General features: G+C 71.0%; 33 protein-coding genes. 7 read left to right on the forward strand and 26 right to left on the reverse strand.

Features of this window, described 5'->3' with window-relative positions; translation table 11 throughout:
- Positions 1-195: 195 nt before the first annotated feature.
- The 3 genes from ACPYOM_RS05175 to ACPYOM_RS05185 are packed head-to-tail and all read left to right on the forward strand — an operon-like array spanning position 196 to position 2218.
- On the forward strand, positions 196-801 hold the full coding sequence (locus tag ACPYOM_RS05175) for a hypothetical protein (RefSeq protein WP_481345152.1): 606 nt from the start codon (positions 196-198) through the stop codon (positions 799-801).
- Positions 798-1304 (forward strand): hypothetical protein, encoded by a 507-nt coding sequence (locus ACPYOM_RS05180; protein ID WP_481340697.1) that lies wholly within the window; start codon positions 798-800, stop codon positions 1302-1304. Before ACPYOM_RS05175 ends, ACPYOM_RS05180 begins: the two co-directional genes overlap by 4 nt.
- Positions 1301-2218 (forward strand): LLM class flavin-dependent oxidoreductase, encoded by a 918-nt coding sequence (locus ACPYOM_RS05185; protein ID WP_481345153.1) that lies wholly within the window; start codon positions 1301-1303, stop codon positions 2216-2218. The genes ACPYOM_RS05180 and ACPYOM_RS05185 overlap by 4 nt, the downstream gene beginning before the upstream one ends.
- A 220-nt stretch (positions 2219-2438) precedes the next feature.
- On the opposite strand, the gene tuf is transcribed toward ACPYOM_RS05185, so the two are convergent.
- The 8 genes from tuf to rpoB form a co-directional block, all read right to left on the reverse strand.
- Entirely contained in the window at positions 2439-3635 is a 1197-nt protein-coding gene (gene tuf / locus ACPYOM_RS05190; protein WP_481340695.1) for an elongation factor Tu, read from the reverse strand.
- 107 nt (positions 3636-3742) lie between these two features.
- On the reverse strand, positions 3743-5860 hold the full coding sequence (gene fusA / locus ACPYOM_RS05195; RefSeq protein ID WP_481340694.1) for an elongation factor G: 2118 nt from the start codon (positions 5858-5860) through the stop codon (positions 3743-3745).
- Positions 5861-6040: 180 nt separating this feature from the next.
- A complete protein-coding gene (gene rpsG / locus ACPYOM_RS05200; protein WP_481340693.1) occupies positions 6041-6511 on the reverse strand; it encodes a 30S ribosomal protein S7 in 471 nt (156 codons plus the stop codon).
- On the reverse strand, positions 6511-6885 hold the full coding sequence (gene rpsL, locus ACPYOM_RS05205) for a 30S ribosomal protein S12 (protein WP_076264083.1): 375 nt from the start codon (positions 6883-6885) through the stop codon (positions 6511-6513). Before rpsL ends, rpsG begins: the two co-directional genes overlap by 1 nt.
- 390 nt (positions 6886-7275) lie before the next feature.
- The gene (locus tag ACPYOM_RS05210) at positions 7276-7893 is read right to left on the reverse strand and encodes a hypothetical protein (protein WP_481340692.1); all 618 of its coding nucleotides are present in this window, start codon (positions 7891-7893) and stop codon (positions 7276-7278) included.
- A gap of 92 nt (positions 7894-7985) precedes the next feature.
- The gene (gene dacB, locus ACPYOM_RS05215) at positions 7986-9632 is read right to left on the reverse strand and encodes a D-alanyl-D-alanine carboxypeptidase/D-alanyl-D-alanine endopeptidase (protein ID WP_481345154.1); all 1647 of its coding nucleotides are present in this window, start codon (positions 9630-9632) and stop codon (positions 7986-7988) included.
- Between the two features lie 174 nt (positions 9633-9806).
- The gene (locus ACPYOM_RS05220; protein WP_481345155.1) at positions 9807-13706 is read right to left on the reverse strand and encodes a DNA-directed RNA polymerase subunit beta'; all 3900 of its coding nucleotides are present in this window, start codon (positions 13704-13706) and stop codon (positions 9807-9809) included.
- Between the two features lie 121 nt (positions 13707-13827).
- A complete protein-coding gene (gene rpoB / locus ACPYOM_RS05225) occupies positions 13828-17310 on the reverse strand; it encodes a DNA-directed RNA polymerase subunit beta (RefSeq protein WP_481340689.1) in 3483 nt (1160 codons plus the stop codon).
- A gap of 489 nt (positions 17311-17799) precedes the next feature.
- Between rpoB and ACPYOM_RS05230 the strand changes: the two genes are divergently transcribed.
- Entirely contained in the window at positions 17800-18252 is a 453-nt protein-coding gene (locus ACPYOM_RS05230) for a DUF4282 domain-containing protein (protein WP_481345156.1), read from the forward strand.
- A gap of 16 nt (positions 18253-18268) precedes the next feature.
- Here ACPYOM_RS05230 and ACPYOM_RS05235 read toward each other — a convergent pair whose 3' ends face one another.
- From ACPYOM_RS05235 to ACPYOM_RS05295, 13 genes are all read right to left on the reverse strand, one after another.
- Entirely contained in the window at positions 18269-19279 is a 1011-nt protein-coding gene (locus ACPYOM_RS05235) for an agmatine deiminase family protein (RefSeq protein ID WP_481345168.1), read from the reverse strand.
- Between the two features lie 95 nt (positions 19280-19374).
- Positions 19375-20349: a nitrilase-related carbon-nitrogen hydrolase gene (locus ACPYOM_RS05240; protein ID WP_481345157.1), complete on the reverse strand. Its 975-nt coding sequence runs from the start codon at positions 20347-20349 to the stop codon at positions 19375-19377.
- 79 nt (positions 20350-20428) lie between these two features.
- Positions 20429-21196, reverse strand: a complete 768-nt coding sequence (locus tag ACPYOM_RS05245; RefSeq protein ID WP_481345158.1) for a hypothetical protein — start codon at positions 21194-21196, stop codon at positions 20429-20431.
- Entirely contained in the window at positions 21180-21803 is a 624-nt protein-coding gene (locus ACPYOM_RS05250) for a hypothetical protein (protein WP_481340686.1), read from the reverse strand. The genes ACPYOM_RS05245 and ACPYOM_RS05250 overlap by 17 nt, the downstream gene beginning before the upstream one ends.
- A gap of 51 nt (positions 21804-21854) precedes the next feature.
- On the reverse strand, positions 21855-23183 hold the full coding sequence (locus ACPYOM_RS05255) for an MCE family protein (protein ID WP_481340685.1): 1329 nt from the start codon (positions 23181-23183) through the stop codon (positions 21855-21857).
- Entirely contained in the window at positions 23180-24421 is a 1242-nt protein-coding gene (locus ACPYOM_RS05260; RefSeq protein ID WP_481345159.1) for an MCE family protein, read from the reverse strand. The genes ACPYOM_RS05255 and ACPYOM_RS05260 overlap by 4 nt, the downstream gene beginning before the upstream one ends.
- Positions 24421-25611, reverse strand: coding sequence for an MCE family protein (locus ACPYOM_RS05265; RefSeq protein WP_481340683.1), 1191 nt, complete (start codon positions 25609-25611; stop codon positions 24421-24423). The genes ACPYOM_RS05260 and ACPYOM_RS05265 overlap by 1 nt, the downstream gene beginning before the upstream one ends.
- Positions 25611-26639, reverse strand: a complete 1029-nt coding sequence (locus tag ACPYOM_RS05270; RefSeq protein ID WP_481340682.1) for an MCE family protein — start codon at positions 26637-26639, stop codon at positions 25611-25613. Before ACPYOM_RS05270 ends, ACPYOM_RS05265 begins: the two co-directional genes overlap by 1 nt.
- Positions 26636-27667, reverse strand: coding sequence for an MCE family protein (locus ACPYOM_RS05275; protein ID WP_481340681.1), 1032 nt, complete (start codon positions 27665-27667; stop codon positions 26636-26638). Before ACPYOM_RS05275 ends, ACPYOM_RS05270 begins: the two co-directional genes overlap by 4 nt.
- Positions 27664-29031 (reverse strand): MCE family protein, encoded by a 1368-nt coding sequence (locus tag ACPYOM_RS05280; RefSeq protein WP_481345160.1) that lies wholly within the window; start codon positions 29029-29031, stop codon positions 27664-27666. The genes ACPYOM_RS05275 and ACPYOM_RS05280 overlap by 4 nt, the downstream gene beginning before the upstream one ends.
- Positions 29028-29882: an MlaE family ABC transporter permease gene (locus ACPYOM_RS05285; RefSeq protein ID WP_481345161.1), complete on the reverse strand. Its 855-nt coding sequence runs from the start codon at positions 29880-29882 to the stop codon at positions 29028-29030. Before ACPYOM_RS05285 ends, ACPYOM_RS05280 begins: the two co-directional genes overlap by 4 nt.
- 7 nt (positions 29883-29889) lie before the next feature.
- On the reverse strand, positions 29890-30660 hold the full coding sequence (locus ACPYOM_RS05290) for an MlaE family ABC transporter permease (protein ID WP_481340678.1): 771 nt from the start codon (positions 30658-30660) through the stop codon (positions 29890-29892).
- Position 30661: 1 nt separating this feature from the next.
- Complete coding sequence (locus ACPYOM_RS05295; protein ID WP_481345162.1) at positions 30662-31690, reverse strand: ABC transporter ATP-binding protein; 1029 nt, start codon at positions 31688-31690, stop codon at positions 30662-30664.
- Between the two features lie 169 nt (positions 31691-31859).
- Between ACPYOM_RS05295 and ACPYOM_RS05300 the strand changes: the two genes are divergently transcribed.
- The gene (locus ACPYOM_RS05300; protein WP_481345163.1) at positions 31860-32333 is read left to right on the forward strand and encodes a DUF4178 domain-containing protein; all 474 of its coding nucleotides are present in this window, start codon (positions 31860-31862) and stop codon (positions 32331-32333) included.
- 30 nt (positions 32334-32363) lie between these two features.
- Here the strand turns inward: ACPYOM_RS05300 and ACPYOM_RS05305 are convergent, their stop codons facing one another.
- Positions 32364-33284 (reverse strand): hypothetical protein, encoded by a 921-nt coding sequence (locus ACPYOM_RS05305; protein ID WP_481345164.1) that lies wholly within the window; start codon positions 33282-33284, stop codon positions 32364-32366.
- Positions 33285-33380: 96 nt separating this feature from the next.
- On the opposite strand from ACPYOM_RS05305, the gene ACPYOM_RS05310 reads away from it, so the two are divergent.
- The gene (locus tag ACPYOM_RS05310; protein WP_481345169.1) at positions 33381-34763 is read left to right on the forward strand and encodes an FAD-binding oxidoreductase; all 1383 of its coding nucleotides are present in this window, start codon (positions 33381-33383) and stop codon (positions 34761-34763) included.
- A 144-nt stretch (positions 34764-34907) separates the two neighbouring features.
- Here ACPYOM_RS05310 and rplL read toward each other — a convergent pair whose 3' ends face one another.
- A complete protein-coding gene (gene rplL / locus ACPYOM_RS05315; protein WP_481340674.1) occupies positions 34908-35294 on the reverse strand; it encodes a 50S ribosomal protein L7/L12 in 387 nt (128 codons plus the stop codon).
- A gap of 61 nt (positions 35295-35355) precedes the next feature.
- On the reverse strand, positions 35356-35940 hold the full coding sequence (gene rplJ, locus ACPYOM_RS05320) for a 50S ribosomal protein L10 (RefSeq protein WP_481340673.1): 585 nt from the start codon (positions 35938-35940) through the stop codon (positions 35356-35358).
- Positions 35941-36334: 394 nt separating this feature from the next.
- Here rplJ and ACPYOM_RS05325 point away from each other — a divergent pair, with 394 nt between their 5' ends.
- The gene (locus tag ACPYOM_RS05325) at positions 36335-37255 is read left to right on the forward strand and encodes a DUF3152 domain-containing protein (RefSeq protein ID WP_481345165.1); all 921 of its coding nucleotides are present in this window, start codon (positions 36335-36337) and stop codon (positions 37253-37255) included.
- A gap of 105 nt (positions 37256-37360) precedes the next feature.
- Here ACPYOM_RS05325 and ACPYOM_RS05330 read toward each other — a convergent pair whose 3' ends face one another.
- Positions 37361-38626, reverse strand: coding sequence for a choice-of-anchor P family protein (locus ACPYOM_RS05330; protein WP_481345166.1), 1266 nt, complete (start codon positions 38624-38626; stop codon positions 37361-37363).
- Positions 38627-38848: 222 nt separating this feature from the next.
- Positions 38849-40726, reverse strand: coding sequence for a gamma-glutamyltransferase (ggt, locus tag ACPYOM_RS05335; RefSeq protein WP_481345167.1), 1878 nt, complete (start codon positions 40724-40726; stop codon positions 38849-38851).
- Positions 40727-40966: the final 240 nt, after the last annotated feature.

Raw genomic sequence — 40966 nt, forward strand, 5'->3', positions numbered from 1 at the left:
TCCGTCGTCGGCAGCGTCAGATGTGTATAAGAGACAGGTCCCGCGCCCGTCCCGCCCGCGACGACCGGTACGGGGGGTCCCGTCGACGGCTACGACTTCGGCGCGCCGCGCAAGCCGGACATCGAGTGGGACGAGGGCTTCGAGTACGACTCGAAGGAGGCCACCTGGCACGACTACGTCGCCAAGGCCGAGTGGATGGCCAAGCTCGAGGCCGGCCGGGCGCTCAAGTCCGACCTCGACGACGCGACGGCGATGTACGCCCACTACTGGGACAACGACGGCGAACCGGCCCGCTTCGACTACGAGGAGGGCTACAAGGAGGACCCCGCCATCGCCGCCAACGTCAACGGCGAGGTGTCCCGCACGGCGGCGGCCGTCGACGAGATGGTCCGCAACGGCAACACGCACTTCAGCATGACGGGCGACGCCCACCCGGCCACCGCCTATCCCACGACCGAGAACTGGCAGAAGACGATCGGCGGCTACCAGCAGTGGAGCAGCGCCGACGTGACCGTCGAGAACGGTCAGGTGACGATGACGGTCACCGTCCACGCCGAGGACTATTACAACTTCAACCCGGGTCAGGCCGACATCGCCAGCGGCGCCGGTGACAACGAGAACGGCCGCTTCACCGAGATCGGCTGGGCCAAGCCGTTCCCGTCGAGCGGTGACGTCACGCGGACGGTCACGTGGCCGGTCGGCTCGCCGCCGCCCTCCGTCGACGTCGGCCCGGGCGACGTCGAGCGCACCCCCGGACTCGGTCGAGAGGACCGGGCCGACGAACGAGGAAGCAGCCGATGACCCGCGCCCGACGCGTCACCGCCGTGACGATGTCCGTGACCACCGCCCTGCTCGCCCTGACGACCGCCGCGTGCAGCACGTCGTCGCCCACGCCGCCGACCGACCGACCGAGGAGCACCGTGAACGCAGCGACGAAGACCGGCACCGGGCAGGTGCGCCACGACCTCGACCCGCTGACCAAGCGCTTCACCGCCCTCGGCCGGCCGGTCGCGGCGACGTGGATGTCGGGCACCCTGGACGGCGAGGCACCCGGGCCCTCGACGTACTGGATCGACGCCGTCGTCCGGCTGTCGCCCGACACTGCCACGGCCCTGCGTGCCCACTCCCCCGCACCGACCACGGAGACACCCGACGTCGAGGACGGCGTCCGCTCCGCCCTGCCCACCGGGCAGCTGCTGCGCTCCGACGCCCTCGACGCCGCCTTCGCCCAGGGCTCGTTCCGCGCCAAGGCCTACCTCGCGGCCGACTCCGACACCGTCGTGCTCGTGGCCCTCGGCCAGTGAGCCGCCCGCTCCGGGTCGGCGTCCAGCTGCCCGAGGTCGAGCGCCGGGTCGACTGGCCCGAGCTGCTCGCCATGGCCCGTACGGCCGAGGACGTCGGCCTCGACTCGCTGTGGCTCGGCGACCACCTGCTCTACGACCTGCCGGGCGGAGTCACCCGCGGGCCGTGGGAGGTGTGGACCTCGCTCGCTGCCGTCGCCGCGGTCACCTCCCGTGTCGAGCTCGGACCGTTCGTGGCCTCGACCGCCTTCCACGCGCCGGCCATGCTCGCGAAGATGGCCGCGACCGTCGACGGCATCTCCGGCGGGCGCCTGGTTCTCGGGCTCGGGGCCGGGTGGAACGAGCGGGAGTACACAGCCTACGGGTTCCCCTTCGACGAGCGGGTCTCCCGCTTCGAGGAGGCCTTCACCGTCATCCGCACGCTCCTGCGCGAGGGACGGATCGACCACCACGGCCGGTTCCACGACCTCACCGACTGCGTGCTCGACCCCGGGCCGACGCGGCCGGGCGGGCCCCCGCTCATGCTCGGCTCGACCGGGCCGCGCATGCTGCACATCGGCCTGCCCCACGTCGAGCTCTGGAACACCTGGTGGAGCCAGTACGCCAACTCGCCGGCGGAGTTCGCGCGCCTGCGCGAGCGCGTCGACGCGGCGGCCGCGGAGGCGGGCCGCAGGCCGGGTGAGGTCGGCGCCACCGCCGCAGTCCTGGTCCGGCTCGCCGGGGGCGCCGGACGGGTCATGGGCGACTCCCCCCATGCCGCGTCGGTCGCGCCCGTCAGCGGCGAGCCGGGCGCACTCGCCGAGCACCTGCACGCGATGGCCGAGGCCGGAGCGGTGCACGTGCAGCTCGTCCTCGACCCCATCACCGTCGAGAGCCTCACCGCCATCGGCCAGGCCCTCACCGTCCTCGACGGCTGAGCCGGCCCGGGCGCGCAGACGCGGTCCGAGGTGATCCGTCGCGGCTGGACGCGGCCGATCACCTCCACCCGACGGACGGACCGGCGGTTCGAGGTGATCCGTCGCGGCTGGACGCGTCCGCTCACCTCGACCCGACGCGGCACCACGCCGGGCATGCGGAAGGGCCCGCCCCGCCGAAGCGGAACGGGCCCTCCCAGAGGTGCTGCGTCGCAGCGTCAGATCACTTGAGGATCTTCGTGACGCGACCGGCGCCGACCGTGCGGCCACCCTCGCGGATGGCGAACTTGAGGCCGTCCTCCATGGCGATCGGCTGGATGAGCTCGACCTTCATGTCGGTGTTGTCGCCGGGCATGACCATCTCGGTGCCCTCGGGCAGGTGCACGACACCCGTGACGTCCGTCGTCCGGAAGTAGAACTGCGGACGGTAGTTGTCGTAGAACGGCGTGTGACGGCCACCCTCGTCCTTGGACAGGATGTAGACCTGCGCCTCGAACTCGGTGTGCGGGGTGATCGAACCCGGCTTGACGACGACCTGACCGCGCTCGACGTCCTCACGCTTCGTGCCACGGAGCAGGAGGCCGACGTTCTCGCCCGCGCGACCCTCGTCGAGCAGCTTGCGGAACATCTCGATGCCGGTGACGGTCGTCTTGGCCGGCGGGCCGGTGTGGATGCCGACGATCTCGACCTCCTCGTTGACCTTGAGGATGCCGCGCTCGATACGACCGGTGACGACGGTGCCACGACCGGTGATCGTGAAGACGTCCTCGACGGGCATGAGGAACGGCTTGTCGACGTCGCGCTCCGGCTCCGGGATGGCGCTGTCGACGGCGTCCATGAGGTCGAGGACCGACTGGCCCCACTCCGGGTCGCCCTCGAGGGCCTTGAGCGCCGAGACCTTGACGACCGGCAGGTCGTCGCCCGGGAACTCGTAGGACGAGAGCAGCTCACGGACCTCCATCTCGACGAGCTCGAGGATCTCCTCGTCGTCGACCATGTCGGCCTTGTTGAGCGCCACGACGATGTAGGGGACGCCGACCTGGCGGGCCAGGAGGACGTGCTCCTTCGTCTGCGGCATCGGGCCGTCGGTCGCGGCGACCACGAGGATCGCGCCGTCCATCTGCGCCGCACCCGTGATCATGTTCTTCACGTAGTCGGCGTGACCCGGGCAGTCGACGTGCGCGTAGTGACGACCCTCGGTCTGGTACTCGATGTGCGCGATCGAGATCGTGATACCGCGCTGGCGCTCCTCGGGAGCCTTGTCGATGTCCTCGAACGCGAACTGCGGGTTGAGGTCGGGGTACTTGTCGTGCAGGACCTTGGAGATCGCAGCCGTCAGCGTCGTCTTGCCGTGGTCGATGTGACCGATGGTGCCGATGTTGACGTGCGGCTTGGTCCGCTCGAACTTTGCCTTCGCCACTGTGTGTCCTCCTCAGGACTTTCTAGTGTTACGCCGTACGACCAGGGCAGGACGTGGCGCGATGGGTTGGGATTTCCGAAGAAAGAGACTACCGGGATGACCCGTCGTCACTCGCCGCGGGTCTTCTTGATGATCTCCTCGGCAACGGCCTTGGGGACCTCTGCGTAGGAGTCGAACTCCATGGAGAAGCTCGCGCGACCCTGCGTCTTGGACCGCAGGTCGCCGACGTAGCCGAACATCTCGGACAGCGGGACGAGGCCCTTGACGACCTTGGCGCCGCTGATGTCCTCCATGCCCTGGATCTGGCCACGACGGGAGTTGATGTCACCGATGACGTCGCCCATGTAGTCCTCGGGCGTGCGGACCTCGACGGCCATCATCGGCTCGAGCAGGACCGGGTCCGCCTTCTTGATGGCCTCCTTGAGGACCATCGAGCCGGCGATCTTGAACGCCATCTCGGACGAGTCGACGTCGTGGTACGCGCCGTCGACGAGCGTCGCCTTGATGCCGACGAGCGGGTACCCGGCGAGCACGCCGTACTGCATGGCGTCCTGGATGCCGGCGTCGACCGACGGGATGTACTCACGCGGGACGCGGCCACCGGTGACGGCGTTGACGAACTCGTACATCGAGCCGTCCTCGGTCTCGCCCAGGGGCTCGAAGGACACCTGGACCTTCGCGAACTGGCCGGAACCACCGGTCTGCTTCTTGTGCGTGTAGTCGTACTTCTCGACGGAGCGACGGATCGTCTCGCGGTAGGCCACCTGCGGCTTGCCGACGTTCGCCTCGACCTTGAACTCGCGCTTCATGCGGTCGACGAGGATGTCGAGGTGCAGCTCGCCCATGCCGGCGATGATCGTCTGGCCGGTGTCCTCGTCGAGGTGGACCTGGAAGGTGGGGTCCTCGGCCGAGAGCTTCTGGATGGCCGTCGACAGCTTCTCCTGGTCGCCCTTGGTCTTGGGCTCGATAGCGACCTGGATGACCGGGTCGGGGAAGGTCATGGACTCGAGGACGATCTGCTCGCTCGGGTCCGACAGCGTGTCGCCGGTGGTCGTGTCCTTGAGGCCGATGGCCGCGTAGATGTGGCCGGCGAGGGCCTCCTCGACGGGGTTCTCCTTGTTGGCGTGCATCTGGAAGAGCTTGCCGATGCGCTCCTTGCGGCCCTTGGTCGTGTTGATGACCTGCGAGCCGGCGGCGATGCGGCCGGAGTAGACGCGGATGAAGGTGAGCGTGCCGAAGAACGGGTGCGCGGCGACCTTGAAGGCGAGCGCCGAGAACGGGGCGTCCTTGCTCGGCTCGCGCGTCATCTCGACGCTCTCGTCGCCCGGCTTGTGGCCGATCATGGCCGGCACGTCGACCGGGGACGGGAGGTAGTCGACGACGGCGTCGAGCATCGGCTGCACACCGCGGTTCTTGAACGCCGAGCCGCACAGGACCGGGTAGAGCTCGGAGTTGACCGTCAGCTTGCGGATGCCGGCCTTGATCTCCTCCGGGGACAGCTCCTCACCGCCGAGGTACTTCTCCATCAGATCGTCGTCGGACTCGGCGACACGCTCGACGAGGGCCTGGCGGTACTCCTCGACCTTCTCGACCATGTCGGCCGGGATGTCCTGGATCTCGTACTTGGCGCCCATCGTGACGTCACCCTTGGCGTCGCCCGGCCAGACCAGGGCGCGCTTGTAGATGAGGTCGACGACGCCGATGAAGTCGTTCTCGGCACCGATCGGCAGCTGGAGCACGAGCGGCTCCGCACCGAGGCGGTCCTTGATCGTCTGCACCGTGAAGTAGAAGTCGGCACCGAGCTTGTCCATCTTGTTGACGAACGCGATGCGGGGGACGTCGTACTTGTCGGCCTGGCGCCACACCGTCTCGGACTGGGGCTCGACACCCTCCTTGCCGTCGAAGACGGCGACCGCGCCGTCGAGGACGCGCAGGGACCGCTCGACCTCGACCGTGAAGTCGACGTGGCCGGGCGTGTCGATGATGTTGATCTGGGTGCCCTCCCAGAAGCAGGTGACGGCGGCGGAGGTGATGGTGATCCCCCGCTCCTTCTCCTGCTCCATCCAGTCGGTCGTCGACGCACCGTCGTGCGTCTCACCGATCTTGTGGTTGACACCGGTGTAGAAGAGGACGCGCTCCGTCGTCGTGGTCTTGCCAGCGTCGATGTGCGCCATGATGCCGATGTTGCGGACCTTCTTCAGGTCCGTCAGGACGTCAAGTGCCACGTCAGTTGTCTCGTCTCATTCGTGTAGTGAAGTCTGCGGTGGTCCCGCGGCCGCCCGGCCGGACCGGGACCGGCCCGTGGGCGCCCCGTTCAACGCGGGCGGCTGTGGCCGGTGTTCCCCGGCCGGGTGCGGCGCCCTCCGCCGGAGCGGGGGCGCCGTGGCACCCGGCCTGGGGGTGCGTCACCAGCGGTAGTGCGCGAAGGCCTTGTTCGACTCGGCCATCTTGTGGGTGTCCTCGCGACGCTTGACCGCGGCACCGAGGCCGTTGGACGCGTCGAGGATCTCGTTCATGAGGCGCTCGGTCATCGTCTTCTCGCGACGCTGACGCGAGTAGCCGACGAGCCAGCGCAGGGCGAGCGTCGTGCTGCGGCCCGGCTTGACCTCGATCGGCACCTGGTAGGTCGCACCACCGACGCGGCGGGACTTGACCTCCATGGCCGGCTTGACGTTGTCGAGCGCGCGCTTGAGCGTCGCGACCGGGTCGGTGCCCGTCTTCTGGCGGCAGCCCTCGAGGGCGCCGTAGACGATCGTCTCCGCGATGGACTTCTTGCCGTCGAGGAGGATCTTGTTGACGAGCTGGGTGACGAGCGGGCTGCCGTAGACCGGGTCGACGACGAGCGGGCGCTTCGGAGCGGGTCCCTTGCGAGGCATCAGCTCTTCTCCTTCTTCGCGCCGTAGCGGCTACGAGCCTGCTTGCGGTTCTTGACGCCCTGCGTGTCGAGCGTGCCGCGGATGATCTTGTAGCGGACGCCGGGGAGGTCCTTCACACGACCGCCGCGCACAAGCACGATCGAGTGCTCCTGCAGGTTGTGGCCGACGCCCGGGATGTAGGCCGTGACCTCGATGCCGCTCGACAGGCGCACACGGGCGACCTTGCGGAGGGCAGAGTTCGGCTTCTTGGGAGTGGTCGTGTACACACGCGTGCACACACCACGGCGCTGGGGCGAGCCCTTGAGCGCCGGGGTCTTGGCCTTCGAGGCCTTGTCCTGGCGGCCCTTGCGGACCAGCTGGTTGATGGTAGGCAACCTGGTGACTCCGTAACGTTGCTGTTGTCGGTCGCCCGGGTGGGCGGCTCCTTGACTGTTCGGCTCCTCGACCCCCGAGGTCGGGTGTGTCCTGGGGCTGTCGGTGCCGGTTCTCCCCCCTGCACTCCCCACGGGCCGACGAGCGTCGGGCTCCGCGGGTTGCCCGGCGGGAGGTGTGCTCTGGACCCCGGTGATGTCGCCCCGCCGGAGCGGTGGACAGGGCACGAGGGCCGTCATCGCGTATGCCTGAGGGCATGCCTCAGACACAGTGTTCAAGCGTACCGGCGCGTGGCACGGCTACCAAATCGGTTCGAGCAGGGACATGAGCACGCGGAGCGCCGCCCGGAGCGGGCGCAGGGGTCACCCCGGGTCGGCGCGAGCGGGCTCCGCTCAGCCCAGGCGCCAGTCCCCCGCGTACATGTGCAGCACGGGCACGCCCAGGACCTCGCGGGCGCGCGAGGCCCAGTCGGTGTGGAAGGTGTCCTCGACGGCGTGGGGCTCGGTGACGACGACGACCTCGCGGGCGCCGAGGCGCGACACCTCCTCGACGAGCGTCGGCACGGGGTCGTCGCCCGTGATCTCCCCGGTCGCGGTGGCGGCGTGGCGGCCCAGCTCGGACAGCGTCGTCGACAGCGCGGTGTCGGCACCGACGCGCGCCTCCTCCCGGTCGACCGGGCGCAGGCTGTCGAGCGCCTCGCGCATCTCGAAGAGGCTCAGGTGGTTGAGGAACGTCGAGAGCATGTTGCGCTCGGTGTCGGCCGGCACGAGCACCCGGTAGGTCGGGGCCTCGTCGACGTGCAGGGCCACGATCTTGTCGACGTCGGCAGGCTTGAGCGCCTCCTCGGTGAGGATGATGATCGTCGGCGCGGGGGTCCCGGTGCCGCTGTCGGCACCGCTCGGTGCGGCTGTCGGTGAGACTGTCGGTGAGGCCGCGGGTGAGGCGAGGGGCGAGGCGGTCGCAGGGGCGGTCGCTGCGTCGCTGGGGGCGTCGGCCGTGGGCTCGGTCATGCCGGCCAGCCTATTTCAGACCGTGGCGCCGGCTGCAGGGTGACGCGCCTCGGGAGCACCCACGGGTGCGTGCCCTCCGCACCTTCGGCGCCTCAGCGGTTCGTCATGCGCCACCGGGCGAGCAGGACCCCCAGACGGTCCTCGACGGGCCGGGTCGAGGCTCCGGCGTAGGTGCCCATCATCACGAAGACGTAGCGGCGCCCGTCTGCGCCCGTGACGTAGCCGGCGAGGGAGGACACGCCCGTCAGCGAGCCGTTCTTGGCGCGGAGGTTGCCCGCTGCGGCCGTCCCCCGCATCCGGCCGGCGAGCGTGCCGCCGGTCCAGCGCACCGGGTCGGTGCCCGCCAGCGGCAGGGCAGCACGGAACGTCCCGGCCCACGACGTGCGCTGCACCTTGTCCAGGAGCGTGGCCAGCTGGTTCGGCGTGAGTCGGTTGGCACGAGCCAGGCCCGAGCCGTCGACGAACCGCAGCCCCCGCACGTCGATGCCGACCCGGCCCGCGAACGCCCGCAGCGCCGCGGTGCCGTCGGCCCAGCTGCCCGGCCGGCCGGTGCGCGCCCCGAGCGTCTTGACGATGGCCTCACCGTGCGAGTTGTTGCTCAGCTTGAGGAAGGGCACGAGCAGCTGGCCCAGCGTCATCGACGCGTGGCGGGCCAGCAGGGTCTGGCCCGACGGTGCCCGTCCCTTGACGGCGCCGCCGTCCACACGGATGCCGGCGGCGGCCAGCCGGTCACGGAAGGCCCGGGCCGCGAGGAGCGCCGGCTCGTTGACCGTCACCCACTTCTTCACCGTCGCGTGCCCTGCGCCGATGCGTCCCGACACCGTGACGAAGTTCGTCCCCGACCGGCGTGCGACCGACAGCGTCGTCGCCGACCCGGCGGAACCCGTCGTCGCCTGGTTGACGAGCGTGACCGTGCGCGCCGCCGACGGCGGGGTCAGCGTGAGGCGGGGTCGTGCCCCGACCGTGGCCGCGGGGGCGACGTCGACGATCACGGTGCCGGCGTCGTAGTCGGTGTCGGGCGCGAGCGTCAGGCCGGACACCTGGGCCGCGTAGTAGCTCGAGGCGTACGAGGTGGACCAGTACGGGCTGTACCGCTGGTCGTCGAAGTAGGTCGGGTCGCCGACGACGTCCCCGGACACGCGCGTCACGCCCTTGGACCGCAGGGCCGACGCCAGGGCCGTGAGGTCCTTCTCCATGAGGGTCGGGTCGCCGCGACCCTTGAGATAGAGGCGGCTGACCACACCCCCGGTGGGGGGCGCCGGCGCGAGCACGTCGGTGGTCCAGCGGTAGCCGCTGCCCAGGACGTTCATGGCCGCGGCCGCGGTGAAGACCTTCTGCGTCGAGGCCGGCATGAGGGGCGTGTTGGCGTACCGCACGTACACGGGCACCCGCGTCGACGCGTCCTGGACGGTCACCCCGACCCGGGCCGAGGCCGCGGTGACGCTCGGGTCGGTCATGAGCCGGCCGATCTCGCGGCGCAGGGCCGCGTCGCGCGACTGGTAGCCGACCGCCTCCGAGCCCGAGGGTGTCACCGTGACGAGCGCGAGCCCTGCGACGACGGCGCCGACGGCCACCCCCGCGGTACGTCGTCGGCGGCCCGGCCCCCGCTCCGGGCCGCGCGGTCCCGGCCGCCAACGCAGCGGGCTGGACAGGACACGCGTCGGACGGAGCACGGCGACCTCCAAGGGCATCGCGACCTCGGGTGCGCGTCCGGCGACCCGCGCCGCCGACCCGGTCACCCTGCCCCGCACGCTAGTCCGTTTTGCCCGGTATCGGCGCTTTGGGCAGCGACAAGGAAGTCCCGCCCGGCGACGGCCGCGGGGGCCGCCGAGACGGCCGCAGGGCCGGCTCCCCGGGTGGGGAGCCGGCCCTGCGGGCGGGTGTTCGCGCGGTCCGGCCTCGCGGCCGGGCCCTCAGAACTTGTCGAGACCGAGCGCCTCGTCGTCGAGGCGGATCGCCTCGCCGGAACCCGTCCCGAAGCCCGCGTAGTCGTACGCGTCGTAGCTCGGGAGCGAGTACATGGCGGCCTTGGCCTCCTCGGTCGGCTCCACCTTGATGTTGCGGTAGCGGGGCAGGCCCGTACCGGCCGGGATGAGCTTTCCGAGGATGACGTTCTCCTTCAGGCCGAGCAGCGGGTCGGACTTGCCCTCCATGGCGGCCTGCGTGAGCACGCGGGTCGTCTCCTGGAAGGACGCGGCCGACAGCCACGACTCGGTCGCGAGCGACGCCTTGGTGATGCCCATGAGCTCGGGACGACCGGCGGACGGGCGACCGCCCTCGGCCATCGCCTTGCGGTTGGCCTCCTCGAAGCGGCCCCGCTCGGCCAGCTCGCCCGGCAGCAGCTCGGTGTCACCCGACTCGATGATCGTCACGCGACGCAGCATCTGACGCACGATGACCTCGATGTGCTTGTCGTGGATCGACACGCCCTGCTGGCGGTAGACCGCCTGCACCTCGTCGACGAGGTGCTTCTGGGCGGCACGCGGGCCGAGGATGCGCAGCACCTGCTTCGGGTCGATGGCACCCTGCACGAGCTTGGTGCCGACCGCGACGTGGTCGCCGTCCTGGACGAGCAGGCGCGAACGCTTGCTGACCGGGTAGGCGTGCTGGTCCGAGCCGTCGTCCGGGGTGAGCAGGATGCGACGCGCCTTGTCGGTGTCCTCGATCTCGACGCGGCCGGTGGCCTCGGCGATCGGGGCGACACCCTTGGGCGTCCGCGCCTCGAAGAGCTCGACGACACGCGGCAGACCCTGGGTGATGTCGTCGGCCGCGGCCGCACCACCGGTGTGGAAGGTACGCATCGTCAGCTGCGTGCCCGGCTCACCGATCGACTGGGCCGCGATGATGCCGACGGCCTCGCCGATGTCGACGAGCTTGCCGGTCGCGAGCGAGCGGCCGTAGCACTTCGCGCAGGTGCCGACGCGGCTGTCGCAGGTCAGGACCGAGCGGACCTTGATCTCGTCGACACCGGCCTCGTAGAGGTTGCGGATGGCGACGTCGCCCACGTCGATGCCGGCCTCGGCCAGAACCGTGCCGTCGGGGCCCACGACGTCCTCGGCGAGCGTCCGGGCGTACACCGACGCCTCGACGACCTCCGAGAGGCTGCGACCGCCGGTGACCTCGTTGATCGCCGCGATCGGCAGCTTGAGGCCACGCTCGGTGCCACAGTCGTCCTCACGGATGATGACGTCCTGCGACACGTCGACGAGACGACGCGTGAGGTAGCCCGAGTCGGCGGTCCGGAGCGCGGTGTCGGCCAGACCCTTGCGGGCACCGTGGGTCGAGATGAAGAACTCGACGACGGTCAGGCCCTCACGGAAGTTCGCCTTGATCGGGCGCGGGATGATCTCGCCCTTCGGGTTTGCCATGAGGCCACGCATGCCGGCGATCTGACGGATCTGGAACCAGTTACCACCGGCACCCGAGGACACCATCCGGTAGATGGGGTTCGTGCGCGGGAAGTTGGTCTCCATCTCCTTGGCGACCTGGTTGGACGCCTGCGTCCAGATCTCGACGAGCTCCTGACGACGCTCGTCGTCGGTGATGAGACCGCGCTCGTACTGGGTCTGGACCTTCGCGGCCTTCGACTCGTAGCCCTCGAGGATCTCGGTCTTGTTGCTCGGCGTCGTGACGTCGGCGATCGAGACGGTGCAGCCCGAGCGGGTCGACCAGTGGAAACCGGCCTCCTTGAGGGCGTCGAGGGACGCGGCGACCTGGACCTTGGAGTAGCGCTCCGCGAGGTCGTTGACGATCGCCGACAGGCGCTTGCGGTCCACGGCCCGGTTCTCGAACGGGTAGTCCACCGGCAGCGTGTCGTTGAACAGCGCGCGACCGAGGGTCGTCTCGAGCGTCAGCGCCGGCACGAGGCCGTCCTCGCCGGCCTCGACACCCTCCGGCAGCGCATAGCCGAGCGGCGGGACGACGTCGGTCAGGCGCAGCCGGATCGTCGAGCCGAGCTGGATCTCGCCACGGTCGAAGGCCATCCGGGCCTCGGCCGGGGACGTGAAGGCACGACCCGCACCGAGACCACCACCGTCGACCGCGTCGGTCAGGTGGTAGATACCGGTGATCATGTCCTGCGTCGGCATGGTGACGGGGCGACCGTCGGCCGGCTTGAGGATGTTGTTGCTCGACAGCATGAGGATGCGGGCCTCGGCCTGCGCCTCCGCGGACAGCGGCACGTGGACGGCCATCTGGTCACCGTCGAAGTCGGCGTTGAAGGCCGAGCAGACGAGCGGGTGGATCTGGATGGCCTTGCCCTCGACGAGCTGCGGCTCGAAGGCCTGGATGCCGAGACGGTGCAGCGTGGGTGCACGGTTGAGCAGCACCGGGTGCTCGGTGATGACCTCTTCGAGGACGTCCCACACGACCGGGCGGGCCCGCTCGACCATGCGCTTGGCCGACTTGATGTTCTGCGCGTGGTCGAGGTCGACGAGGCGCTTCATGACGAACGGCTTGAACAGCTCGAGCGCCATCTGCTTGGGCAGCCCGCACTGGTGCAGCTTGAGCTGCGGGCCGACGACGATGACCGAACGACCGGAGTAGTCGACGCGCTTGCCGAGCAGGTTCTGGCGGAACCGGCCCTGCTTGCCCTTGAGCATGTCGGACAGCGACTTCAGCGGACGGTTGCCGGGGCCCGTGACCGGGCGACCGCGGCGGCCGTTGTCGAAGAGGCTGTCGACGGCCTCCTGGAGCATCCGCTTCTCGTTGTTGACGATGATCTCGGGCGCGCCGAGGTCGAGCAGTCGCTTGAGGCGGTTGTTGCGGTTGATGACGCGGCGGTAGAGGTCGTTGAGGTCCGAGGTCGCGAACCGGCCACCGTCGAGCTGCACCATCGGGCGCAGGTCCGGCGGGATGACCGGGATCGCGTCGAGGACCATGCCGGTCGGGTGGTTCGTCGTCGTCTGGAACGCCGACACGACCTTGAGGCGCTTGATGGCGCGGGTCTTCTTCTGGCCCTTGCCGGTCGCGATGATCTCGGTCAGCGCCTCGGCCTCGGCTTCGAGGTCGAAGGACTCGAGGCGCTTCTGGATCGCCGCCGCGCCCATGCCGCCCTCGAAGTAGAGGCCGAACCGGTCACGCATCTCGCGGTAGAGGATCTCGTCGCCCTCGAGGTCCTGGACCTTGAGGTTCTTGAACCGGTCCCAGACCTGCTCGAGCCGCTCGACCTGCTGGTCGGCGCGCTTGCGGATGTTGTTCATCTCGCGCTCGGCGGAGTCGCGGACCTTGCGCTTGGCGTCGGCCTTGGCGCCCTCGGCCTCGAGCGTGGCGATGTCCTTCTCGAGCAGCTGCGCGCGCGCCTCGACGTCGGCGTCGCGGCGGTTCTCGATCTCCTTCTTCTCGACCTGGATCTGCGCCTCGAGCGAGGGCAGGTCGGCGTGCCGCTGCTCCTCGTCGACGGACGTGATCATGTACGCCGCGAAGTAGATGACCTTCTCGAGGTCCTTCGGGGCGAGGTCGAGCAGGTACCCGAGGCGCGACGGGACGCCCTTGAAGTACCAGATGTGGGTGACGGGCGCGGCGAGCTCGATGTGGCCCATCCGCTCACGGCGCACCTTGGCGCGCGTGACCTCGACGCCACAGCGCTCACAGATGATGCCCTTGAAGCGGACGCGCTTGTACTTGCCGCAGTTGCACTCCCAGTCCCGGGTCGGGCCGAAGATGCGCTCGCAGAACAGGCCCTCCTTCTCCGGCTTGAGGGTGCGGTAGTTGATGGTCTCGGGCTTCTTGACCTCGCCGTGGCTCCACTGGCGGATGGACTCCGCGGTGGCAAGGCCGATGCGCAGCTCGTCGAAGAAGTTGACGTCGAGCACGTGGTTCCTTCTCTCGTAACTCTCGTTAAGTCTTTGGTCTGAGTGGTGTTCGTTGACGAGGGGACGTATGCCGCTGAGCGGGCCCAGCGGCATACGCACCGCCTGTCGTTGGGGGGCCTTCTCAGACCTCTTCGACGCTGGACGGCTCGCGCCGGCTCAGGTCGATGCCGAGCTCCTCCGCCGCGCGGAAGACCTCCTCGTCGGACTCCTTCATCTCGATCGTCGTGCCGTCGGAGCTCAGGACCTCGACGTTGAGACACAGGGACTGCATCTCCTTGAGGAGGACCTTGAACGACTCCGGGATGCCCGAGTCGGGGATGTTCTCGCCCTTGACGATCGCCTCGTAGACCTTGACGCGTCCGGGGACGTCGTCGGACTTGATCGTCAGCAGCTCCTGGAGCGTGTAGGCCGCGCCGTACGCCTCGAGCGCCCAGACCTCCATCTCACCGAAGCGCTGGCCACCGAACTGGGCCTTACCGCCGAGCGGCTGCTGGGTGATCATCGAGTACGGGCCCGTCGAGCGCGCGTGGATCTTGTCGTCGACGAGGTGGTGCAGCTTGAGGATGTACATGTAGCCGACCGCGACGGGCTCCGGGAACGGCTCGCCGGAGCGGCCGTCGAACAGGCGCGTCTTGCCCGAGGCGTCGATGAGGCGCACGTCGTCGCGCGTCTTCAGCGTCGAGTCGAGCAGGCCGGTCACGACGTCCTCGGACGCGCCGTCGAAGACGGGCGTCGCGACGCGGGAGCCGGGCGGGGCCTCGTGGGCGTCGGGCGCGATCTCCTTGGCCCAGTCCGGGTTGCCCTCGATCTTCCAGCCGCGGGAGGCGGCCCAGCCGAGGTGCAGCTCGAGGATCTGGCCGAGGTTCATCCGTCGCGGCACGCCGTGCGGGTTGAGCACGACGTCGACGGGCGTGCCGTCCTCGAGGAACGGCATGTCCTCGACCGGGAGGATCTTGGAGATGACGCCCTTGTTGCCGTGGCGGCCGGCGAGCTTGTCACCGTCGGTGATCTTGCGCTTGTTGGCCACGTAGACACGGACGAGCTGGTTGACGCCCGGGGGCAGGTCGTCGCCCTGGTCGGCCCGGAACTCCTTGACGCCGATGACCGTGCCGGTCTCGCCGTGCGGCACCTTGAGGGAGGTGTCGCGGACCTCGCGAGCCTTCTCGCCGAAGATCGCACGGAGCAGGCGCTCCTCCGGCGTCAGCTCGGTCTCGCCCTTGGGCGTGACCTTGCCGACGAGGAGGTCGCCGTCGCGCACCTCGGCCCCGACGCGGATGATGCCGCGCTCGTCGAGGTCGGCGAGGACGTCCTCGGAGACGTTCGGGATGTCCCGGGTGATCTCCTCGGGGCCGAGCTTGGTGTCACGGGCGTCGACCTCGTGCTCCTCGATGTGGATCGAGGAGAGGACGTCGTCCTGCACGAGGCGCTGCGACAGGATGATCGCGTCCTCGTAGTTGTGACCCTCCCACGACATGAACGCGACGAGCAGGTTGCGCCCGAGCGCCATTTCGCCCTTGTCCGTGGCGGGACCGTCGGCGATGACCGAGCCGGCCTCCAGGCGGTCGCCCTCGTTGACGACGACGACCTGGTTGTAGCTCGTGCCCTGGTTGGAGCGGGCGAACTTGGCGATGCGGTACGTCTGGTACGTGCCGTCGTCGTTGGCCACCGTGACGAGGTCGGCCGAGACCTCCTGCACGACGCCGGGCTTGTCGGCGCGGACGACGTCGCCAGAGTCGAGGGCGGCGCGGTACTCCATGCCGGTGCCGACGAGGGGCGCCTCGCTCTTGACGAGCGGGACGGCCTGACGCTGCATGTTGGCGCCCATGAGGGCACGGTTGGCGTCGTCGTGCTCGAGGAACGGGATCATCGCCGTCGCGGCCGAGACCATCTGGCGCGGCGAGACGTCCATGTAGTCGACGTCCTCACCGGGCACGAGCTCCACCTCGCCACCCTTGGTGCGCACGAGGACCCGCTCGTCGACGAAGTTGCCGTCGAGGTCGAGCTGGGCGTTGGCCTGCGCGACGACGTAGCGGTCCTCCTCGTCGGCGGACAGGTAGTGGATCTCGTCGGTGACGTGGCCCTTCTCGACCTTGCGGTACGGGGTCTCGATGAAGCCGAACGCGTTGATGCGGCCGTACGAGGCGAGCGAGCCGATGAGGCCGATGTTCGGGCCTTCCGGCGTCTCGATCGGGCACATGCGGCCGTAGTGCGACGGGTGGACGTCACGGACCTCCATCTGCGCGCGGTCACGGGAGATACCACCCGGGCCGAGGGCCGACAGACGCCGCTTGTGCGTCAGGCCCGCGAGCGGGTTGTTCTGGTCCATGAACTGCGACAGCTGCGAGGTGCCGAAGAACTCCTTGATCGACGCCACGACGGGGCGGATGTTGATCAGGGTCTGCGGCGTGATGGCCTCGACGTCCTGCGTGGTCATGCGCTCGCGGACGACGCGCTCCATGCGGGACAGGCCGGTGCGGACCTGGTTCTGGATGAGCTCGCCGACCGACCGCAGGCGGCGGTTGCCGAAGTGGTCGATGTCGTCGACCTCGACGCGGACGTCGATCTCCTCGCCCTGCTTGACGCCCTTCATCGAGTCGCCGCCGTCGTGCAGCGTCACGATGAACTTGATCGTCTTGACGATGTCGTCGATGGACAGCGTCGAGTCGTTGATCGGCGCGTCGAGGCCGAGCTTCTTGTTGATCTTGTACCGGCCGACCTTGGCGAGGTCGTAGCGCTTGCCGTTGAAGTAGAGGTTGTCGAGCAGCGTCTGCGCGGCCTCCTTCGTCGGCGGCTCGCCCGGGCGCAGCTTGCGGTAGATGTCGAGCAGGGCGTCGTCCTGGCCCTGCGTGTGGTCCTTCTCGAGGGTCATCCGCATCGACTCGAAGTCGCCGAACTCCTCGAGGATCTGGGCCTCGGTCCAGCCGAGCGCCTTGAGGAGCACCGTGACGGACTGCTTGCGCTTGCGGTCGACGCGGACGCCGACCATGTCGCGCTTGTCGATCTCGAACTCGAGCCAGGCGCCGCGGCTCGGGATGATCTTGGCCGTGTAGATGTCCTTGTCGGACGTCTTGTCGGGCGTGCGCTCGAAGTAGACGCCCGGGCTGCGGACCAGCTGGGACACGACGACACGCTCGGTGCCGTTGATGATGAAGGTGCCGCGCTCGGTCATGAGCGGGAAGTCGCCCATGAAGACCGTCTGGCTCTTGATCTCACCCGTCTGGGCGTTCATGAACTCGGCGGTGACGAAGAGCGGGGCGTCGTAGGTCTGGTCGCGCTCCTTGCACGACTCGATCGTCTTGCGCGTCTCCTCGAAGCGGTGGTCGCGGAACGACAGCGACATCGAGCCGCTGAAGTCCTCGATCGGCGAGATCTCCTCGAAGATCTCCTCGAGCCCGGACCGGTCCGGGACGTCGGTGCGCCCCTCGGCCTTGGCCGCGGCGACGCGGGCCTGCCAGCGCTCGTTGCCGAGCAGCCAGTCGAAGCTCTCCGTCTGAAGGGCCAGGAGGTCGGGGACCTCGAGCGGTTCGCGAATCTTCGCGAAGGACAGACGCCCCGAAGGGGTCTGTGCGGTGGACATGTTCGTCGCAGTACGCGAGGCAGCCAAGGAGGGTCCTTCCACGGGCCTTTTCGAATCTTCAGATCCGCGTTGCCGCATGGCTTCGCTCACGGGACCCGGGTCAGAACTCGTACCGGACGGCACGGTGGTCAGCCTGACTGGACACGCGGAGAGAGGGCAGGGCAGCGCAAAGGCCCAGCCTACCGGCAAAGGGCAGGAGTGTCCAGCCGGGTCAAGAGCGGAGACGCCTGCCGGAGCCTGCCCACAGGTGGTCACCCGTGTCAGCCGCGGCGGCTGCCTGCCACGCTCCCGGACCGGGAGCTCGCAATGCGAACGCGTCGAATATGGCGCTCAACGGGCGGCCCGTCAAGAGCCACCCACCTCGCGGGCGCGTCGGGAGCCTCCGCGAGGGCCCCTCGCCCACCGTCCGGAGGCGTCCCGCGCCGGTCCCGTCGCCGCGCACCGGGCGTCCCTAGGCTGGGCGCGACCGGCCGTGCCGGGCGTGCCCCGGGGCCCACTCGAGAAGGAGATCGCACCATGTCCGACCAGAACCCGCGGGAGCAGGGCGCCTTCGGCTCCCCCGCGCCCGGCTCCCCCGCGCCCGGATCACCCGCTGCCGGCCCGTCGGCTCCCGGATCGCCCCCTGCCGGCCCGTCGGCTCCCGGCCCGTCCGGTGAGGCCCCCGCAGACTCGTCGGCCGGCTTCTTCCAGGCCCTGTTCGACGTCACCTTCACGACCTTCGTCACGCCGACGATCGTGCGCATCGTCTACGTGCTGGCGATCGTCTGGGCGGCGGTCGTCTACGTCCTCGTCGTCGTCGGCGGCTTTGCCACGAGCGTCGGCACAGGGCTCGTCGTCCTGGTCTTCGGCCCGGTCGCTGCCGTCATCTGGCTCGCGATCGTGCGCATCTGCCTCGAGCTCGGTGTCTCGGTCGTGCGGATGAGCGAGGACGTCCACCGCCGGCTGCCGCAGGCCCGACAGCCCGGCTGACCTGCGTGGACGCGCGTCAGAGAGCCGGCTGCTGCTGGGTGATGCAGTGGATGCCGCCGCCGCGGTCGAAGAGCGGGCGGGCCTCGACGCCGACGACGCGGCGCCCGGGATAGGCCTCGCGCAGCACCCCGAGCGACGCGTCGTCCTGCGGGTCGCCGAAGGTGCAGGCGATGACGCCGTCGTTGACGACGAGATGGTTGAGGTAGGACCAGTCGACGGGACCCTCGGCGTCGGACAGGGTGCGCGGGGCGGGGACGCCGACGACCTCGAAGCGCTCGCCGCGCGCGTCGTGGGCGTCCTCGAGCAGCTCGCGCAGCATCCGGGACACAGCATGGTCGGGATGGGCCGGATCCTGCTGCTCGTGCAGGAGCACGACACCGGGGCTCGGGATCGTCGCGACGATGTCGACGTGCCCGCGGGTGCCGAACTCGTCGTAGTCGCGGGTCAGTCCGCGCGGGAGCCACACGAAGGCCGTGGCTCCGAGGGTTCGCGCGAGCTCGGCCTCGACGTCGGCCCGGGTCAGGTCCGGGTTGCGCCCCGGGTCCAGCTGGACGGTCTCGGTCAGCAGGACGGTGCCGATCCCGTCGACGTGGATGCCGCCGCCCTCGTTGACGAGTGCCGAGCCGATGCGCTCGGCGCCGGCCAGGCCCGCGACGAACGAGCCGATGCGGGCGTCGTGCTCCCACGTGGCCCACGCCTGGGCCCCCCAGCCGTTGAAGACCCAGTCGACGGCGCCGAGCCGCGTGCCGTCCGCCGAGCGGACGAACGTCGGGCCGATGTCGCGCATCCACGCGTCGTCGAGGGCGGCGGGCACGAGCTCGACGTCAGGGGGCAGGAGCGACTCGGCGACGGGCAGGTCGGCCGGGGTGACGACCATCCTGACCGGCTCGAACTCGACGACGGCGGCGGCGACGGCCGCCCACGTCGCGCGCGCGGTCGCCACCTCCTCGGGGGTCTCCCCGAGCGTGTAGCCCCGGCTCGGCCAGGCCATCCACGTGCAGTCGTGCGGCTCGGTCTCGGCGGGCATCCGCCAGCCGGGCGCCGCCGGGGCAGCCGCCGCGTCGGTGTCACCGGTGGCGTCGGTGTCTCCGGTGGCGCCCGTGGCGTCGGTGGCGGGCACGCTCACGCGTCGACCTCGCGGCGGTGCTCGGCCCGGACCGGCTCGGCGAGAGCGGCGTAGGAGTCGGGGCGCCGGGTGGCCAGGAAGGGGAACAGCTCGAGCCAGTCCCGGCGCTGGGCGAGGTCGAGGTCGGCGACGAGGACGGCTGCCTCGTCCCGCGGGGCCTGGACGAGGATCCGGCCGTAGGGATCCGAGATGAACGAGCTGCCGTAGAACGTGATGAGTCCCTCGGTGCCGTAGCGGTTCGGCACGACCATGAACAGGCCGTTGGCGATGCCGTTGCCGACGATGACCTGCTGCCACAGCGGCTGCGTGTCGAAGTCGGGGTGGTCCGGCTCGGACCCGATCGCCGTCGGGTAGCACAGCACCTGCGCCCCCGCGAGGGAGTAGAGCCGCGCGACCTCGGGAAACCACTCGTCCCAGCACGTCGGCAGGCCGAGGCGCATCGCCGGGTCGTCGAGCTCGACGACCGGGTAGGCGGCCTCGGGCGGGCCGGGGCGGAAGTACCGGTCCTCGTAGTACCCGGCCGTCACGGGGATGTGGGTCTTGCGGGTGCGGGCCACGAGCTGCCCGCTCGGGGCCACGAGGACGGCGGTGTTGAAGCCGAGGCCGTCGGCCGCCCCGTCCGGGGCGTCGGCCCGCTCGTAGAGCGAGGCGTGCACGTGGACGCCGAAGTCCCGGGCAGCGTCACGGGCGAAGGTGACCGTCGGACCGGTCTCGAGGTCCTCGGCGGTCGCGTTCGGGGTGCCCTCGGGCAGCGCGTCGGCCGGGTAGCGCGACAGGGTCAGCTCGGGCAGGAAGACGACCGACGCTCCCGCCTCGGCTGCCGTCCGGACGCCGTCCCGGAGGGTGTCGACGAGGGCCGCGGGGTCCTCGACCCACGCGTGCTGGACGACTCCGACACGGACCGGAGGGGCCTGCGGAGCGTGGACGCGGGCGAGGGACTCGGGGACACCGTTGGCCTGGATGAGCTTCACAGGAGGCAGTATGCCAACCGCTGGGCTCCCCCGCCCCGGTCCCGGACGACCCCCTCTGGGCGCCCGGGACCAGCCCCTTTCAGAATGCGGCCAGGTCGCTGACGAGCCAGCGTTCCCCCACCTTCCGCATCGTCGCGATGACCCGGTTCTGGTCGATCGCGGGGGTCGTGCTCGCCGTCGTCGTCGTCGTCGCCTGGTTGACGAAGGCGAGGACGCGGACGGTCGTGCCCTCACCGCCGTCGCCGGTCGTGTCCATGACGCCGGCGTCGTAGACCTTTGCCTGGACGGTCGCACCGTTCTTGACCGCCATCGGCTTGATGTCGGCCGCCGCGACCTTCGTGAACTGCTCGCGGAACGGCGAGGCGAGCTGCGGCGTCACCTGGGCGACGTGCTGGTCGAAGGTGGTGCCGCTGTAGCTGAGGAGGCTCTCGAGCGTCGTGCGGGCCGAGCCGACGGCCGCGCTGCGGTCGGCGTCCGTGACGGTCGGACGCAGCGACAGCACGAGCGTCGTCGCGAGCAGCGCGAGCGCGAGGACCGCCGCGGTGGCGGCCGGCCACAGCCGGCGCCCAGGTTGCGGCGCGTCCGCGCCGGCCTCGGCGGGTGCTCCGACGCGCACGTCGGGGGCCGCGGGGGTCACGGCCTCCGGGGACGCCTCGACGCGCACGGCGCGGGCCGCGGGAGCCGTGACCGCGCCGGTCGGCGGGGCGGTCAGGGTGGGCAGCACCTCGGCACGGCCAGGACCGGTGGTCTCGCGGCGGCGGGAGCCGGCGACGCGGCGGCGGGCGCCGGCCGTCCTCGGCGACGCGGCGGGAGGCGTCGTCCGGCGGGTGTCAGCTGACGAAGTCAAGGGCGTTCACCTTCCAGGCGTCACCGACGCGCACGAGGTCGAGGCGCAGGCGGTACGTCTTCTTCTCGGGTGTGCTCGTCGACGCGTTGGTCGTCGGGGCGACCACCCCGACGATGACGCGGGCCGAGTCGTCGTCGGCGGAGACGAGAGCGGCCTCGGCGCGCTCGACGGTCGAAACCGTCTTGTTCGCGGTGACGACCGGCTTGAGCTGGGCCAGGGTGGAGGCGTACTCGGTGCGGAACTGGCCGGTGGCGTCGTCGAGGACGCGCTTGGTGTCCGCGTCGAAGGAGGAGGCACGCATCGTCACGAAGTTCACGGCGATCTGCCGTCCGGCGGCGAGCGCCGCCGAGCGTGACTCGTCGGCCTGACGGGCCTGCCACGCGGCGCGCCCGAGCGTCGCCGTGACGGCGAGGGCCGCGAGGAGGAACACCGCCGCCAGCGCCCAGAGGACGCGCGCGGAAGGACGCCTGGTGCGCGGCTGCCGGGTGCGCGGTTCCGTGGTGCGCGGTTCCGGGGTGCCTGGCTGCCGGGTGCCTGGCTGCCGGGCCTCGGTGTCGTCGGGCGTCGGTCCGCCCCGGTCGGTGGGTCGCTGGGTGACCGTGGTCATTCGAGGGGTGTCCTTCCGTCACCGGCCCGGACGACCCTGGGTGTGCGACGCCTAGCGGAGCGCCTCCTGCATCATCCAGAGCCAGCTCGGACCGTTGTCGGTGGTGCTGGTCGGGTTCGGTGTCGAACCGGGTCCACCGGTCGGGGCGACCGGTGCCTGTACGGACAACGAGGCGGGGCTGTCGGAGGTCACGGCCGCGTTTCCGAGGGCCACCGGCGTCGACCCGAAGGCCATCGGGTAGCTGGCACCGCTCTGGGCGCTGCCACCGCCGGGGCGGGGCTTCGGCTCGTTCTGCGCACCCCGGACGTTGGTGCCCGAGCCGCGGGCGGCGGCGCAGTGTGCGTCGAAGTTGGTCGGCGGGAGGTTCGTCGTCCGGTGCGGCTCGACCTTCCGGGTCCCCTCGTAGCCGGCCACGCAGGCCTTGGGGTCGTCGGCGTTGAGGACCAGACCGAAGTGCGCGGTGCCGTCTCCGGGGATCACGGTGAAGCCGCCCGTGACGACGTCGGGGTAGGTGACGAGCATCTGCTCGATGCCGTCGAGCCGCGCCGTCGTGACGTTGCCGATGGTGATGAAGTTCGCGAGCAGCGCCGCGAGGCTCTGCTTGTTCTCGCGAATGAGGGCGTCGAGCTGGGTGACGGCGGTGGCCCCGCGGTCGAGGACCAGGCGCAGGTCCGGGTCGGCCTGCTTCAGGGCGTCCGCGACGTCGGCGAAGCCCGCGATGCTGGCGCGGATGTCCCTCCCGCTCTGCTTCTGGGTCGTCAGGACGATTCGGCCGTCGTCGATGAGCGTCGTCGTCTCGGGGAGCGCCTGCGTCGCGGCGACCGTCAGCCGGTCACCCGCGTCGACGAGCCGCTGGAGGTCGGACCCGCCGTCGGCGAAGGCGTCACCGAGCTCGTCGACGGTCGTGACGAGCGCGTCGCGGGGCACCGACGCGACGGTCCGGTCGACGTGCCGCAGCAGCTGGTCGATGCGGATCGGGAACGCGGTGTCCTCGCGGGGCACGACGTCACCCGCGGCGAGGTAGGGCGCGCGGTCGGTGCGCGGCTGGAGGTCGAGGTACTGCTCGCCGACGGCTGACCGGTTCTCGACGACGGCCCTGGTGTCCTTGGGCACCTCGGTGCCTCGGTCGAGGCGGGCGTCGACGCGAACTCCGTTGCCGGACAGGCGCATCGCTTCGACGCGGCCGACTGTGACACCCCGGTAGGTGACCTCGGCCCCGACGAAGATGCCGCCGGACTCGGCGAGGTCGGCCGACACGACGTAGCTGCCGCCGATGATCTTGTCGGTGAGGCCGACGTACCTGGCCGACAGCACGGCCACGAGCACGACGGACAGCAGCGCGAAGACGGCCAGCTGGATGCGGACGGTACGGGTGATCACCGGGAGCCTCCCGTCGGGAACAGCGAGGACCAGGCCGACCCGTCGGAGCCCGGCCCCGACGCCGACTGGCCGAGCGGCAGCCCGGGCAGGGTCGTCGGCAGGGGCACGCCGGGGACGGTGGGCACCGGGACCTTCGGCACAGAGGGGACGGAGGGAACGGACGGCAGCGGGACACCCGGCAGCGACGGCAGGCCCCCGGCGGGCAGCCTGCCGATGCCGAGGTTGTCGGCGATGGTGCCGACGTCGGTGTCGAGGGTGGCCCAGAGGTTGGTGTAGTCGCCCTTGATCGTCGACTGGGCGTTGTTCGGGAAGGGGTAGGTCAGCAGCAGCTGGAAGCTCTTGGGCAGGTCGTCGCCGGCCTTGTTGAGCTGGCGCAGGATCGGGCTGACGGCCCGCAGGTTGGCCTCGAGGTCGGCCCTGGAGCCCTTGATGACGCGAGTGCCGACGGCGCCGAGCCGGTCGAGGGCGGTGAGCATCGCGGTCAGCTGCCGGCGCTGGTCGGCGAGGATCTTCAGGCCCTTGGGCAGCTCCTCGAGGGCCTTGCCGATGTCGTCGCGGTGCTCGGCGAGCGTGGCGCTCAGCCGGTCGATGCCGTCGAGCGCCCGGACGATCTCGGACTTCTGCGCGTCGAGACCGCCGACGAAGGTGTCGAGCTGGCCGATGACGTCGCGGACGTCGGCCGTGCGACCACGCAGGGCGTTGTCGAGCTCGGCCTCGATCGTCTTGAGCTGCGCGACGCCGCCGCCGTTGAGCAGCAGGGACAGCGCGCCGAGCACCTCCTCCACCTCGGGGTTGCGGGTCGTGCGCGACAGCGGGATGCGGTCGCCGTCGGACAGGCGTCCCTCGGGCGCGACCCCGGTGGGCGGGGCCAGCGCCACGTACTTCTCGCCGAGCAGGGAGGTCTGCTTGAGCTCAGCGGTCGCGTTGTCGGGCAGGACGACGGAGCGGGGCAAGCGCAGGCGCACCGTCGCCGTCCAGCCGTTGACCGAGATGTCCTCGACGGTGCCGACGCTGACCTGGTTGACCTTGACCGAGGACTGGGGCACGAGGTCGAGCACGTCGGAGAACTCGGCGGTGACGGTGTAGGCGTCGTCGCCCGTGCCGGCTCCGCCGGGCAGCGGCAGGTCGTAGGCGTTGCAGCCACCGACGGCGAGGCAGGCGACGACGGCGGTCGCCGTGGCCTTGAGGGCGGTGCGGACCGGACGCATCGAGGGCTCCTGCGGGGTGTGGGCCGACATCAGCGACCACCCCCGAGCAGGCCGCCGAGGGACGGGTCGGCTCCGCGGAGGTCGACGAGGCCGCCCGGCTGCGGCGTGCCACGCAGCAGGGTGCCGCTCGGCAGGGCGGGCAGCTGCGGCAGCCTGAGCAGCAGGGCCGAGCGCAGGGTGTCGCACAGCTTGCTGTTGCCGCTGTGCGTCGGCCCGGTGAGGATCGAGCAGACGAGCAGCAGCGGGTCGTCCAGGCCCTTGGCGTTGTTGCGGGTGTCGAGAGTGCCGGTCTGCGGGTGGTAGGCGTTCTGCAGGTTCGACAGCGCGGTCGGTGCGTTCTCGAGCACCTGGGCCAGCGCGTCACGCTGCTTGACGAGCGAGCCGGTGACGGCGACGGCGCGGTCGAGGTCGGTCTTGACGAGCGCGCGGTTGTCCCTGACGAACGACTGCACCTCGTCGACCGCGACGCCGAGGTTCTTCAGCGCCGACCGGAGGTCGTCGCGCTCGGCGGACAGCTGCACGGCCACGGTCGCGAGGTCGCTGTTGAGGCGGCGCACCTGGTCGTTGTTCGTCGCGAGCATCGAGGTGAAGGACTGCAGGTTCCGCACCGTGCCGAAGAGGTCCTCGCGGCTGCCCGAGAGGGTCGACAGGGCCGTGGACAGGTCGTGGACCGTGCCGTTGATCTTCGTGCCGTTGCCGTCGAGGTTGGCGGCCGACGTCTCGAGCAGCTGCGACAGGGCTCCCTGCCTGTTCGCGCCGTCCGGGCCGAGTGCCACCATGAGGTCGTCGAGGCTCTGCGAGACGCGATCGAGCTCGACGGGGACCGCCGTGCGCTCCAACGGGATTCGCGTACCGGCCGCGAGGGCGGGACCGGAGGTGTAGACGGGCAGGAGCTGCACGTACCGGTCGGACACCAGCGACGGCGCGACGATCGCGGCCTTGGCGTCGGCGGGCACCCGGTACCTGGCGTCGTAGCTGAAGGTGACGTGGACGTGGTCGCCCTCGGGCACGACCGTGTCCACCTGCCCGACGCGCACCCCGAGGATGCGGACGTCCGAGCCGGGGTACAGCCCGACGGCGCGGGTGAAGTCGGCGCTGACGGTCGTCTGCTCGGCACGCGGCCAGAAGGTGTACGCCCCGGCGGCAAGCGCCACGACCGCGACGGCGACCACGAGCATCGTGAGCAGGGACCGCGAGCGGGCGGCAACGGCGGCGGCCATCAGCGTCCACCCCCGAGCAGCTGCGGCAGCGAGGTGCCGGGAAGGGAGAGCCCGGGCGTGCCGACCGGCACGACGAGGTTGCTGACCCATGTGTCGAACCAGCGGCCGGTGCCGAGGGTGTTGGCGTAGACGCGGGTGAAGGGGGCCATGAGCTTGATCGTCTTCTGGAGGTCGGCGTCGTGCTTCTGGAGCAGGGCGAGGGTGCGGTCGAGCTCGTCGAGCGCGGGCTTGAGCTGGGCGCGGTTGTCACGGGAGAGCCCGGTGAGCTGCTGGGCCAGGGCCGAGGTGTTGCGGAACAGCGTGCGGATCTCCTCCCGACGCTTGGCCAGCTCGACCATGAGTGCGTCGGCGTCGCGGATCAGCGTGCCGACCTGCTCGTTGCGGCTCTTGAGCAGCCCGGTGACCCGGTTGGCCCGCTGGAGCAGCGCGGACAGCTGCTCGTCGCGGCCGGCGACGGTGCGCGACAGGCGCGACAGGCCGTCGAGCGTCGAGCGGACGTACTTCGGACTGTCGCGGAACTCGGTGGCCATGACGGTCAGGGACTTCGCGAGCTGGTCGGTGTCGATGCGCTCGGTCGTCGTCGTGAGGTCCTGGAAGGCGTTGATGACGTCGTAGGAGCTGACGGTGCGCGTCGTCGGTATCTGCGACCCGGCGTCGAGCCGCCCGCTGCCCTTCGGGTCGAGGGCGACGTACTTCTCCCCCAGCAGGGTCTTCATGCGGATCGAGGCGCCGGTCAGCGAGCCGAGCTGCACGGAGTCGTCGGTGACGACGAAGTCGACGCGCACGTGCGACCCCTCGAGGTCGACGCCGGTGACCTTGCCGACCTTGACGCCGGCGAGGCGCACGTCGTCGTCGGGGCGGATGCCGCCGGCCTCGGTGAAGGCCGCGCTGTAGCCGGTGCCGCCGCCGATGACCGGCAGGCTCGAGGCGTTGAACGCGAGGAACAGGAGCAGCGCGATGACGACGAGCCCGGCGGCACCGATCGGGACGGGGTTGCGCTCGCGGAACGGGATGCTGCGCGACCTCATGGCTGGCACCTCGCGGACGAGACGTCGTAGGAGGGGGAGACGCCGGGCAGGATGGGGCTCCTCGTGTCGAAGCGGCACAGGTAGAAGTTGAACCACGAGCCGTACGTGGCGGTACGGGTCAGGGTCTCGATGCGCCGCGGCGCCGACGTGACGAAGTCCTCGAACAGCTTGACGTTGGCGGGCTTGTTGAGCGTCGTCGACAGGGTCCGCAGCTGGGCGACGTCGTCCTTGATGAGCGGACGCGTGGTCACCAGCAGGTCGGCGGTCTCGGCGGAGAGGTCGTTGATCCCGGACAGGGTGCGCCCGATGGTCTCGCGGTCGGCGGCAAGGCCGCTGGTGAACCGCTGGAGCTGGTCGATGAGGTCGAGCAGCTGCTGGTCGTGGGCGTCGACGGTGCCGAGGACGGCGTTGAGGTTGTCGATGGTGCGTCCGATGACGGCGTCGCGGTCGGCGAGGGTCGAGGTGAGGCTCGCGGTCTTGGCCAGCAGCGCGTTGACGTTGCCGCCCTCGCCCTGGAGCGTCTCGATGAGGAGGCCCGACAGCTCGTTGACGTCCTTGGGCGACAGCGCCGCGAAGAGCGGCTTGAAGCCGTTGAACAGGACGGTGAGGTCGAGGGCCGGGTGCGTGCGCGCCAGCGGGATCGTCGCACCATCGGGCAGCGGTGCGGCCGACCCGGTCCCCTGGGTCAGCGCGAGGTAGCGCTGGCCCACGAGGTTGCGGTACTTGACGGTGACCTCGGTGCCGCGGGTCAGCACCGAGCTCTTGAGCACCGTGAAGTCGACCTGCGCGACCGCCTGCCCGGTGCCCGGCGCCCGGGCCACCCGGACGTCCTCGACCTCCCCCACCCGGACGCCCGCGATCCGCACGTCCTGTCCCTCGACGACGCCGGTGGCGTCGGTGACCAGGGCGGTGTACGTCGCCTTGGAACCGAGCTGGATGTTGGCGATGGTCATCGCGAGGACGCCGGTGGCCGCGAGGGTCACGAGCGCGAACACGACGAGCTTGACGAGCGATGCCTTCCACCTCATCGGGTGCTCACCACCGTCCCGCGCATGAGCGGCCCGGCGAGCAGCGTCTGGATGCCGCTCGGGGCGGCGTCGTCCGAGTCGTCACGGGCGAGCAGCGCCGCGACGACGCGCTGCTCGTCGACGGTTCCGGCCGTGCCGGAGTCGGAGGCACCGGCCTCCCCGAGCAGCGCCTGCGGAACTCCGCTGAACGGGGTGCCGCTGCCGGCCGGTCGGGTGCCGTCGTCGAAGTGGTGGCCCTTGAACGGGTTCGACTGGGAGCCAGCGGGGTTCGGCAGGCCGTAGCAGTTCGGGCCGCGCTTGTCCTGCCATCGCGGCTCCTCCCCGGGCTGGTAGGCCGGACGCGGTGGGACGACCTCGAGCGTGATGTGGAAGGTGCCGCCGGAGAAGGCCTCGTTGACTCGCGGCAGCCAGTTGACGAGACCGGAGGCCATGCACGGGTAGATCGGGGAGTACTCGGACAGCAGCTGCAGCGTCGGGCGCGACACGCGTCCGACCTGGATGATCCGGTCGCCGTTGTCGCGCAGGAAGCCTGCCGTGGTGTCGGCGAACCCCGCCGTGCCGACGAGGAACGCGGCCAGCTGCTGGTCCTTCTCGACGACCGTCCGGTTGGTGACGCGCAGCGACTCGGTGAGCCGGAAGAGGTCCGGGCTGACGTCGGCGTAGAGGCCGGCGACGTCGGCGAGGAGGCTGACGTCGTCGGCGATGACGGGCATCTGCGGGTTGATCGCCTTGAGGTAGCGGTCGAGCAGCTGCAGGTTGCGTCCTATGCGGTCCCCACGCCCGTCGAGCGTCGTCGAGAGGGCGTTCAGGGTGGTGGCCAGCTTGGCCGGCTGGACGGTGCGCAGCAGCGGGTAGAGGTCGTCGAGGACGCTCTCGAGCTCGATGCCGACGGCGCTGCGGTCCTGGGTGATGACGTCACCGGCCTGCAGGTGCCTCGCGCTCGGCGCGGCGACCGTGACGAGGTCGACGTACCGCTCTCCGAAGAGGGTCTTCTGCAGGAGGCGGGCGTTGACGTTCGCGGGGATCCGGCCGACCTGGTCCGGCTGCAGCGCCAGCTCGAGCCGGGCGCCGTCAGGCGTCACCGAGACGCTTCGGACCTCGCCGACGAGCAGGCCGCGCAGCTTGACGTCGCTGCTCTCCTGCAGCTGGCTGCCGAGGCGGTTGGTCTCGAGGGTGACCATGACGACCGGCGTGAAGCGCTTCTGGAAGGTGGCGACCGACAGGGCGACGAGGAGGGCGACGACGACGACGAAGACCATGCCGTAGGCCTTCTGCCCCAGCCGCTTGCGCGTGTGCTGGGTGACCGGCCCGGGTGTCGAGTCCGTGCTGACGTCGGTGACGGGCTGGTGCGCGGTGGCGGTCATCCGGCGATCCTCACGCTCGTCGTCGCGCCCCAGATCGCGAGGGACAGGAAGAAGTCGACGATGTTGATCGCCACGATGGAGGTGCGCACCGCCTTGCCGACCGCGACGCCGACGCCGGCCGGGCCTCCCGAGGCCGTGTAGCCGTAGTAGCAGTGGATGAGGATGATGACGACCGCGAACACCATGACCTTGCCGAAGGACCAGAAGACGTCGCCCGGTGGCAGGAACAGGTGGAAGTAGTGGTCGTAGGTGCCCTCGCTCTGGCCGAAGTACGAGGTCGAGATGAACCGGGTGGCCGCGTAGGAGCTGAGCAGGCCGAGGACGTAGAGCGGCACGACGGCGACGAACCCGGCGATCATCCGGGTCGTGACGAGGAAGGGCAGCGAGGGGATGCCCATGACCTCGAGCGCGTCGACCTCCTCGGAGATGCGCATCGCGCCGAGCTGGGCGGTGAACCCGCAGCCCACCGTCGCCGCTAGCGCGAGCCCGGCCACGAGCGGGGCGATCTCGCGGGTGTTGAGGTAGGCGGAGAAGAACCCGGTGAAGGCGCCGGTGCCCAGCTGGTCGAGCGAGGAGTAGCCCTGCAGGCCGACCTCGGTGCCGGTGAAGAAGGCGAGGAACGCGATGACGCCGACGGTCCCGCCGATGACCGACAGCGCGCCCGTGCCGAGCGACACCTCGGCGAGGAGGCGCACGACCTCCTTCTTGTAGCGGCGCAGCGTGCGGCCGCTCCACGCGAGCGAGCGCACGTAGAAGCGCATCTGCTCCCCGAGCGAGTCGAGCGTGCGCGACGGCGCGCTGGCGAGATGGAGCAGGCGCTCCGCCGCGGGGTTCTGGGTCTTCGTCGTCATCGCGGCCTCAGATCTTCTGCGGGACGACCTGGAAGTACACGGCCGTGATGACGAAGTTGACGACGAACAGGAGCATGAAGGTGATGACGACGCTCTGGTTGACGGCATCCCCGACGCCCTTGGGCCCACCGCCGGCGTTGAGCCCCTTGTAGGCGGCGACCACGGCGGCGATCGCGCCGAAGACGAGCGCCTTGACCTCGGCCGTCCAGAGGTCGGGCAGCTGGGCGAGCGCGGTGAAGCTGGCGATGTACGCGCCCGGCGTGCCGCCCTGGACGATGACGTTGAAGACGTAGCCACCGACGACACCGACGACGGAGACGAGGCCGTTGAGGAGGACGGCGACGAGCATCGAGGCGAGCACCCGGGGCACGACGAGGCGCTGGATCGGGCTGATCCCGAGCACCTCCATCGCGTCGATCTCCTCGCGGATCTTGCGCGAGCCGAGGTCGGCGCAGATGGCCGAACCACCGGCGCCGGCGATGAGCAGCGCCGTGACGATGGGGCTCGCCTCACGCAGGACGGCCAACACGCTCGCCGCCCCCGTGTAGGACTGGGCGCCGAGCTGACGCGTCAGGGTGCCGAGCTGCAGGGCGATGACGGCGCCGAACGGGATGGACACGAGGGCGGTCGGCAGGATCGTCACGCTGGCGATGAACCACGCCTGCTGGACGAACTCCTTGACCTGGAACGGTCGTCGCGGCAGGGACCGCATGACGTCCAGCGCGAGCGCGAAGAGCGAGCCGGACTGCCGGAGGGCGCCGGTGAGGGGTGCGGCCACGTCAGCGCACCCCGTCCAGGGCCGCCGCCTGCGCCGTGGCCGGGGCCGGCGGCGTCGAGGCGGGCGGCGTCGGGCCCACTGGCGTCGGGCGCAGGTGCCCGTCGGTGGCGAACGAGCCGGGCGGCGGCGTCACCCCGTTCTCACGGCACCATGCACCGGCGGGTCGGGCCGTGCGCCGCGCCGACCCGTCGGACGGCTCGAGCTGCAGGGCGATCGGTGGCAGCGGCGGCAGCTCCTGGCCGGACTCGGCGGCCAGCTCGTCGGCGTCCTTCTCCTCGGACATGCCGATGGGCCCGACGCGCTGGGCGTTGAGGAACTGACGCACGACCGGCTCCTCGGAGGACAGGAGCATCTCACGGGGGCCGAACATCGCCAGGTGGCGGTGGTAGAGCAGCCCGATGTTGTCGGGCACCGTGCGGGCCGTGTTGATGTCGTGCGTGACGATGAGGAACGTCGCCTCGATCTGGGCGTTGAGGTCGACGATCAGCTGGTTGAGGTAGGCCGTGCGCACCGGGTCCAGGCCGGAGTCCGGCTCGTCGAAGAGGATGATCTCGGGGTCGAGCACGAGGGCCCGGGCGAGGCCGGCCCGCTTGCGCATGCCCCCGGAGATCTCGCCGGGCAGCTTGCCCTCGGCGCCCTGGAGCCCGACGAGCTCGATCTTCTCCCCGACGATGCCCCGGATCTCCGACTCGGACTTGCGCGTGTGCTCGCGGAGGGGGAAGGCGATGTTGTCGTAGAGGTTCATCGACCCGAAGAGGGCACCGTCCTGGAAGAGGACGCCGAAGAGCTTGCGGACCTCGTAGAGGTCGTGCTCACGCAGCCGCGTGAGGTCCTGGCCGTTGATGACGATCGACCCGGCGTCGGGCTTGAGCAGCCCGACGAGGGTCTTGAGGAAGACCGACTTCCCGGTGCCCGAGGGGCCCAGCATCACCGAGATCTCCCCGGCGGGGAGCGTCAGGGTGACGTCCTTCCAGATCGTCTGCGACCCGAAGGTCTTGGTCAGACCGCTGACCGCGATCTCCACACCCATGTGGCACCTACTCGTTGTCTCGACCGTCTCGACTCGGTTGTCTGGGAAACGAGTGGTCAGGGGCGAAGTTACGCGCGAGTTCACCCTCCCCCCATTCGGCGTCGGGCACCCCTACCCTGTGAGCAGGCCGCATGGCGGGGATGGGAGCCGGGAGCGACGAGGAGGGCTGATGCGGGCACAGCTGTTGGCCTCGCAGGTCGAGCCCGGTGCCGTCATCGAGGTCGAGGGCCGGCCCCGGCGCGTGCTCGGGACGCTCCGCTTCGTCAGCGACGGGCGTCGGTGGCGCGAGCACTGCGTCGAGGGGTCACGGTCGGGCAGCCGCGAGTGGGTCGCGGTCAGCCCCCGCGACCGCGACACCGTCATCGAGTGGACCGCGCGCCACGACCTCGTCGGCGAGCCGGATCTGCGCGGCCTCACCCTCGACGGGCGCGAGTGGGACCTCGACGAGGCCGGCACGGCCACGTACACGGCCACCGGCGACACCGGCACCGGCCGGGACGGCACGTGCGAGTTCGTCGAGTACACGTCGGGGGCCGATGCCGTCCTCGTCTTCGAGAGCTTCGACGGCGGCGTCTGGGAGATCAGCACCGGCCGGCGGGCCCGCCCGGAGGCCGTGACCGCCTACCACGACGTCGTCGGCTGAGCCCACCGCACAGCCGGCGACCGCGGATCCCTAGCCGTGCGTGGCGGTGACCTCGTGCCGTGGCCGGCCGTCCTCGACGTGCAGCGTCACCGACGCGACGCGGCCGGCCGCCCCGAGCCGGGCCAGCCCCGCGAGAGCCGCGTTGAGCCGGTCGAACGTCTCGGGCGTCGGGACGGGGGCCTGCCCGTCGGCGTTGCCGGACAGGCCGGTGAGCCGGTGGTCGGGCCCGACCGTGATGGTGGCCGCGAGGCGCTCGACGTCCCGGCCCCGGAACGCGACGACGCCGGCGTGCAGCGTGCGGGCCACACCGTCGAGCAGTTCGCCGACGCGTGCCGACGCGTCGTCGGGGTCGACGACCTCCGGTGCGGACCCGGACGCGGACCCCTCGGACGGGCGCGGCGAGTGTCCCTCGCTGAGGAAGCCGACGGCGGCGAACTCGATCTTGGCGAAGTCCACGACGGCGTCGCGCGCGAGCGAGTTGTCGATGACGTAGGCGAGGTTGACCGCCAGATCCCTCATGCCCGGGTGCAGCTGCTGGCCGACGAAGCGCGCGCACAGCAGCATCGCGTGGACCCGCACCATCCGGCGGCCGCGCCGGTCCTGGACGCGCTGCTCCGGCTCGACGCGGCCGAGGTCGAACCCCTCCGCGGGATAGAAGTGCACCGGGCGCTCGAGGACGAGCAGCGAGTAGTCGGGCCGGTCCGAGCCCGGCATGAGCCGGTAGAGCTCACCGTTGAGGGGTAGCTGCCACTCGAGCTCGGGCGGCGCGACGTCGAACCGGGTGACGCTGACGAGAGGTCCGTAGCGACCCGAGGGTGCCGCTGCAGCGGGCGGCGTCCCGTGCGGCGTCGACCCCTCGCCAGCCCCCGGAACTGTTCCCGGAACTGCTCGCGGAGCAGCCCCCGGAACCGCCCCGAAGGCGAGGCCCTTGGCATGCGAGCGCCATCCCATGCGGTCAACCTACCGGCAGGCGCACCGCGCCCACGGGCACCGGCCGCCGCGGCGGCGAGCGCGCTCCGGCGTCGTTACGGTGGAGTGGTGACGACAGTGGGCAAGGACGCTCCCGAGCTGCAGGACCTCTCCGAACTGGTCGACGCGCTGCCGACGGGCGCGGTCGTCACGGCACCCGACAGTGTCGCGGCCTACCGCTTCGACTACACGGCCGACCCCGGTGCCGGGACGCCGAGCGTCGTCGTGCGCGCCACGACCGCCGCCGACGTCCAGGCCACGCTCCGGTGGGCGTCGGCGCACGGCGTGCCCGTCGTGCCCCGCGGCGCCGGCAGCGGCCTGTCCGGCGGCTCGAACGCCGTCGACGGGTGCGTCGTGCTCAGCCTCGAGCGGATGCGCCGCGTCGAGGTCGACCCGGCCACCCGCACGGCCGTCGTCGAGCCCGGCGCCCTCAACGCCGAGGTCAAACGGGCCGCCGCCGAGCACGGCCTCTGGTACCCGCCGGACCCGTCCTCGTTCGAGATCTGCTCGATCGGCGGCAACGTCGCGACCAATGCCGGCGGCCTGTGCTGCGTCAAGTACGGCGTGACGAGCGACTACGTCCTCGGGCTCGACGTCGTCCTCGCCGACGGCACCCTGGTCCGGCTCGGCGGCGCGCGCATCAAGGACTCCGCCGGCCTGTCGCTCGTCAAGCTCTTCGTCGGCAGCGAGGGCACGCTCGGGGTCGTCACCCGGGCGACGCTGCGCCTCGTGCCGGCCCAGGCCCCGCCGGCGACGCTCGTGGCCACCTTCGACGACGTCGCCGACGCCGCCCGCGCGGTCGTCGCGATCGGTGGGCGGTTGCGCGCCTCGATGATGGAGCTGATGGACCAGGCCTCGATCAACGCCGTCGAGGACCACCGCGCGATGGGCCTGGACCGCGACGCCGGTGCCCTCCTCGTGGCCCAGTCCGACGCGCCCGGCGAGGCCCGGGCCCAGGAGATCGCGGTCATGGAGCAGCTGTGCACCGCGAACGGCTCGCGGGAGTGCTTCACGACGACCGACCCCGACGAGGGCGAGCTGTTCGTCGCCGCGCGCCGGGCGGCCATCGTGGCCATCGAGCGCCGGGGCCTGCTCATGCTCGAGGACGTCGGTGTGCCGGTGCCCCGGCTGCCGGAGCTGCTGACCGGCATCGCCGAGATCGCGCGCCGTCGCGAGGTAGAGATCCCCGTCGTCGCCCACGCCGGCGACGGCAACACCCACCCGGTCATCGTGCACCCTCCCGGCGACGAGGCCGCCCGGGCGCGCGCGGCCATCGCCTTCCGCGAGGTCATGACCCTGGCCATCGGCCTCGGCGGCACCATCACGGGCGAGCACGGCGTCGGGCGGCTCAAGCGCGCCGCCCTCCCGGAGCAAGTGGGCCCGGACGTCATGGCGCTGACGCATCGCATCAAGTCCGCCCTCGACCCCCAGGGCATCCTCAACCCCGGATCGGGGTTCTGAGGACGCCATCTGGTTCGAGGTATCCCGTCGCACTCCACCGCGACGAGCCACCTCGACCCACGGCGCGACAACGCGAAGGCGGGCCCGACCGCATGGTCGGACCCGCCTGTGCGAGGCAGTGATCCCGGCAAGTGCCGGGTCAGATCACTTGAGCTCGACGGTCGCGCCGGCGCCCTCGAGCTGCTCCTTGGCCTTCTCGGCCGCAGCCTTGTCGACGTTCTCGAGAACGGGCTTCGGGGCGCCGTCCACGAGGTCCTTGGCCTCCTTGAGGCCGAGGCTCGTGAGGGCGCGGACCTCCTTGATGACCTGGATCTTCTTCTCGCCCGCGGCGGTGAGAACGACGTCGAACGAGTCCTTCTCCTCCTCCTCGACGGGGGCAGCGGCGCCGCCGCCGGCCGCCGGAGCGGCGGCAACGGGGGCAGCAGCGGTGACCTCGAAGGTCTCCTCGAACTGCTTCACGAACTCGGAGAGCTCGATGAGGGTCATCTCCTTGAAGGCGTCAAGGAGCTCGTCGGTGCTGAGCTTCGCCATGATGGCTTCCTTCCTGTTTCTTGCCGTGAGTGGCGTTGTGGTGGTTGAGCGACGCCGTGCGTCAGCTCTCGTCGCCACCCTCGGCGACGTCGGTGGTGGCCTCGTCGGCGGCGGCCGGCGCGGCGGGTCCCTGGGCCTCGACCTTCTGGCGCAGCGCGTCGACCACACGGGCCGTCTGCGACAGAGGAGCGACGAACAGGTACGCGGCCTTGGTGAGCGAGCCCTTCATGGCGCCCGCCAGCTTGGCCAGGAGAACCTCGCGGGACTCGAGGTCCGCGAGCTTCGTGATGTCCTCGGCCGTCAGCGGCTTGCCGTCGAGGACGCCGGCCTTGATGACGAGGAGCGGGTGTGCCTTGGCGAAGTCACGCAGGCCCTTGGCCGCCTCGACCGGGTCACCGGTGACGAAGGCGATCGCGGACGGGCCCTGGAGCTGGCCGTCGAAGGCCGTGATCCCGGCCTCCTTGGCGGCGAGCTCCGTGAGCGTGTTCTTGACCACGGCGTAGGTGGCGTGCTCTCGGATCGAGCTGCGCAGCTCGGACAGCTGCTTCACGGTCAGACCGCGGTACTCGGTGAGAACGGCCGCGCCGGACTCACGGAAACGGTCCGTGATCTCGGCGATGGCTGCCGTCTTCTCGGCGTTCGCCATCTGGGCCTCCTTCCCTTGCGTGGTGACGCCGGGCGGAGGATCTCCGTAGGGCCTGCACGAAAAGAGCCCCGGCGCAGGCGCTCGGGGCTCGGACGGGCACGTGGGCGTGCCGCTCTCGCTCGATCGGCCTGCGCCGGTTGCCCGCATCGTGCGGGACCTTCGGGAGTCGTGGAACCACGTCTCCAACCGGCGGTCATTGGTCGCGGACCAGCGTACGTGTTCGAGCCGCCACGACAAAATCGAGCCATCCCGGGCCGGCGAGAACCCGTCAGGCGCGGCGAGCGCGCCGCGAGCGCGCGGCGAAGCCCCGCCACGCGACACGGCGGCCTGCCCGATCCGGCGGGTCCGCGCCAGCATCCTCGCAATCGTCCCCACGAGCACCTAGCGTGGGGCCATGGTGACTGGCGGTGGACCACGCCGGCACGAGCACCCCGGCGTGCGGGCCCTCCGGCGCCGGCGGCTCTGGGCCGGCGCAGCGGTGCTGGCCTGCGTCGCGGCCGACGTCTGGTCGGTGAGCTGGGCCGGTGCGCGTGAGACCGACTCCCCTGCCGCCCTCCCGGTGCTGTCCCGGGTCGCCCTCACCGCCGGGACCGGCCCCCTCGTCCACGTCGACGCGGTGGAGACGGTGCCGACGTCGCCGCTCATGCCGGGCTCCGACGCCGCGGTCGCGGGCCAGCGTCCCCTCTCGGCGACGCAGGGCCCGACGTCCGGCACCGCGTCGGAGGGCACGTCGACCTCGTCGGCGACGCACGTCGTCGAGCGGGGCGACGGACGCTTCACCGTGCTCGCCGTGCCCACCGACGCCGAGCGCACGCACGTCTCGAGCGGACGCGTCGTCCGCTACACGCTCGAGATGGAGGGCGGCCTGGACGTCGATCCCGACGAGTACACGCGGACGGTCGTCTCGGTGCTCACCGACGGACGGGGCTGGCAGGGCGTCGACCACGTCCGCTTCGTCGGTGTCTCGCCCCAGCAGGTCGCCGCGGGCACCACGCCGGACCTGCGCATCACCCTCGCGAGCCCGGACACCACCGACCGCCTCTGCGCCCCGCTCGAGACCCGCGGCCAGGTCAGCTGCCACAACTCGGGGCGCGTCGTGCTCAACCTGCGTCGGTGGGTCCTCGGCGCCGATGCGTATGGCAAGGACGTCACCGGGTACCGCACCTACCTCGTCAACCACGAGGTGGGCCACGGCATCGGTCACGCGCACGCCTACTGCGGGGGTCCCGGCAAGGTCGCGCCGGTGATGATGCAGCAGAGCTACGGCCTCAAGGGCTGCACCGCCTGGAACTGGCCGAGCCCGAAGCCCGCCTGACGCGTCCGGCAGCCCGCGCCGGTTCTCGGCCCGGCGGCCCGTCGTCCGGGGGGCGCGCCGGGGGCGCCGGGCACCGTGCTCGGCCCGACGCCCCGGTCGCGTCCGTCAGAGGACGGCGCTGTAGCTGTAGCCGATGCGGATGACCGAACCGGTCGGCAGTGAGCCGAGGACGCGGTCGGTGACGATCTCGACCATGACGACCTCGATCGACTTCGCGGTGCGGGTGACCTTGTGCAGCGTCACCTTGCCCAGGCCCGGCACCGTGACGACGGTGTTCGGCGGTACCGACCCGTTGACGGCCGGAAGCTTGGGGATGCTCAGCCCGGTGAACGAGCTGCGGTCGACGAGGACGGGCGCAGCCGACGGGCTCGACTGTGTCACCGCGGTGTCCGCGACGAGCGCGTCGGCCCCGATGACACCGGCGAGCACCCGCGGGGAGCCGACCCGGTTGATGACCCGCACCGCCCGGGAGGACGTCGTGGCCGTGGCGGCCACCGTGGTCGTCGTCGTGCCGGTCGTGACGACGCCCGGAACGGTGGCCGACGCGACGTTGGCGGAGCCGGTGCTGCCGGCGCACTGCGGGTGGGCCAGGGCCGTCGGGCTCGACAGCACTCGGCCGTCGGCGGCGTTGGCGCTCGTGGCGTAGCCGGTGCCCGCGACGAGACCCACGACCGGGCGGGTCAGCGACGAGCTGGAGACGCCGACGAGGACGTTGGACCCGATGTCGATGCCGAACGGGTTCCGGCCGGTGACGACGACCTGGAGCGCGACGGTCTGGACCCGCCACTCCGAGCCGACCCACGCCTTGGTCTGGCGGTTGAGGTAGACGGTCGCGTACGGCTTGCCGTCGCTGCCGCGCAGGTAGAGGGCCGTGTTCGGCGCGGGGGTGGCACTCTGGGCCTGACCGGCGACCGTGAGACCGACGAGCTGAGCACGGTTGCCGCCGGTGAACGTGGTGCTGCCGTTGACGACGGCGGTGCTGGCCGAGCTGACGGCGCTGGTGCGCACGAGCCCGCCGACGAGGTTGACAGCGCCCGTCGTGGCCGTCGTGCGGCTGACCTTGAGCCCGTTCTCGATGGACGAGGAGGCCGTGGTCGACGTCGCCCCGACGGTGCCGAGGGGCGCGGCGTTGACGGCGGCAGCGGTGCCCTTGACGGTGCGCCCGAACGTCGTCGTGCACCCGATGCCGGCGTAGGCCACCGGCCCGGACACCACCTTCGAGCCCACGGCGGCGTAGGTGCCGTAGGCGTATGACAGGACCCCGACGTTCGGGAGGCCGGCGGCCTGCGCGGGTCCCGCCAGCGGGAGGGTGGAGACGGCAAGCGCCGCCGCGAGGAACGCGGTCCGTACCGCGCGATGCATGGTGCTCATGGAAGCTCCTGACTCGATCCCACACAGCGTCGGTCCCCTGTGACCGACCCACCGGGCAAACGAGTGCGCAGCGCGAGGTGTTATGGGTGGTTGGCCCGAATTGTCGAAGCGCTCCCCAGCAGAACCGCAGGTGGGAGGGCCGGACCTGCACGTGCGACGCGCCCGCCACCTGTTCCTGTGGGCAGGCGGCGAGCGCGTCGGTCGCAGCAGGTCGATCCCGCGTCAGGGAGCCGGGTGGACCACCATCGCGGAGCCGCCGCCGCGGCGCACCGGTTCGGCCGCCGCCTCGAAGACCCCGTCGCCGAGGCTGCGGATGGCCGTGACGGCACCGATCTCGCCGGCGTCGGTCAGCGTGTGGCCCAGGGCGCGCAGACCGGCGGCCGCGGGGCTGGCCAGGAACGCCGGCTCCGCACCCTCCCCCGAGGCGCTGTTGCGCGACGAGAGCCGCGGTGCGGCGATCGCGTCGACGAGGGAGAGGTCACGGTCGAGGTAGCCGAGGATCGTCTGCGACACCGACGTGATGATCGTGGCGCCACCGGGCGAGCCGACCGCCAGGAACGGCGTGCCGTCCTTCAGGATGATCGTCGGGCTCATGGACGAGCGCGGCCGCTTGCCGGGGCCCGGGAGGTTGGGGTCGGGCGCATCGCCCTGCGTCGGGGCGAAGTTGAAGTCGGTCAGCTCGTTGTTGAGCAGGAAGCCCCAGCCGGGCACGGTGATCCCCGAGCCGCCCGTCTGTTCGATGGTCAACGTGTAGGACGCCACGTTCCCCCACCGGTCCGCCGCCGTGAGGTGAGTGGTCGACTGCCCCTCGCTGGGCTGCGCCGACGCGGGGGCGGTGGCGCACGAGGTGTCGTAGGAGCCGTCGGGCACGCCCGGAGGTATGGGCCGCGAGTGGGCCTTGGCCGGGTCGAACAGGCAGGCGCGCTCGGCGGCGAAGTCGGGGTTGACGAGCTGGGACACCGGCACGCCGGGGACGTCACCGACGTACCGGTTGCGGTCGGCGAACGCCGTGGCCGACGCCTCCGAGAAGCGGTGGAGGTACTGGACGTCGCTGACGTCGCTGGTCGCCACTCCGGTGCGGTCCTCGTAGGCCTTCATGAGGTTGAGGATCTCGGCCACGGCGATGCCGCCCGAGCTCGGCACCGGCATGCCGTAGACGTCGAGACCCTCGTACCGCGAGTGGATCGGCGCCTTGGTCAGCGCACGGTAGGCCGCGAGGTCGCGCAGCGTCATCGTGCCGCCCATGACCTCCTGACCGGGCTTGGTATGCGGCGCGTTGACCTCGCGGACGATCGCCTCGCCGAGGCGCCCGCGGTAGAGGACGTCGACCCCCTGGGTGCGCAGCGTCCGGTACGCCTTGGCCATGTCGGGGTTGGTGAACGTCGAGCCGACGGCGGGCGGCTGCCCCCCGGGCAGGAACACCCGCGCCGTGGCGGGGAACCTCGAGAAGCGGTCGGCGTTCTGGGCGGTCTGGTCGTGGAAGGTCTGGTCGACGACGAAGCCCTTCGCCGCCAGGCGCTCGGCCGGCTTGAGCGCCTCGTTGAAGGAGAGCGTGCCGTAGTCGCGCAGGGCCTTGGCCCACAGCGCCGGAGTTCCCGGGACACCGACCGACAGGCCGGAGTTCACAGCCGTGTTGAAGGCATAGGGCTGGCCGGTCGCCGGGTCGATGAAGGCCTGGTCGGTGAAGGACATCGGCGCCGTCTCGCGGCCGTCGATCGTGCTCACCTTCTTGGTGCGGGCGTCGTAGTAGACGAGGAAGCCGCCACCGCCGATGCCGGCGCTGTACGGCTCGGTGACCCCGAGGGCGGCGGCGGTGGCCACGGCCGCGTCGGCCGCGTTGCCGCCCCGGGCGAGGACGTCGATGCCGACCTGCGAGGCGTCCCGGTCGACGGAGCTGACCGCTCCACCGGAACCCGTCATGACGGGCACCTTCGGCAGCGTGGCGGGGCGGCCGTGCCATCCGCGGTCGGTCGTGTGGCTGGGGGCGGAGGTCGGGGTCGCGGGCTGCGCGCCCGCCTGAGGCGCGAGCAGGGCGAGCGGGAGGCCCGCGCTGACACCCGCCACGACCCAACGTCTGGTGCTGCGTGTCTGTCGGCTCATCCGTCGACCGTACTCGCGCAAGGCCGTTCGGGCGCCCTGGCGACCCGGCCGATTCGGCGGACACGAGCAGAGCCCGCCACCCGAGGGGTGGCGGGCTCTGGCGTCGGACCGGCCGTGGGCCGTCGGTGACCGAGGGCGTGGAGCGACCTCAGGCGGTCGCGTCCTCCTCGACGAGGAGGTTGCGCGTCTTGCTGAAGTCGAGCGGGATGCCGGGGCCCATCGTCGTGGAGACGGTGGCCT

It is taken from the genome of Monashia sp. HAY1-2A (genome assembly GCF_056755315.1).

Excerpts from the sequence above, each read along its gene's own strand:
- ACPYOM_RS05175 (WP_481345152.1), top strand. The coding sequence starts at position 196 with ATGGCCAAGCTCGAGGCCGGCCGGGCGCTCAAGTCCGACCTCGACGAC.
- ACPYOM_RS05180 (WP_481340697.1), top strand. The coding sequence starts at position 798 with ATGACCCGCGCCCGACGCGTCACCGCCGTGACGATGTCCGTGACCACC.
- rpsG (WP_481340693.1), bottom strand. The coding sequence starts at position 6,511 with ATGCCTCGCAAGGGACCCGCTCCGAAGCGCCCGCTCGTCGTCGACCCG.
- ACPYOM_RS05210 (WP_481340692.1), bottom strand. The coding sequence starts at position 7,893 with ATGACCGAGCCCACGGCCGACGCCCCCAGCGACGCAGCGACCGCCCCT.
- ACPYOM_RS05230 (WP_481345156.1), top strand. The coding sequence starts at position 17,800 with ATGTCCGACCAGAACCCGCGGGAGCAGGGCGCCTTCGGCTCCCCCGCG.
- ACPYOM_RS05235 (WP_481345168.1), bottom strand. The coding sequence starts at position 19,279 with ATGCCCGCCGAGACCGAGCCGCACGACTGCACGTGGATGGCCTGGCCG.
- ACPYOM_RS05250 (WP_481340686.1), bottom strand. The coding sequence starts at position 21,803 with ATGACCACGGTCACCCAGCGACCCACCGACCGGGGCGGACCGACGCCC.
- ACPYOM_RS05260 (WP_481345159.1), bottom strand. The coding sequence starts at position 24,421 with ATGTCGGCCCACACCCCGCAGGAGCCCTCGATGCGTCCGGTCCGCACC.
- ACPYOM_RS05265 (WP_481340683.1), bottom strand. The coding sequence starts at position 25,611 with ATGGCCGCCGCCGTTGCCGCCCGCTCGCGGTCCCTGCTCACGATGCTC.
- ACPYOM_RS05270 (WP_481340682.1), bottom strand. The coding sequence starts at position 26,639 with ATGAGGTCGCGCAGCATCCCGTTCCGCGAGCGCAACCCCGTCCCGATC.
- ACPYOM_RS05275 (WP_481340681.1), bottom strand. The coding sequence starts at position 27,667 with ATGAGGTGGAAGGCATCGCTCGTCAAGCTCGTCGTGTTCGCGCTCGTG.
- ACPYOM_RS05280 (WP_481345160.1), bottom strand. The coding sequence starts at position 29,031 with ATGACCGCCACCGCGCACCAGCCCGTCACCGACGTCAGCACGGACTCG.
- ACPYOM_RS05285 (WP_481345161.1), bottom strand. The coding sequence starts at position 29,882 with ATGACGACGAAGACCCAGAACCCCGCGGCGGAGCGCCTGCTCCATCTC.
- ACPYOM_RS05295 (WP_481345162.1), bottom strand. The coding sequence starts at position 31,690 with ATGGGTGTGGAGATCGCGGTCAGCGGTCTGACCAAGACCTTCGGGTCG.
- ACPYOM_RS05300 (WP_481345163.1), top strand. The coding sequence starts at position 31,860 with ATGCGGGCACAGCTGTTGGCCTCGCAGGTCGAGCCCGGTGCCGTCATC.
- ACPYOM_RS05305 (WP_481345164.1), bottom strand. The coding sequence starts at position 33,284 with ATGGGATGGCGCTCGCATGCCAAGGGCCTCGCCTTCGGGGCGGTTCCG.
- rplL (WP_481340674.1), bottom strand. The coding sequence starts at position 35,294 with ATGGCGAAGCTCAGCACCGACGAGCTCCTTGACGCCTTCAAGGAGATG.
- rplJ (WP_481340673.1), bottom strand. The coding sequence starts at position 35,940 with ATGGCGAACGCCGAGAAGACGGCAGCCATCGCCGAGATCACGGACCGT.
- ACPYOM_RS05325 (WP_481345165.1), top strand. The coding sequence starts at position 36,335 with ATGGTGACTGGCGGTGGACCACGCCGGCACGAGCACCCCGGCGTGCGG.
- ACPYOM_RS05330 (WP_481345166.1), bottom strand. The coding sequence starts at position 38,626 with ATGAGCACCATGCATCGCGCGGTACGGACCGCGTTCCTCGCGGCGGCG.
- ggt (WP_481345167.1), bottom strand. The coding sequence starts at position 40,726 with ATGAGCCGACAGACACGCAGCACCAGACGTTGGGTCGTGGCGGGTGTC.